The organism is Pseudomonas sp. LBUM1656, from assembly GCF_059716065.1.
The window spans coordinates 4,802,540-4,858,760 of the sequence record NZ_CP166800.1 but is presented as its reverse complement, the minus strand read 5'-3'; the positions used below and the strand labels follow the sequence as shown (position 1 = coordinate 4,858,760).

Annotated in this window: 54 protein-coding genes, 4 tRNA genes, 1 pseudogene and 1 riboswitch (2 of these 60 cut by a window edge); of the genes and pseudogenes, 33 read left to right on the top strand and 26 right to left on the bottom strand. The window is 57.1% G+C overall.

Annotation, left to right across the window (positions count from 1 at the left end; genetic code table 11):
• Both ACA072_RS21925 and ACA072_RS21920 read left to right on the top strand, forming a co-directional pair.
• Positions 1–996: the 3' portion of a methyl-accepting chemotaxis protein gene (locus ACA072_RS21925; RefSeq protein WP_497620533.1), read on the top strand. It extends 627 nt beyond the left edge of the window; the window shows 996 of its 1,623 coding nt (coding positions 628–1,623); the start codon falls outside the window, past its left edge; the stop codon is at positions 994–996.
• A 316-nt stretch (positions 997–1,312) separates the two neighbouring features.
• Entirely contained in the window at positions 1,313–1,678 is a 366-nt protein-coding gene (locus tag ACA072_RS21920) for a hypothetical protein (RefSeq protein ID WP_497620531.1), read from the top strand.
• Positions 1,679–1,687: 9 nt separating this feature from the next.
• Here the strand turns inward: ACA072_RS21920 and ACA072_RS21915 are convergent, their stop codons facing one another.
• The 4 genes and pseudogenes from ACA072_RS21915 to ACA072_RS21900 all read right to left on the bottom strand — a co-directional run bounded on the left by ACA072_RS21915 (position 1,688) and on the right by ACA072_RS21900 (position 3,786).
• On the bottom strand, positions 1,688–1,855 hold the full coding sequence (locus ACA072_RS21915) for an ATP-binding protein (RefSeq protein WP_497625029.1): 168 nt from the start codon (positions 1,853–1,855) through the stop codon (positions 1,688–1,690).
• A gap of 11 nt (positions 1,856–1,866) precedes the next feature.
• Positions 1,867–1,999: pseudogene (locus ACA072_RS21910) on the bottom strand (sensor histidine kinase); the annotation flags it as partial.
• 134 nt (positions 2,000–2,133) lie between these two features.
• The gene (locus ACA072_RS21905; RefSeq protein WP_497620530.1) at positions 2,134–2,439 is read right to left on the bottom strand and encodes a PepSY domain-containing protein; all 306 of its coding nucleotides are present in this window, start codon (positions 2,437–2,439) and stop codon (positions 2,134–2,136) included.
• 219 nt (positions 2,440–2,658) lie between these two features.
• Positions 2,659–3,786 carry a glycerophosphodiester phosphodiesterase gene (locus ACA072_RS21900; protein ID WP_497620528.1) on the bottom strand — a complete coding sequence of 376 codons (1,128 nt, stop codon included), beginning with the start codon at positions 3,784–3,786 and terminating at the stop codon, positions 2,659–2,661.
• A gap of 235 nt (positions 3,787–4,021) precedes the next feature.
• Here ACA072_RS21900 and ACA072_RS21895 point away from each other — a divergent pair, with 235 nt between their 5' ends.
• Complete coding sequence (locus tag ACA072_RS21895; RefSeq protein WP_497620526.1) at positions 4,022–4,348, top strand: DUF2025 family protein; 327 nt, start codon at positions 4,022–4,024, stop codon at positions 4,346–4,348.
• A gap of 125 nt (positions 4,349–4,473) precedes the next feature.
• Here the strand turns inward: ACA072_RS21895 and ACA072_RS21890 are convergent, their stop codons facing one another.
• Together ACA072_RS21890 and ACA072_RS21885 are read right to left on the bottom strand one after the other, a co-directional pair.
• Positions 4,474–4,797: an antibiotic biosynthesis monooxygenase family protein gene (locus tag ACA072_RS21890; RefSeq protein WP_497620524.1), complete on the bottom strand. Its 324-nt coding sequence runs from the start codon at positions 4,795–4,797 to the stop codon at positions 4,474–4,476.
• Positions 4,794–5,501, bottom strand: a complete 708-nt coding sequence (locus ACA072_RS21885; RefSeq protein ID WP_497620523.1) for a CTP synthase C-terminal region-related (seleno)protein — start codon at positions 5,499–5,501, stop codon at positions 4,794–4,796. Before ACA072_RS21885 ends, ACA072_RS21890 begins: the two co-directional genes overlap by 4 nt.
• Before the next feature lie 15 nt (positions 5,502–5,516).
• Here ACA072_RS21885 and ACA072_RS21880 point away from each other — a divergent pair, with 15 nt between their 5' ends.
• Positions 5,517–6,458 carry a LysR family transcriptional regulator gene (locus ACA072_RS21880; protein ID WP_497620522.1) on the top strand — a complete coding sequence of 314 codons (942 nt, stop codon included), beginning with the start codon at positions 5,517–5,519 and terminating at the stop codon, positions 6,456–6,458.
• 7 nt (positions 6,459–6,465) lie between these two features.
• Here the strand turns inward: ACA072_RS21880 and ACA072_RS21875 are convergent, their stop codons facing one another.
• Positions 6,466–7,005, bottom strand: coding sequence for a DUF1003 domain-containing protein (locus ACA072_RS21875; protein WP_497620521.1), 540 nt, complete (start codon positions 7,003–7,005; stop codon positions 6,466–6,468).
• 139 nt (positions 7,006–7,144) lie between these two features.
• Positions 7,145–7,753, bottom strand: a complete 609-nt coding sequence (locus tag ACA072_RS21870) for a TetR/AcrR family transcriptional regulator (protein ID WP_497620519.1) — start codon at positions 7,751–7,753, stop codon at positions 7,145–7,147.
• Between the two features lie 216 nt (positions 7,754–7,969).
• Between ACA072_RS21870 and ACA072_RS21865 the strand changes: the two genes are divergently transcribed.
• On the top strand, positions 7,970–9,028 hold the full coding sequence (locus ACA072_RS21865; RefSeq protein WP_497620518.1) for an MBL fold metallo-hydrolase: 1,059 nt from the start codon (positions 7,970–7,972) through the stop codon (positions 9,026–9,028).
• A 2-nt stretch (positions 9,029–9,030) separates the two neighbouring features.
• Here the strand turns inward: ACA072_RS21865 and ACA072_RS21860 are convergent, their stop codons facing one another.
• The 3 genes from ACA072_RS21860 to ACA072_RS21850 all read right to left on the bottom strand — a co-directional run bounded on the left by ACA072_RS21860 (position 9,031) and on the right by ACA072_RS21850 (position 10,475).
• On the bottom strand, positions 9,031–9,285 hold the full coding sequence (locus ACA072_RS21860; RefSeq protein ID WP_497620517.1) for an XRE family transcriptional regulator: 255 nt from the start codon (positions 9,283–9,285) through the stop codon (positions 9,031–9,033).
• Between the two features lie 11 nt (positions 9,286–9,296).
• A complete protein-coding gene (locus ACA072_RS21855) occupies positions 9,297–9,614 on the bottom strand; it encodes a helix-turn-helix domain-containing protein (protein ID WP_131059705.1) in 318 nt (105 codons plus the stop codon).
• A gap of 93 nt (positions 9,615–9,707) precedes the next feature.
• Entirely contained in the window at positions 9,708–10,475 is a 768-nt protein-coding gene (locus ACA072_RS21850) for an AraC family transcriptional regulator (protein WP_497620516.1), read from the bottom strand.
• Positions 10,476–10,587: 112 nt separating this feature from the next.
• Between ACA072_RS21850 and ACA072_RS21845 the strand changes: the two genes are divergently transcribed.
• From ACA072_RS21845 to ACA072_RS21835, 3 genes are read left to right on the top strand one after another with little or no spacing between them, the layout of a single operon-like run.
• Positions 10,588–11,403, top strand: coding sequence for a sulfite exporter TauE/SafE family protein (locus ACA072_RS21845; protein WP_497620514.1), 816 nt, complete (start codon positions 10,588–10,590; stop codon positions 11,401–11,403).
• Between the two features lie 43 nt (positions 11,404–11,446).
• On the top strand, positions 11,447–11,797 hold the full coding sequence (locus ACA072_RS21840) for a hypothetical protein (RefSeq protein WP_497620512.1): 351 nt from the start codon (positions 11,447–11,449) through the stop codon (positions 11,795–11,797).
• A gap of 30 nt (positions 11,798–11,827) precedes the next feature.
• Positions 11,828–12,523, top strand: coding sequence for a DUF6933 domain-containing protein (locus ACA072_RS21835; protein WP_497620511.1), 696 nt, complete (start codon positions 11,828–11,830; stop codon positions 12,521–12,523).
• A gap of 20 nt (positions 12,524–12,543) precedes the next feature.
• Here ACA072_RS21835 and ACA072_RS21830 read toward each other — a convergent pair whose 3' ends face one another.
• From ACA072_RS21830 to ACA072_RS21795, 8 genes are all read right to left on the bottom strand, one after another.
• Positions 12,544–13,530, bottom strand: a complete 987-nt coding sequence (locus ACA072_RS21830) for a hypothetical protein (protein ID WP_497620509.1) — start codon at positions 13,528–13,530, stop codon at positions 12,544–12,546.
• Between the two features lie 335 nt (positions 13,531–13,865).
• Positions 13,866–14,579, bottom strand: a complete 714-nt coding sequence (locus ACA072_RS21825) for an HNH endonuclease (RefSeq protein WP_497620508.1) — start codon at positions 14,577–14,579, stop codon at positions 13,866–13,868.
• 120 nt (positions 14,580–14,699) lie between these two features.
• Complete coding sequence (locus ACA072_RS21820; RefSeq protein ID WP_497620506.1) at positions 14,700–15,233, bottom strand: BRO-N domain-containing protein; 534 nt, start codon at positions 15,231–15,233, stop codon at positions 14,700–14,702.
• A 399-nt stretch (positions 15,234–15,632) separates the two neighbouring features.
• Complete coding sequence (locus ACA072_RS21815) at positions 15,633–15,842, bottom strand: KTSC domain-containing protein (protein ID WP_497620504.1); 210 nt, start codon at positions 15,840–15,842, stop codon at positions 15,633–15,635.
• Positions 15,843–17,615, bottom strand: coding sequence for an ATP-binding protein (locus tag ACA072_RS21810; protein ID WP_497620502.1), 1,773 nt, complete (start codon positions 17,613–17,615; stop codon positions 15,843–15,845).
• Positions 17,608–18,831: an SIR2 family protein gene (locus ACA072_RS21805; RefSeq protein WP_497620500.1), complete on the bottom strand. Its 1,224-nt coding sequence runs from the start codon at positions 18,829–18,831 to the stop codon at positions 17,608–17,610. The genes ACA072_RS21810 and ACA072_RS21805 overlap by 8 nt, the downstream gene beginning before the upstream one ends.
• 103 nt (positions 18,832–18,934) lie before the next feature.
• On the bottom strand, positions 18,935–20,185 hold the full coding sequence (locus ACA072_RS21800; protein ID WP_084322765.1) for a ribonucleotide-diphosphate reductase subunit beta: 1,251 nt from the start codon (positions 20,183–20,185) through the stop codon (positions 18,935–18,937).
• 541 nt (positions 20,186–20,726) lie between these two features.
• On the bottom strand, positions 20,727–20,990 hold the full coding sequence (locus tag ACA072_RS21795; protein WP_010457261.1) for a DUF2790 domain-containing protein: 264 nt from the start codon (positions 20,988–20,990) through the stop codon (positions 20,727–20,729).
• Positions 20,991–21,494: 504 nt separating this feature from the next.
• Between ACA072_RS21795 and acs the strand changes: the two genes are divergently transcribed.
• From acs to ACA072_RS21760, 7 genes are all read left to right on the top strand, one after another.
• The gene (acs, locus tag ACA072_RS21790) at positions 21,495–23,450 is read left to right on the top strand and encodes an acetate--CoA ligase (RefSeq protein ID WP_497620498.1); all 1,956 of its coding nucleotides are present in this window, start codon (positions 21,495–21,497) and stop codon (positions 23,448–23,450) included.
• A gap of 700 nt (positions 23,451–24,150) precedes the next feature.
• Positions 24,151–24,924, top strand: a complete 774-nt coding sequence (locus ACA072_RS21785) for an ABC transporter substrate-binding protein (protein WP_461955284.1) — start codon at positions 24,151–24,153, stop codon at positions 24,922–24,924.
• Between the two features lie 91 nt (positions 24,925–25,015).
• Positions 25,016–25,705 (top strand): ABC transporter permease, encoded by a 690-nt coding sequence (locus ACA072_RS21780; protein WP_497448490.1) that lies wholly within the window; start codon positions 25,016–25,018, stop codon positions 25,703–25,705.
• Positions 25,702–26,400, top strand: coding sequence for an ABC transporter permease (locus tag ACA072_RS21775; protein ID WP_283181347.1), 699 nt, complete (start codon positions 25,702–25,704; stop codon positions 26,398–26,400). The genes ACA072_RS21780 and ACA072_RS21775 overlap by 4 nt, the downstream gene beginning before the upstream one ends.
• A 1-nt stretch (position 26,401) precedes the next feature.
• Positions 26,402–27,514, top strand: a complete 1,113-nt coding sequence (locus ACA072_RS21770) for a M14 family metallopeptidase (protein ID WP_497620496.1) — start codon at positions 26,402–26,404, stop codon at positions 27,512–27,514.
• Positions 27,515–27,541: 27 nt separating this feature from the next.
• Positions 27,542–28,306 carry an ABC transporter ATP-binding protein gene (locus tag ACA072_RS21765; RefSeq protein ID WP_497620495.1) on the top strand — a complete coding sequence of 255 codons (765 nt, stop codon included), beginning with the start codon at positions 27,542–27,544 and terminating at the stop codon, positions 28,304–28,306.
• A gap of 232 nt (positions 28,307–28,538) precedes the next feature.
• Positions 28,539–29,519 (top strand): GlxA family transcriptional regulator, encoded by a 981-nt coding sequence (locus ACA072_RS21760; RefSeq protein WP_010457247.1) that lies wholly within the window; start codon positions 28,539–28,541, stop codon positions 29,517–29,519.
• A gap of 1 nt (position 29,520) precedes the next feature.
• On the opposite strand, the gene ACA072_RS21755 is transcribed toward ACA072_RS21760, so the two are convergent.
• On the bottom strand, positions 29,521–34,380 hold the full coding sequence (locus ACA072_RS21755; RefSeq protein WP_497620494.1) for a dermonecrotic toxin domain-containing protein: 4,860 nt from the start codon (positions 34,378–34,380) through the stop codon (positions 29,521–29,523).
• A gap of 286 nt (positions 34,381–34,666) precedes the next feature.
• Between ACA072_RS21755 and ACA072_RS21750 the strand changes: the two genes are divergently transcribed.
• The 7 genes from ACA072_RS21750 to astE all read left to right on the top strand — a co-directional run bounded on the left by ACA072_RS21750 (position 34,667) and on the right by astE (position 42,595).
• Positions 34,667–35,887, top strand: coding sequence for an aspartate aminotransferase family protein (locus ACA072_RS21750; protein ID WP_497448486.1), 1,221 nt, complete (start codon positions 34,667–34,669; stop codon positions 35,885–35,887).
• A 228-nt stretch (positions 35,888–36,115) separates the two neighbouring features.
• Positions 36,116–37,135 (top strand): arginine/ornithine succinyltransferase subunit alpha, encoded by a 1,020-nt coding sequence (gene aruF / locus ACA072_RS21745; RefSeq protein ID WP_462028298.1) that lies wholly within the window; start codon positions 36,116–36,118, stop codon positions 37,133–37,135.
• A gap of 59 nt (positions 37,136–37,194) precedes the next feature.
• A complete protein-coding gene (astA, locus tag ACA072_RS21740) occupies positions 37,195–38,220 on the top strand; it encodes an arginine N-succinyltransferase (RefSeq protein WP_497330131.1) in 1,026 nt (341 codons plus the stop codon).
• Positions 38,217–39,686 carry a succinylglutamate-semialdehyde dehydrogenase gene (gene astD, locus ACA072_RS21735; RefSeq protein ID WP_497625028.1) on the top strand — a complete coding sequence of 490 codons (1,470 nt, stop codon included), beginning with the start codon at positions 38,217–38,219 and terminating at the stop codon, positions 39,684–39,686. The genes astA and astD overlap by 4 nt, the downstream gene beginning before the upstream one ends.
• 231 nt (positions 39,687–39,917) lie before the next feature.
• Complete coding sequence (gene astB / locus ACA072_RS21730; protein ID WP_497620492.1) at positions 39,918–41,264, top strand: N-succinylarginine dihydrolase; 1,347 nt, start codon at positions 39,918–39,920, stop codon at positions 41,262–41,264.
• Positions 41,265–41,284: 20 nt separating this feature from the next.
• Positions 41,285–41,572: a topoisomerase II gene (locus tag ACA072_RS21725; protein ID WP_497620490.1), complete on the top strand. Its 288-nt coding sequence runs from the start codon at positions 41,285–41,287 to the stop codon at positions 41,570–41,572.
• A 12-nt stretch (positions 41,573–41,584) separates the two neighbouring features.
• Positions 41,585–42,595 carry a succinylglutamate desuccinylase gene (astE, locus tag ACA072_RS21720; protein ID WP_497620488.1) on the top strand — a complete coding sequence of 337 codons (1,011 nt, stop codon included), beginning with the start codon at positions 41,585–41,587 and terminating at the stop codon, positions 42,593–42,595.
• Between the two features lie 143 nt (positions 42,596–42,738).
• On the opposite strand, the gene ACA072_RS21715 is transcribed toward astE, so the two are convergent.
• Positions 42,739–43,248 carry a 6,7-dimethyl-8-ribityllumazine synthase gene (locus tag ACA072_RS21715; RefSeq protein ID WP_497620487.1) on the bottom strand — a complete coding sequence of 170 codons (510 nt, stop codon included), beginning with the start codon at positions 43,246–43,248 and terminating at the stop codon, positions 42,739–42,741.
• Between the two features lie 102 nt (positions 43,249–43,350).
• Positions 43,351–43,522, bottom strand: a riboswitch (FMN riboswitch).
• A gap of 176 nt (positions 43,523–43,698) precedes the next feature.
• On the opposite strand from ACA072_RS21715, the gene ltaE reads away from it, so the two are divergent.
• From ltaE to ACA072_RS21680, 7 genes are all read left to right on the top strand, one after another.
• Positions 43,699–44,703, top strand: a complete 1,005-nt coding sequence (gene ltaE, locus ACA072_RS21710) for a low-specificity L-threonine aldolase (protein ID WP_497620485.1) — start codon at positions 43,699–43,701, stop codon at positions 44,701–44,703.
• 146 nt (positions 44,704–44,849) lie between these two features.
• Positions 44,850–47,468, top strand: a complete 2,619-nt coding sequence (alaS, locus tag ACA072_RS21705) for an alanine--tRNA ligase (protein WP_497620483.1) — start codon at positions 44,850–44,852, stop codon at positions 47,466–47,468.
• A 91-nt stretch (positions 47,469–47,559) separates the two neighbouring features.
• Positions 47,560–48,801, top strand: a complete 1,242-nt coding sequence (locus tag ACA072_RS21700; RefSeq protein ID WP_008033100.1) for an aspartate kinase — start codon at positions 47,560–47,562, stop codon at positions 48,799–48,801.
• A 188-nt stretch (positions 48,802–48,989) separates the two neighbouring features.
• Entirely contained in the window at positions 48,990–49,178 is a 189-nt protein-coding gene (gene csrA, locus ACA072_RS21695; RefSeq protein ID WP_003178872.1) for a carbon storage regulator CsrA, read from the top strand.
• 62 nt (positions 49,179–49,240) lie between these two features.
• Positions 49,241–49,331, top strand: a tRNA-Ser gene (locus tag ACA072_RS21690).
• 107 nt (positions 49,332–49,438) lie between these two features.
• Positions 49,439–49,515 (top strand) — tRNA-Arg (locus ACA072_RS21685).
• A gap of 71 nt (positions 49,516–49,586) precedes the next feature.
• Positions 49,587–49,663, top strand: a tRNA-Arg gene (locus tag ACA072_RS21680).
• Positions 49,664–49,682: 19 nt separating this feature from the next.
• On the opposite strand, the gene ACA072_RS21675 is transcribed toward ACA072_RS21680, so the two are convergent.
• Positions 49,683–50,201 carry a cell envelope protein SmpA gene (locus tag ACA072_RS21675; RefSeq protein WP_497620480.1) on the bottom strand — a complete coding sequence of 173 codons (519 nt, stop codon included), beginning with the start codon at positions 50,199–50,201 and terminating at the stop codon, positions 49,683–49,685.
• Positions 50,202–50,520: 319 nt separating this feature from the next.
• Between ACA072_RS21675 and mgtE the strand changes: the two genes are divergently transcribed.
• A complete protein-coding gene (gene mgtE / locus ACA072_RS21670) occupies positions 50,521–51,963 on the top strand; it encodes a magnesium transporter (protein ID WP_109634081.1) in 1,443 nt (480 codons plus the stop codon).
• Positions 51,964–52,066: 103 nt separating this feature from the next.
• Here mgtE and ACA072_RS21665 read toward each other — a convergent pair whose 3' ends face one another.
• Complete coding sequence (locus tag ACA072_RS21665) at positions 52,067–52,393, bottom strand: Arc family DNA-binding protein (protein WP_003178899.1); 327 nt, start codon at positions 52,391–52,393, stop codon at positions 52,067–52,069.
• Between the two features lie 386 nt (positions 52,394–52,779).
• Here ACA072_RS21665 and phnN point away from each other — a divergent pair, with 386 nt between their 5' ends.
• Entirely contained in the window at positions 52,780–53,352 is a 573-nt protein-coding gene (gene phnN / locus ACA072_RS21660; RefSeq protein ID WP_497620478.1) for a phosphonate metabolism protein/1,5-bisphosphokinase (PRPP-forming) PhnN, read from the top strand.
• Here phnN and ACA072_RS21655 read toward each other — a convergent pair.
• Together ACA072_RS21655 and ACA072_RS21650 are read right to left on the bottom strand one after the other, a co-directional pair.
• On the bottom strand, positions 53,327–53,506 hold the full coding sequence (locus ACA072_RS21655; RefSeq protein ID WP_497620476.1) for a PA3371 family protein: 180 nt from the start codon (positions 53,504–53,506) through the stop codon (positions 53,327–53,329). The two genes, phnN and ACA072_RS21655, sit on opposite strands and share 26 nt — an antisense overlap.
• A gap of 22 nt (positions 53,507–53,528) precedes the next feature.
• Positions 53,529–53,762: a hypothetical protein gene (locus tag ACA072_RS21650; protein ID WP_497620474.1), complete on the bottom strand. Its 234-nt coding sequence runs from the start codon at positions 53,760–53,762 to the stop codon at positions 53,529–53,531.
• Positions 53,763–54,052: 290 nt separating this feature from the next.
• On the opposite strand from ACA072_RS21650, the gene ACA072_RS21645 reads away from it, so the two are divergent.
• Together ACA072_RS21645 and ACA072_RS21640 are read left to right on the top strand one after the other, a co-directional pair.
• Positions 54,053–54,129: transfer RNA gene (locus ACA072_RS21645), tRNA-Arg, on the top strand.
• 145 nt (positions 54,130–54,274) lie between these two features.
• The gene (locus tag ACA072_RS21640) at positions 54,275–54,814 is read left to right on the top strand and encodes a hypothetical protein (protein WP_497620472.1); all 540 of its coding nucleotides are present in this window, start codon (positions 54,275–54,277) and stop codon (positions 54,812–54,814) included.
• Between the two features lies 1 nt (position 54,815).
• On the opposite strand, the gene ACA072_RS21635 is transcribed toward ACA072_RS21640, so the two are convergent.
• Positions 54,816–56,221, bottom strand: partial view of a CheR family methyltransferase gene (locus tag ACA072_RS21635; protein WP_497620470.1) — the 3' end only. The gene runs 2,746 nt beyond the window's last position; 1,406 of the gene's 4,152 nt are visible here — the last part of the coding sequence; the start codon falls outside the window, past its right edge; it ends in the stop codon at positions 54,816–54,818.

Sequence of the window (56,221 nt, the reverse complement as noted above, 5' to 3'; positions counted from 1 at the left end):
AACCGCAACCTGGTCGAGCCGATCCGCAAACTGATCGAATACGTCGCGCAACTCAGCCAGGGCAAGTTTGCCGAGCGCGTGGCCAGCACCCGTCAGGATGAGCTGGGCAAGTTGGCGATTGCGGCCAACACCTTGCGTGATTTCCTCGCTGAAACCTTCAGCCGTTTGCAGCGCAGCGCCAAGGATCTGGACAGTGCCAGTGGTGAGCTGAATTCGATCGCCGGCCTCATGGCCAGCGGCACCAACGAACAGTTCAACCGCACCGATCAGGTGGCCACGGCGATGAACGAAATGTCTGCCACCGCACAGGAAGTCGCCCGTCACGCCGCCGATGCGGCACGTGCTGCCGACGATGCCGACCAGTCCGCCCAACACGGCGAAAAAGTCATGCAGGGCACCATCCACACCATTACCCAAATGCGTGGCGAAATTGCCAACACCGCCACGGTCATCCGCCAACTGGAAACCGACAGCGGACGCATCGGCAAGGTGTTGGAAGTGATCCGCGGCATCGCCGAACAAACCAACCTGCTGGCGCTCAACGCGGCGATCGAAGCGGCCCGTGCCGGTGAAGCCGGACGCGGTTTTGCCGTGGTGGCCGATGAAGTACGCAGCCTGGCCCAGCGCACGGCGGCGTCGATCATCGAGATCAACCAGATCATCCAGACGGTGCAAACCGGTGCAGTGGACGCGGCTCAGGCGATTGAAAGCGGTCAGTCGCGCAGTGAAGAAAGCGTCGAGCAAGTGACCCAGGCCGGCGCCATGCTGGAGCGGATTACCCAGGCCGTAGAAGCCATTCGCGACATGAACCGTCAGATCGCCACCGCCGCCGAAGAGCAGACCTCGGTGGCCGAGGACATCTCGCGCAACCTCACCGAAATCACCAGCATCGCCAGTACCAACCTGGACAACGTGCAGCGAACTGAAGCGGCCGGCCGCAATTTGCACGGGTTGTCGGGGCAGTTGAATGAAGTCACGGCGCGTTTGAGCGCGTAAGGGAATTGGCTGGGTATCGTGTCGGTAGCCGAGTCGGCACGCAGTCTATTTCAAGTGCGGATTGCCGAGGCCGATGATGGGATTACGCTGCCATAGCCAGCATCACCTCCATACGATCAACCAGAGTCTTTTTAACTAATTGAGGTCGTGCAGGCTCAAGTGACCGCTGATCGAAAACCTGCAGTCGAGGCGTTTGATTTAGCGGTTACCTGTAATTTCTGACAGTAGACAGGTTTTTTCTCCAAGCGCTAGATAAGGTCCTGGCATGCCTGTTCAAACTGAGTAGGCACCAGCATTTATAATTAGGAGCGTTGCGATGGCCGAGTCCTTGAGTCCTATGACTGTTGTTTGTGGTCAACAAGTCGTTTTATACGTTGACCAAGCAAACCCACTGATTCCGAAAGTCGTCATTCCGGCACGAGATTTCAAAATTGGCGAAACAATCAAGGTGTGGTTCGGCGACATTTTGGTCGGCACTCACCGCTATCGAGAAGGTGATTTCTTCCCTATACATATTGCTTTGGACAAAGAGGCTCTGGCTATGGTTACTGGCACATCGGAGGCTCGCTACGAGATTGAGCATCTGGATGAACCGACCTCCACCTCGAGTTCTTTCCGTGCCAAGGTCGAGCTGTTTAACAGCCAATCGTCCTTGAGTCACGCTAACGAAATCGAGGCGTAATGGCTTCCGTCACTGCGTCAAAGCTAGCGTAAAAATCAACTCCGTCCCATGGGGCGGAGTTGATTTCACGTCGAGTTGCCCGCCATGGGACTGCGCAATCTGACTGGCAATGTTCAACGCCAACCCATGGCCGGTCTGCAGTGTTCCGCTGGCCGGTCGCGGGTAGGGGGGGAACAGATGGGACCACGCGTCCTCGGCTCTTCGGTGACCCGCGCCACTGCGGTGAAGCGCAGCCCGGTCAGCTCCGGTCACCAGAAGAATCGCCGGCACTGCGCTGATCCAACCGATCGTGGCAATGTCTGCTGCCGCCGTTTTCCTCATTTCAATCGTTCTCCGCGCAACTGCCATCGAGGGATGCTGGCGGGCTGCCGCGCTGGCGCACTTTCATTGCGTTAATCCGAGATGCAAAAAAGCCGCACGATCCGAAGATCGTGCGGCTTTGTTTTATACGGGGATCACGTGTCTTGCTTGTCGCTCAGGACTTTGCCGGTGGTGGCATCGAAGTCCACGTCGAATTCTTTGCCGTCAGCGGTTTTCAGTTCCACTTCGTATTCGTAGCCATTGAAGTGGTTGTCCAGGTCGGTGTCGGTGATGGTCGCACCCGGGTGCAGTTTCAGCGCCTCCTGGTTCATTGATTCCAGTGGCTTGATCTTGCCGCTCTTGACCAGCTCAGGGATCTGGTCGACGCGGACGTCAGCCTGAGCCAGGCCAGCAGTGAGGGTCAGGGCAGCAGCGGTGAACAGGGCAGTCAGGGCTTTCATAAGATTCTTTCCTTGGGGTGATCTGTTTAAGTGGGGCCAGATTAACTGTGGCAACTTAACTCAGCCTTAATTCCAATGACCGTGTCGTTTGGAGGATTTCGCGGGCAAGCCTCGCTACCACAGGATTTGAGTCGATCACAAATGATGCGATTGCCCTAAATCTTGTGGGAGCGAGGCTTGCCCGCGAAGAAGTCGACGCGGTGTCGTGTCAGCTACTGGTCAATACCCGTTGTTCTGCAGCAACTGCGCAACCGTCCCGGCCGCCGGGCGTTTGTAGAACTTCAGCAATTCGCTGGCGCGGTTGGTAAAGACGCCATCGACGCCGGCGTCCATGACTTTCTGGTAATCGACCGCATCGTCGATGGTGTAGACGTGCACCAGCAGGCCCTGATCGTGGGTGTACTGGTTCATCCACGGTTTCACCAGGTCCGAATAGCTTTGATCGCCACCCTTGGTCAACGCGGCGGAAGGACCGGTGCCGATCGCACCCTGTGCCTTGGCGTACTCGACCCACTGCTGGAATTCGGCTTTGTCTTTCGGTTCCTGCTTGGCGTAGTAAGTCGCCTTGTCCTTGTCGCCGGACTCGGCAAACGTCACTTTGGATTTCGGTTCGATACTGCCTTCGCCGACCCACAGCAACAGAATTTTCGGCACCTGTGGCATTTCCTTCTCAAGCAATTCGAGGCTGCTCTTCTCGAAGGTTTGCAGCACGACTTTGCCTTTGCCCTGGCCGACCGCCAGATTGCTTTTCGCCAGTTTGGAACCCGCCGGACTCAGCCAGCCGCGATCCTGCAATTTATCCTTGAGGTCACTTTCGATACCGGGGAATTGCTTCGGCTCTTTGGTTTCAATGTACAGGCCGGGCTTGTGCAGCGGATTGCCCTGGGCGATGTCGATGATTTCGTCGAGGGTCAGAATCTTCAGGCCGACGAAAGACGGCCGCGCGCGATCCGGGTACGCGGTGTTGAACCAGCTGCCGGCATCCAGGGTTTTCAGTTCGGCGATGGTGAACGCGTTGGCCGGGCTGTCCTTGCGATCGGGGAATTTGCTGGCGACGTCGGTGGTGCGTTGCAGGTTGTTGTCGTGCAGGGCGAACAACACGCCGTCCTTGCTGCGTTGCAGGTCCATTTCCAGGTAGTCGGCGCCCAGATCGCGGGCCAGTTTATAGGCGGCGGCGGTGGATTCCGGTGCATCGAAGGAGGCGCCGCGGTGGGCGATCACTGCCGGATGCGGGATGCCCAAACGGGTCGCCAAAGCGGTCGGGCTGGGCTCGTTGGCGGCCTGTGCCTGGCCGAAGCCGAGCAGCATGCTCAGCAGCAGGGCGCTTTTGGTGAAGGTAACAGGCATGGTCGAGGTCCTTTCGCGTTGAGTTTTCAAAGACGTCTCTTTTAACAACTGAGCGCCGCCAGCGCTATCGCCAGACCGACATAAACGTGTTTAAAGCAGATTTTTTCAGCGCTTTTGTGCAGTTCTTTGCAGTACTCTTGGCCCAGGCGTTTCCCCGGCAGAGGGAAATCCGAGTGCTAAACCTTGCGTGTAAACCATCGTTCACCGGTCGGTAACGACCTTTTGTGAGGTTTATATGCGCATCACTTCCGAGCTTATCTGCCAGGCCGCCGACCAACTCAAAGGCTTCGTCGGCCTCAATCGCAAAACCGGCCACTACATCGTGCGTTTCAGCGAAGACTCGTTTGGCATGGACGTGGCTGATGACGGGATTATTCCTACGAGTGAATTTGTCTGGGCGCCGGGACCGGGGCAGGCCATGACGCTTAAGCGTGAGCTGATTCAATTGTTGCTGGATCAGAATATCGATGACCGGATCAATGTGACCGAGCCGTTGCGGGTGTACATGAATCGGCGGGAAGTGCCGGAGATTTCGGCGGTTCGGAGTCTTGTTCAGGGCTGAGCTTTGTAGTGTTTGTGCTGGCCTCATCGCTAGCAGGCTAGCTCCCACATTGGTGTTGTGTACGACACATATCCCCTGTGGGAGCTAGCCTGCTAGCGATGGCGGCCTAAAGAACGCCGCATTTTTTACCGCTTGAACGCATACGGCCGCTCAACCCTGCACACCCGCGTATGACACGCCGAATACCACGTCGACCGCCCACGCTCACGAATCTCACTGTGCTCCGGATGATGCTTCCAAGCCAATATCGCCGCCTCGCTGGCCCAGTAAGAAACCGTAATCCCCAGCCCATCCTCGCCCCGAGCTGATTCCACACCCAGAAACCCTGGCTGCTCACGGGCCAGTTCCACCATGCGCTCGGCGGCTTCGGCGTAACCGTGATCGCCGTCGGTGCGCAGCGAAGTAAAAATCACCGCGTAGTAAGGCGCCGATGGCGTATCGGCAATCATGATTTTTGCCTTTTGCAGGCTTCGATCAAGGCGCGGACCAGCGGCGGTAGGGTGCCTTTGAGCGCGGCACGTTCAGGCTGGAACAGGGTGGCGACGAAGAAGAGATGCCCTTTAAGTTCCACCGCTCGCAGGTCGCCGGTGGAGTCATGGCCAACGGCGCACAGCTGTTGCGCCAATAACCCATGTTCGAAGTCCGGATTCACGCCATAGCGGCAGCGATATCCCTCGGCGATCTCAGCGCTTTCGTACGCCTTGGCGATCAACGAGCCTTCAACCAGGTGAATGCGGTCCGTTGCTTCCACCAAGGAACAGGCCAGCGGCGTGAGTAACGCGCGCGCGGCATCGGGATGGGTTTCGCCATGCTCGGCGTCTTCCCAACCCAGTACGTTTCGAGCGAACTCAAGCACCGCGTGTTGGAAGCCGCCGCAGGTGCCGAGGAACGGTCGCTGTTGTTCTCGGGCAAAACGAATCGCCCGCAACGCGCCGTCCATGTCGCGGTAAGGGCTGGCGGGCACGCACCAGAAACCGTCGAAGTGTTGTAAAGGGGTGGCGGCGTTGATGTGGTCGGTGGCCAGCCACTGGAATTGCACCTCAACGTTCAGCTGTTCGGCCGCCATCCCGAGGGCGACGGGAATGGCTTGGTGGGCGGTGACCTGTGGGTCGTAGTCACCGATCAGGGCGATGCGAATTGCGGTGGTTTCCATGAGTGATCTCGACGCTTGTTGATTCCTGGTACCCACTATAGATTGGCGTTCACGCATTCAATATTGGCGTTATCCCAAGTGATCAATGCAGCAACGCACTATCGACTCGACTACCCGGATTTGGCGCTGATTCTTGCCCTGGTGCGTGGCGGCTCTCTGGCCCGGGCGTCGGCGTTGTTGAAGGTCGACGTTTCAACGGTGTTTCGCGCCGTTCGCCGACTGGAAGCCGCGCTGGGTCAGCAACTGTTCGAAAAGAGCCGCGCCGGCTACCTGCCGACCACGCTCGCACAGAGCATGGCCGAGCAAGCTGAACGGGCGGAACAAGCGCTGGAAGCGGCGCGCATTGGTGTGGAGCAGGGGGGCGAAGTCGTCAGCGGCACGGTGCGGTTGACCTGTACGGATTCTGTTCTGCAAGGGTTGCTGCTGCCCGCGCTGGCGCAGTTCATGCCGTCCTACCCGGCGCTTACCATCGAACTGAGCACCTCAAACGACTTTGCCAATCTCAGCCGCCGCGATGCCGATATCGCCCTGCGCCTCACCCGCACGCCGCCTGAACACCTGGTCGGTCGACGTCTGGCGGATATTTCCTATCGGGTTTGTGCCAGTGCGGCGTACTTGAAATCAGTCGATCCCGAAGACTTGGCCTCACTGACCTGGATCGCGCCGGATGACTTTCTTCCCGACCATCCCACCATTGCCTGGCGGCGCCAGCAATTGCCCGGGGTTACGCCGAGTTATCGCTGCAACAGCATGCTGTCGGTGACCGAGTTGGTGCGGGCCGGATTGGGCGTCGCGGCGTTGCCGGACTTTTTGATCGGTGACGAGTTGCAGCCGTTGACCGGCCCGTTGCACGGCTACGACACCGCGCTCTGGTTGCTCACTCGTCCGGACTGCCGAGCGTTGCGCTCGGTGGTGACGTTGTTCGATGAGCTGGGGCGAGCGCTTCGATTGCCGTGACCGGGCGTTAAACCTTCGGCTGATCTTTGAGCACGAAGTGCTGATGCATTTCCGACGTCAGGTTTTCGATGCGTTCAGTCAGGGTCTTGGTCAATTCCGTCAGCCGGGTGTTCTGCTCGAGCAAGGCCATTAGTTGCGCGGTGTTCTGCGCCGCTTGTGCCTGACGTTCGGTGTTGGCTACCGCGAGGGATTCCCGGTGCAGGGCGTCGGCGTCGGACTGGGCTTTGTCCCGCGCCGCCTGGCGGGTCTGGGCCAACAAAATCAGCGGGGCGGCGTAAGCCGATTGCAGGCTGAAGGCCAGGTTGAGCAGGATGAACGGATAAACGTCGAAGTGGGTCACGCCAAAGATGTTGAGACACACCCAAAGCACCACAATCAGCGTCTGGGCGCCCAGAAAGGTCGGCGTGCCGAAGAACCGCGCAAAGGCTTCGGCGCGCAGGGCAAACTTGTCGCTGCCGAACGTCGGCGCCAAGTGGGCATGAGCGCGGTGAAAACGCAGGTGATCGACGGGAGCGGCGGGTGTGGTTTCGTGGGTCGAGGTGGTCATGATGCTCTCTGCTGGGCGCTGGGACTGAAGCTCACTATAGCCCCAGCGTCGGTTTCACTTTGAAACACATTGCAGCGATTTGCTCAGCACGACCGGTGATGGTACTGCCGGAAGAGATTGTCATTTCTTGCAGCTCGATTCAGCGCTGATAACACGCCAGGAACATGTCCAGCGCCGACTCCACCACGGTGCTCTGCATCTCGACCGACAGCGCCGGGAGCCCCATGGAAATCTGCGGCCAGAATGCAAAGGATTTGAGCATTCCGTGAATCTGCTGTGCGGCAAATTCGGGGTCTACCGGTTTCAATCGACCGTCTGCCTGAGCGGCGCGGATCCACACGGTCAGGCCTTCTTCGCGTTCTCCCATTCGGGCAACCATGTTTTGCGCGCGCTCGGGAGAATGGATGGTCGCGGCGATCGCCACACGCGCCAGGTCGAGGAAATTGTCATCCCCCAGCATCTGCAATTTCGCCTTCAACATCAGGCTCATTTGATCGCGCAGCGGCAGGTCAGGGCGGTAGGCCGTTTCCTGCGACGCGGTTACCCGCGCCCACAATTGATTGAGGATTTCAGCGAACAACTCTTCCTTGCTGGGAAAGTGGTTGTACACCGTGCGCTTCGACACGCCGGCGGTGGCGGCGATCTTGTCCATGCTGGTGATGTCGAAACCGTTGGCACGGAACTCGGCAATCGCCGCCAGGATGATGGCTTCGCGTTTACGGTCGGTGAGGCGCTGTGGAGCTGTCATAAGTACGCTTCGGCAGGCAGATAAAGAGAATTACACTCAGCAGTTTACTTGTGATCGGGTTTGATGCAACCTTGAAACTACACTGTGCAGTGTAATGTTTTGTTAATCCTGCACAGGGAAAAATAGAGTCTTCGGCTGATGCGTGCGTGCTTTGGCCATTATTATCGTCCCACCGTGAAATACCGCTTTGTGCGGTTTTTCAGGAGTTACTCAGACATGGCCAACTCAATTTCCCCTACGGACAACGCCTCCACGCCTGAAGCCTCCCGTCAGGCAGAAGGGCACTTTCGCAATCATGCGCCGGTGCAACGTGAAGGCTTTCGGAAAATGGTGCGCATCATGTGGAACATGATCTTCCACAAACCGCGCAACACTCGCCCGACAGCGCCCGTCCCGGTGCAAACCCTGACGCAGGCAGCGCTGATCGCTGCACCCAACCACAGCGTCTATCGCCTCGGTCACTCCACCGTACTGCTGAAGCTGCGGGACAAATTCTGGATCACCGACCCGGTCTTCGCCGAACGCGCCTCCCCAGTACAGTGGGCGGGTCCGAAACGTTTCCACCAGCCGCCAATCAGCCTCGAAGAATTGCCGTCGATCGAAGCGGTGATCCTGTCGCACGACCACTACGACCACCTCGATTATCAAGCCGTGCTCAAACTGGCGGACAAGGCCAAGTACTTCCTGACGCCACTGGGCGTGGGCGACACCCTGATCAAGTGGGGTGTCGAAGCCAGCAAAGTGCGCCAACTGGATTGGTGGCAAGGCACGGAAGTCGATGGCATGCAGTTCATCGCCACACCGTCGCAGCACTTCTCCGGTCGCGGCCTGTTCGATGGCAACAGCACGCTCTGGGCCTCGTGGGTGATGATCGACGGCGACACGCGCATCTTCTTCAGCGGCGACAGCGGTTATTTCGATGGCTTCAAACGCATCGGCGAACAGTACGGCCCGTTCGACCTGACCCTCATGGAAACCGGCGCCTATAACGTCGAGTGGCCGCACGTTCACATGCAGCCTGAAGAAACCCTGCAAGCGCACATCGACCTCAAAGGACGCTGGTTATTGCCGATTCACAACGGCACCTTCGATTTGTCGATGCACGCCTGGTTCGAGCCCTTCGACCGGATCCTCGCATTGGCCTGGGAACGCAATGTGTCGATCACCACACCGCAAATGGGTGAGGCGTTCAACGTCATGTATCCGCAGCGAGGAAATACCTGGTGGTCCGGACTGGAAGATGAAGACGGTCAGGTCGCCACTCAGAACGCTTGATCCTAAATCGTCGGGCCACTCGCCATGGAGCGGCCCGCGATCTTCGCTACGGTCAGATCACGTACGTTCCCGGCGAGAATTTCATCCAGTTCCCCTGCTGACAGCCCAAGCCTTTGCGCCGCTTCCGCCTTACCCAACTGACCGGTGTCGAGGAGCATCCCGATCTTCATGAGGTATTCGGCTTTGGCCCTCATCTCCCTCCCATCGGCACCCGAAGACGGATTACCGCGCCTGTCGCATTCATTGATTCCATTCATCTGCTGACACCTCACTCAACCATCGCGTAGTCCGCCCGACCCACCGGATCAGGCGTCGAACCTTTAATATTCATCCCTCGACCCGGCGCAAATCCCGGGAAGAACACCAACCCCTCCGATTCAAACCGATACGCCAACGCCAGTCGGGTGACATCCAGTACATCGCGTTCGTCCTCAAATCGCAGAATGGCGTCCACGGAGACTCCGGATTCCTCCGAGAGCTCTTCCACACTCCAACCCAGCATCGCTCGGGCCTGGGCACAGTGGGCCGGGGTGAATTGGAAAAGGGCGATACGTTCCAGGGTGATTTTCATCGCAAGAGAGGCCATGGTGTTCTCCGGGCTCGAGAGTGCTAATCCAAAAAGTACTGTTGTTTTGTACAGTTGTTTTGCGCCCGGATCAAACTCATTTTTTGATTTTTGCTATGTCGCCCCCTCCATCCAGACGGACGGTGCCTGCCCTAATACGCGGCGAAACATGGTCGAGAATGCCGCCGGGCTGTCATAGCCGAAATCCAGTGCAATCCGCGTCACCGGTATCCCCGCCGCCAACCGCGCCAGGGCCAGTACCACGCAGGCCCGCTGGCGCCATTGGCTGAAACTCAGGCCAGTCTGTTGGCGGAACAGCCGATTAAACGTGCGCAGGCTGATGTGCAACTGATCAGCCCATTGCTGCGGCGATTGATGCGCATCGGGCCGCTGCAAAAAGCCTTGGCACAACCCCAGCAACCGCGCATCGATCGGTAAAGGAATGTGCAACGGCAAGTGAGCACTGCGCGCCAGTTCATGCAGCAACAAGTGGATCAACGCGCCATCGCGCCCGGTCTCGTCATACACCAGCGGGACTTCCACCGCCTCCATCAGCAAGTGACGCATCAACGGCGACACACTGATGACCTGGCAACGCGGCCCCAGATCAACCGCGCCAGGTTCGATGTACAAACTGCGCGTGCTCACCCCCAGCATCAACACTTCATGCGCCACCTCCGCCGGAATCCACACCGCCCGCTGCGGCGGCACCACCCAATTGCCGTCGTGCGTGCTGACCTGCATCACCCCCGTGGCGCCGTACAGGAGTTGTGCCCGCCGATGTGTATGACGGGGCAACACATGGCCGTGGGAATAATCCGTACCGATCGCCACCACCGAGCGCGGGGTGTCATCCAGCAGATTGATCGAAATGTTGCGCATTGAGCGGCTTCCAGCAGTTGGCGTAAACGCGAACATTATTGGCTGACTTGCTGAAGCAGGCCAAGGCGCATCGCTCTATTGTCCACCGCTCTCAATCAATGGACGACGCGTGATGTTTTATCTCTTGCTGGGATTATTTGGCTGCATGACTGGCGTTACTGCGGTGTTGTTCGGCTTTGGCGGCGGCTTTGTTGTGGTGCCATTGCTTTATCGCATGCTCGTGGTTAGCCATGGTGCCGATGACCCGATCGGCCAATCGGCGATGCACATTGCCGTGGCGACTTCGACGTGCGTGATGATCGTTAACGCTATGGTCGCCACAGGAAAACATCACCGCGCGGGTAATCTCATTCGCCATTACCTGTGGCCTTTGAGTGGATTCATCGGATTGGGCGCGGTGGTTGGAGCGGTCGCCGCGATGTGGGTAAGTGGCGAGATAATTCGTTATGCCTTCATCGCGTACCTGGGCGTGACCATTGTGGATTGCCTTTTTCGACGTGGTTTTCTGACAGCGTCCGACACCGCAATCCCACGGCGATTGGGAAGGGCGGAAGTGTCTGGCGGCGGCGTAGGAATCGGCGTTATCGCGACGTTTCTTGGCGTGGGTGGCAGCGTCATGACCGTGCCGTTGTTGCGTCGATGCGGGTTGAGCATGAGTCAGGCGACGTCCATGGCCAATCCGCTAAGCCTGCCCGTGGCGCTGGCCGGAACGGTGACTTACATGGCGATGGCGGGGTTCACCGAGTTTGATCTGGGATCGTGGTTTATCGGCTATGTGGATCTGCTGGCGTTTGCGGTGTTGACGATGGGATCGTTGGTGGGGATTCGATTGGCCACGCCTTGGATTGGGCGGATTCCGGATCAGTTACACGCCAGGGTCTATATTGGATTGTTGATAATCGTGATGCTGAGCATGACGGTACGTTAAGTCCGCTGCGCGGCATCGCTCAAATCTAGTAAAGGAGGATGCCATGTCGATATCCGACAGTGACTGGAAGAAGTACCAGGAACTCCACGAACTGGCGCTGGACCGCTTCTGCCAAGGCGTACTTGCTAACGCCCAGACCATCGCTCAAAACGAATCTTTATCAGCTCATGCGCGATACCGTACGCTCTATCGCCTGATGCGAAGTCGGGACAAGGATTTGGCGAGTGCATTCAACACAGGTAGACGCTCAGAGGCCTCGTTGTCTTTGATGTTAATGGTCGCGTATGACCTGCTCAGCGATGAGGAGTTGTCAGTTCTGAGCGAAGAATTACGACAGCGAATTTCTGACGCTGTTCGCCAGCCTTATGAGATCGAATGGGCTACAGACTCATAGCATTTTTCAAACATTGACCAGAGAGCCAGGATGTTGATCTTCAATTGCACCGAAGCGGCCAGCAAATTTTTTAGTCGTGTCCACAAGGGCAAAACAATCACGCCTGTGCAGAAACCGCCGTCGCCCGTTATCGAGGACGATGAGCCAGTCGAATACGCAGAACAGTGGCTGGTCCACGCCATCACCGTACAACGCAAACACGTATTGTTAGTCATCCACGTGCAAACCCGATATTGCATGATTTTCGCCGACGCGAAAAAAGCGGATATCGACGGTTTTGTTCATCGTTTTGCCGAGCGTTGGATAAACGGGCTGATGCGCCATGCGATGCAGCACGACATCCTTCGCTGGATCGATGACGAGCCGATGATGGAGCGTTTCCTGAAGAGTTGCGGGGAGTACGTGTTTTACAAACGCGGTCATCGCGGTGCGCAAAAACACCTCAATGAAATCGCCTGGATATTTGAGGACTGCGCCGCCGAATGGGGTACGTTGCCTTCGGACGAGTTTTCGGCCGGTCGCTTCGATGGGGATATGAACGACACCCCGAGAGGCAGCAAAGGGCACAAGGATTATTACTATCCCGATGAGGAAATGATCGTTCACTGGTTGCGCCGTTATGGCGGTCTGGATGAGGCTGCGGTTCAGGCAGCCCGTGAGCGGCGCATGGAAGTGAAACGGGAGATATGGGCGTTTGAAAGGCAGCAATATCTCGAAGCGCAATGAGCCGTTCGTGATCCTGCCTTTTAACTCTTAAGCCCCGGCGCCTCCCTAATAATAAAGTGATCCAGGTTCTCAATATCCGCACTGAACACCCCGAACGTCTGCTCGGGGTTTTTCTTGCTCGGCACCTGCTTCAACTCCGGCGTCACGCCATAAAAGAAGCAATACAACTGCGCCTCACTGTCGATGGCGTGCTTGATCTCTTCCAGAAACGCTTTGCGCTTGCGGTAGTTCTCGATCAGCTTCTTGCTCAGGTAAACGTTGACTGAATACGGCTTCTTCTTCGCCTCGTCCGCCTGCTTGAACCAGACCTTCTGCTCGAAATCGATGCGAAAGCTTTGCGTGTAATCCTTGATCTCCTTGATCTTGCCCCAGTAAATCAGCCCCTTGTTGTCCGTCAGGTATTCGATCTTCTTGAAGAACGACCCGTAAGGCGCCGTGTGCTCGCCAACCTTCAGCGGCATGCGCTTGAGCAGGTCCTTGTCCTCGAAGTTCGATACAAAACACTCCACCGGGTGGGCGAAGACACTGGTCTTGTCCGGCGCTGTTTCATGGCTCGGGTGCTCTGTGTTGCTAGCCACACTGGTTGGCTTCGGATCGTCCCGCACCACATCCGCCGCCACCGCCGGGTTCGACGGCTTACGCACATACTCACGCCGAGTCAGCAACAACTCCGACGGGAAATGCTCCTCGCGACTGTCATCCGTTTCCGCACCGTCCGCGTCCACACCTGACGCCGACGCCTTGAGACTGACATAAGGACAATCCGCCACATGCCGGGTGCTGGGCGTGTTCTTGAAGTGCGGGGTGCGCACGTAATTCACGTTCTTGGCGTTGAACGTGGTCAGCACATTCAACCCATCGAACGCCGCCCTGCATGCGTCATTAGGACATTGGAAGTGTTCCTTGGCGGAATCGAACTTCATGGTTTCGTCGAAATTGAGATCGCGCACGTCATAGATCGACAGCTTGTCGTCGAGGCTGAGGCAGTAGGCGAGGTCGAATTTCATGGCGGGCTCGGGTCCTTGAGGGGGGAAGGGTATTAATAGCGGGAGGCGGGGCGGGTTGCACTGAATGTTTTCAACACACCGCAAAATCTGCGGCAACCCACCAAACCCATGGGAGCGAGCCTGCTCGCGATTCCCGACGTCGACTCGGTCTATCTACCCAGCGCGATTCGTTAGCGAGCGACTCACTGTGGCGAGGGAGCTTGCTCCCGCTAGGCTGCGCAGCAGCCACAAACCCGGTGAACGCGACGCATCAGGCAGATCGAGTTGTTTGCTTGGTGACTGCTTCGCAGCCGAACGGGAGCAAGCTCCCTTGCCACAGATTCAATGCAGTTCCGTTACTCGCGCTCCAACCGCCCTACCGTCTGATACAGCGACTCCGTGAAGTCATCTTTATCACTTGAGTGGTGACAACGCTGGTGACAGTTGGGGCATAGCGCCACAACATTCGTCCAAAGATCCGTACCGTCTTGCGCCAAGTGCTTTACGTGATGCACCTCAAGAAACGGTCGACCATCCTTTTCAAACGGAGCAGGGTTGCGACAGCCTTCGCATTTGCCGTCAGCCTGCTGACGAACCCAAGCCCTTAACACTGGATCGCGAACGTAGGACTTTCCGCTGGACTGAATCTGTACGGGGTTTTTAATCCCTTTCGGCACATCGAGAATCGGTTGCCGTTCGAGTTTGGCAGCTCGTTGCTCCAGTTCTGCCTCGTCCGCAGTCGGAGCAAAATCTTCGGGTATCAAAATGCTTGAAGTGCCGAGCGCTCTAAGAATGCTACGAGCAACATTCGCGCCGACATTCTTGGCGGGTTTGTAGCCCGCAATGCGAGCTCGACCCAACTCCTCCAGAACGGTAGAGATGTTCTGCATCCGAAACTCAACCGAACCTTTGGTCCGACCGGCTAAGGCTCCCTCACGCAGGATGCGGTTCTCCTCAGTCTTAACGACTTTCTGACCGCTCTGCTCGCGGGACAACATGCTGAGATAGGCGTCTACAGCGGCCTGAATCTCAATGTCAGTCCAATCGCTGCTGCTCTTTTCCGTGTCCATAAAATCGCCGAGGGCTGAAAACCCTCGGACGATACTGAGTGGCCATTACGACTGTCTACGAAAATTCCTACAGAAAAGACCGACGCATCGCTCAAGCGATCCTACAAAGACACCGTTGCGCTAACCCACTGAATGCTTCGACGATTGAAAAACCTCCAAAACCCTCCGCCACCAAGGCTTAACCACCGGCACCCGACGCCGTGTGCGATTCAGCAACAGATAAGGCATATCCCTCAGCCGAATCCAGCCTTCATCCTGCCAATGCAACAGACTCAGCGACATCTCCGGCCAATCCAACAAACTCAACATAGGTCGATCCGCATTCTTCAACGGCCCCGCATCGCGCAAGGCTGGCACCACTTGATGAGTTAACCACTCGCGCAATAACCGATTCCCCGGCGCGTAGTGATAGACCAACAACGCATAGACGCCGGACTCGCTGAGCATCAGCCGTTTTTCCGGTTGGCCGTGGTAGTCGATCAGCAAGGTGTGCCGCTGATCTTCATCCAGTTTGCCGACCACTCGATCGTTCAAGTGGAAACCCATCAAGCGACCCAGATCTCGGGCACAGAACCATGGCTGGTTTTCGAGGAGGAGGGCGTGAAGGTCCAGGTTTTGGCGAATGAAGACGGTGGGGATGTATGGGTCAGACATGGCAAGCCTCCAGAAATGGAAGCGCATAGAAAATGACGTAGCTAACGCGAATTTCCTTCGGAGAGAAGGAGAGATTTTTAGGCATATCCTTTACCTCTGTGTGATGTCAGCTTTCTTAGGGCTGGGTGCCGGGAGTTAAGAAACCCCACACAGAGGGCCGGACATATTCCCCTTTCGGGTCTTGTATTAGCCCACTCCCGGCATAACAGAGATTTTTTGATGCCCACGGAGAAACCGTAGGCACAAAAAAGCCGCTTCTGTCGGGTGCGGTCAGTCCGCTGTGTGAGGTGTTTCTTAGGCACCTGTTTGAGAGGGTATTGACTTCATCACTCATGGTCAAGGATGGGAGTGTTGCAGGATAGCGCCTATCTTTATCGGTAGGGCTATCCCATTTAGCTATCAGATTTCTTGACAGCTAAAAACATTTTTTACATGACTGTGGAAATACCCACCAGGAGAGCCAGCATTCAATAACTCCTGGTAAACACTTTCAGGTACATCATGATATTCGTAAACTTTTCCACTATTGAATTCAATGTGGAGTAGCGAGTTGGCCTCATCATACCCAACGCTGGATAGATTGCTTGAGCTTACAGGTGTTCTTTCCATTTACTTTTCTTCCTTTGTGATTTCCTGGTTTCGCCAGGCCGATACTAGCGCTTCATAGTTCTCAGCTCTTCTTTCATTTGCCCAGCTAGTAGATACCGCGGGGTCTCTGCTGTTTGGGTATTTATCTGGAGGAAGTAAGCTGATACGGCATCGGGTTGGAAGTTTTGCTGACTCTCCAACTATAATTGCTTCACCAGTTCTGAGTACTGGAAGCGAGTCAATTATCCCGGCAAGTCCTTCCGACATTGCAGACTTTACGATGCCTCGATCAGTCGCATTATTTATTCGAAGTGCTATTATTGTTCCGCACTGCGATAATATCGTTTCATCGATTTCCGATGGGCGCTGACTAACAACCATTGCGCCTACTCCGAATTTTCGACCCTCCTTTGCAATTCGTTGTACCATTTGCTTAGCAAGGCCGTCTTCTTTTTTGGATAGGTATCGATGAGCTTCTTCTAGAACAACAAGTAGAGGTCTGTTTCTCATGCCCGTATTGAGGTTTTTCCCCCAGATTGAAGACTCAAAAAGTATGTCTAATATTGACCCAAGGAGGAGGCTTAATCTGGATGATGGCATTCCGGAAAGGTCTAATATTGTGATCGGCTGGTCGTGACCAAGCCAGTCAGCAAGTAATTGGTCTAGATCCTTCTCTATTTTTCCATCTTTATCTGGGGACCATGGACCCGGCTTTAATAGAAAGGAATACTGTGAATCCAAAAGCCTTGACTTCATTTGCTCTAGCTGTCTTTTAACTACACTGTTCCCACCTTTGAATGGTGGATTGCTAGCAGCGCCCGGGGGGCGAAACTTTGGAGCGATTAAAGTTTCTGCGTCACCTTCACCATCTTCGGTATATGCAGGGTTGATGTGTTCTTTTTCATTCCAAGTAACAGTGTCGTCAAAATACAGTTCGTGCCATATATTTTTTATTCTATATGGTAATGGTGTGGAAGTTGTAACCGATTCCGTGGAAATGTTTGGTATTTTGTTGGTGGTAATTGCGTTCTTTTTTTCTTCGATAGTCTTGTCTAGATACAATGTTTTGTACGTTTCTGATATGTTTCCGCAGAGAAATTCAATCAGGCTTTCCGGAGAGACGCACCAATAAGGTATAAATAAAGGGTTTTTACTATCTGGGAGGACTGAAAATACTTTGGCAATGTCCCCTAATGCTGATTCATACTCGCCGTGAATATCTATTAGAAGTATTCTAGCTGACGGAAGTCGAACCTCTTCATTACTAGTAACAATTGATCTGATAATTGAAGCGGTACTTGTGGATTTGCCGGAGCCTGTTGAACCGAGGATTGCAGAATGACGTGTCACCAGTCGATCTAGATCTAAGCTCACATCAATTCCATCTGAGCTTGAAAGTTTTCCAATCGTGAACTGACCGGCAGTAGGCTTCCCAAATATTTTTTTGAGATCTGTATCCACTACTATATGAACGTCGTCACCAATGCTGGGATATTCACTAATTCCCCTGTCAAACTCACCACCAATCATCTCGCCAATTAGCTCTACCCTAATCCAGCGGCGACTGCGATGAATTACATTTTCCTCTTGGGTGGACGATTCGTTTGATTCAGATGTAACTCCGAATAACTGATTGTAACCAATAGGGATTTTAATAAAACTACCGACCTGCCCAATACGATAATTTTTACCCTCAATGATGATTATTCCGGAGTCCATTGATTCCGCAAGTTCTACAATAATAGAAGAACTCGAAACCGAGCTAACACTTCCCATGTACGTAGCGTTATGCATCGTTCTGAGCCTGTTCAACTAAAGGGAGGGGCTGTACAGGATCAATCACGTTGTCGATTTCGATAGCTGGCATTGATTCAAAATCGAAATCACCACCTGCTGTCGCTAGAAAGCGAGTTAAAGCATTAAAGTCGCCAAGTTGAAACTCTTTGTTGCTAAAGTATTCATCTCTGATAATCTGCCAGTTTTTTGCCGGTAATGTTCCAATTCTCCAAGGAGCTTCGACACCGTTTATGATGGCTCCATCTCGACAGAATAGACTGAAGTTAGGGCAATTGAATGCGATTTCTCTTGCGTAAGGTTCGTCTTCTAATTTGTTATATTGAAAGGCAAATAGCGCAGTGGATTGGTTTGCAATTAAGCTTTCTGTTATTTTTGAAGAGATATGAGCGTCAGCAAAAGAAAAGCCTGATGCGATCGTTAGTGTGTCTGGCTCATTAAGAAAGTTTTTGAAGCGCTCGAATAATGAAGAGAAAGGTGCTGCTTGAGTTTGATCATACTTTATATGGGAAGGGTAAACCATGTTTGTGTTAGTAGAGGTGGGAAGTCTAATTACTTCTGAGTTTTCGTTCAGTTCCCAACCAATTGAGCCATGAAGTTTCCAAAGTCTCACCCAACGTGGTGGAAGGTCATTTCTAGAAATACTTGAGGGGTCAAAAAACGCATTTCTAGAACCGCTAAATCCATCGAAGTAAGGTGTCTTTACCCTTTCTAAAGCTTGTTCTAGTAACAGGTCGTAGTTGGTTGTGAATATTTCTACGCCGTGGCGGCGTTTTATCCCGTTTATCCAAGAAATTAATTCAGAATAAGGGTTTTTCCCTTTTGGGAGCTCTTGGTTGACTGCGATTTTTATTGCTTGACATATATTGTCTGTGAGGGTGGTAAATTCTGTGCTGTTGTAGTTGTAGATTTTCGCGTCCCCAACGACCTCGGCAAGAGTTCTGATTTTGGATAGAACTTTTTCAAAGTTTCTATCTTGTATTGATTGTTCGATCTCAGTGAAAACTCTGAGATCTTCCTCTTGGAGGCTTTCTTTTATAAGCGCTGTTAAACCTATGACGTTGGGGATTAACGGCTTTCTAGGTCCGGCTCCACCAATATTTATACTAAATGGTGCTCCTGCACCAAGTAATATTCCTATTTTCTTCTTTCCGTTAGTAATTATTTGCCGAAAGCCAAACATGTATTGATCGGGGTTGTGCACTGAGTCGCTCATGTTATTTCCTTATAAAAAATAAACCCCGCATTTGCGGGGTTTATTTTTCGCTACCCCAACAATCATGCTCAGGTAAAGCGTAAGGCAAAAATTTTAAAGCAAATCAATCCCAGCTAAGCGCACCACCGGTTTGGTACTCAATAACCCGAGTCTCAAAGAAATTCTTCTCTTTCTTCAAGTCCATAATCTCGCTCATCCAAGGGAACGGGTTAGTCGTCCCTGGATACTCTTCCTTCAACCCAATCTGCGACAAACGACGGTTAGCGATGAACTTCAGATAGTCCTCCATCATCGCCGCATTCATACCCAGCACGCCGCGAGGCATGGTATCCCGAGCATATTCAATCTCCAGCTGAGTCCCCTGCAGAATCATCTGCGAAGCCTCTTCCTTCATCTCGGCATCCCACAGGTGTGGGTTTTCGATTTTGATCTGGTTGATCACGTCGATGCCGAAGTTCAGGTGCATGGATTCGTCGCGCAGGATGTACTGGAACTGCTCGGCGACGCCGGTCATTTTGTTGCGGCGGCCCATGGAGAGGATTTGGGTGAAGCCGCAGTAGAAGAAGATGCCTTCCAGAACGCAGTAGTAGGCGATCAGGTTGCGCAGCAGCTCTTTGTCGGTTTCGACGGTGCCGGTTTCGAACTTCGGATCGGAGATCGAACGGGTGTATTTGAGGCCCCAGGTGGCTTTTTTCGCGACCGATGGGATCTCGTGGTACATGTTGAAGATCTCGCCTTCATCCATGGCCAACGATTCGATGCAGTACTGGTAGGCGTGGGTGTGGATCGCCTCTTCGAAAGCCTGGCGCAGGATGTACTGGCGGCATTCCGGGTTGGTGATCAGGCGGTACACGGCCAGGACCAGGTTGTTGGCAACCAGGGAGTCGGCGGTGGAGAAGAAGCCGAGGTTGCGCATGACGATGCGGCGCTCGTCGTCGGTCAGGCCTTCCGGGTCTTTCCAGAGGGCGATGTCGGCGGTCATGTTGACTTCTTGCGGCATCCAGTGGTTTGCGCAGCCGTCCAGGTATTTCTGCCAGGCCCAGTCGTACTTGAAGGGTACGAGTTGGTTGAGGTCGGCGCGGCAGTTGATCATGCGCTTTTCGTCGACGGCGACACGGGCGGAGGCGCCTTCGAGTTCGGCGAGGCCTTCGGCGATGTCGAGGTTGTCCAGGGCAGCTTTGGCACGGGCGATTGCGGCAGAGTCGGTCGCGGTTACGGCGCGAGCTTCTTGAGCGGCGACACCACCAGCGGTATCGAGTCGGTCCATGTTGGCTTCAGTCGCGTGGCCGGCGTTTGCGCCTTTTACCACGGTCTCGCCGCTGTCTTCTTTGTCGAATTCGTCCCAGCTCAGCATGACGTGTCGTCTCCTGCGTGAGGGCCAGATGCCCGTGTGAAAACTGATTGGTTGTTTTTCACACGGCCGTACTGGCCGCGTTTGATAGCGTTTTTTGCAGCGGTACACGCAGGCAAATAAACATAATTTTGTACGGGGTTCCGAGAGCCACTGATGGGCGCAGAAATCGGTGAAGACTTCGGCGTGGGCTTCAGACTGGCTATTCGTCCCTGTAAGGGAATATTGCAGGCCCGTTTAAGGTGGCATTATAGGGAAATTTTTGCCGGCGTGGTGCGGCGAATCGGCTCATGGAGTGGCCGAAAGGGATGGTTTTTGGAGCAAACCGAGGTATTACAGGGCTTTGGCCGGTGCAGATTTTTTTTCGTTAATTTTGACGCTGAATCGAATTTGTTCAAAAAACAGCCAAAAACCGCGTTTTTCACTACATCTTGTGGTTTGCAAGGTGTTTCGCCGCTTCAAAACACAACTGAACCCGACCGAAGCCGGGCTGGAATCGACGGTCAGCGATCAGTTGAAAGGGTCCGATTCGGTGCAGTCACGATCATCCGTTGGTGCAGCCGTTACCCATGATGCTGTAGCGCAGGATGTGGCGTTGACCTTGGGAGTCGTCGTATTCCATTTTCACTGGAACAACTTCGCACACATTAGGGACTTCACTCATGGAGATAACTTTGGCGATGTCCAGGTGAGTGGAGTAAGTGTATTCCTCGATGGCCGGTTTTTGCTGTGCGACATCAGTCGGGACCTCGTCTGCCATGGCGGTTGCGCACAGGCTGGAGAGGGCCAGAACTAATAAAGCTTTCATTTCAGATTTACCTTTTAGAGGTCGAATGGGGTCACGCAACCTTTTTGGGGTTGCGTGTGGAGCTTGATTAAAGAGTTTTGGATTAACGGCCTTCGTGGGGGCTGTTACTTGGTTAATCACAGTGCCTTGTTGGCGAGGCGGATTTTAGGCGTGGGAGGGGGATTCATATAGGTGGGGTTTTGATAAACACCTTTGGCGGATTTCGTAACAATCCTCGAAAAGCGGCCTTTGGCTCGCTGATGAAGCCAATGATCGTTCCCACGCTCCGGCGTGGGAATGCCTCAAGGGACGCTCCGCGTCCAGTGACGCGGAGCGTCACGGGCTGCATTCCCACGCAGAGCGTGGGAACGATCAAGCCTCTGAAATCACCGCTTTTGAGCGCATTGGCGAGGTATAGCCACATTTTGTAGGGGCTTGTTACTACCATCGTCGAATGGTTCTATAGGCCCGGCCCGGCTACAACTGGGGGCATACAAAAACAACTATTCCACCGAGGTAAGAAAGATGAGTGCGGCTTCTCTGTATCCCGTTCGTCCCGAGGTAGCAGCCAACACGCTGACCGACGAGGCAACCTACAAAGCCATGTACCAGCAGTCCGTCGTCAACCCGGACGGATTCTGGCGCGAGCAAGCCAAGCGCCTCGACTGGATCAAGCCTTTCACCACGGTGAAACAGACGTCTTTCGACGATCACCATGTCGACATCAAATGGTTTGCCGACGGCACCCTGAACGTTTCCTACAACTGCCTCGACCGTCATCTGGCCGAGCGCGGCGATCAAGTCGCGATCATTTGGGAAGGGGATGACCCGGCCGAAAGCCGCAACATCACCTACCGCGAGCTGCACGAACAAGTCTGCAAGTTCGCCAACGCCTTGCGCGGCCAGGATGTGCACCGCGGCGACGTGGTGACTATCTATATGCCGATGATCCCCGAAGCCGTGGTCGCCATGCTGGCTTGCACCCGGATCGGCGCGATTCACTCGGTGGTGTTCGGTGGTTTCTCGCCGGAAGCCCTGGCCGGTCGCATCATTGACTGCAAATCCAAAGTGGTGATCACCGCTGACGAAGGCATTCGTGCCGGCAAGAAGATCCCGCTCAAGACCAACGTCGACGACGCGCTGACCAACCCGGAAACCAGCAGCATCCAGAAAGTCATCGTGTGCAAGCGCACCGGTGGCAACATCAAGTGGAACCAGCATCGCGACATCTGGTACGAAGACCTGATGAAAGTGGCGGGCAGTGTCTGCGCGCCGAAAGAGATGGGTGCCGAAGAAGCGCTGTTCATCCTTTACACCTCCGGTTCCACCGGTAAGCCTAAAGGCGTGCAGCACACCACCGGCGGTTACCTGCTTTACGCCGCCATGACCCACGAGCGCGTGTTCGACTACCGCCCGGGCGAAGTCTACTGGTGCACCGCCGACGTCGGCTGGGTCACCGGCCACACCTATATCGTTTACGGTCCATTGGCCAACGGCGCGACCACGGTGCTGTTCGAAGGCGTACCGAACTATCCGGACATCACCCGGGTGGCGAAGATCGTCGACAAGCACAAGGTCAACATCCTCTACACCGCACCAACGGCGATCCGCGCGATGATGGCGTCGGGCAAAGCCGCTGTTGAAGGCGCTGATGGCAGCAGCCTGCGTCTGTTGGGTTCGGTCGGTGAGCCGATCAACCCGGAAGCGTGGGACTGGTATTACAAGAACGTCGGCCAATCCCGTTGCCCGATCGTCGACACCTGGTGGCAGACCGAAACCGGCGGCAACATGATGAGCCCGTTGCCGGGCGCTCACGGCCTCAAACCGGGTTCGGCGGCACGTCCGTTCTTCGGCGTGGTGCCGGCACTGGTGGACAACCTGGGCAACATCCTCGAAGGCGTGGCCGAGGGCAATCTGGTGATTCTCGATTCGTGGCCAGGCCAGGCACGTACGCTGTACGGCGACCATGACCGCTTCGTCGACACCTACTTCAAGACTTTCCGTGGCATGTACTTCACTGGCGACGGCGCACGTCGCGACGAAGATGGCTACTACTGGATCACCGGGCGTGTGGACGACGTGCTCAACGTGTCCGGCCACCGTATGGGCACCGCCGAGATTGAAAGCGCGATGGTCGCTCACCCGAAAGTCGCCGAGGCAGCCGTGGTCGGCGTGCCGCACGACATCAAGGGCCAGGGCATCTATGTCTACGTCACGCTGATCGGTGGCGAAGAACCGAGCGAGCAACTGCGTCTGGAACTGAAAAACTGGGTGCGCAAGGAGATCGGCCCGATTGCTTCGCCGGATGTAATCCAGTGGGCGCCGGGGCTGCCGAAAACCCGTTCGGGCAAGATCATGCGCCGGATTCTGCGCAAGATTGCGACGGCTGAATACGATGGGTTGGGGGATATCTCCACCCTGGCGGATCCGGGTGTGGTGCAGCATTTGATTGATGAACACAAGATCATGAACGTCGCTTAACCTGCCGTTCCTGAGTCATCGAAGCCCTGCCAGGCATTGCGTCTGGTAGGGCTTTTTCATGTCTGGTGTTTTTGTGGGGGCCGTTCGGGCCTCATCGCTAGCAGGCTAGCTCCCACAAGGATCTCCAGTGGAGTCACAGGTTGAAACGAGCGCAGTTCCCCTGTGGGAGCTAGCCTGCTAGCGATGGCTATCTGTCAGACGCTAAATAAACAACGGCCAATAATTATCGGCTTCATCTGTAGGCGCTTTCCCACTGTTACCCACCCCCATTCAAGTAACTGAATGTGTAACCGCCCATCCCCATACGGGGCATTGGGAAACGCAAAGCCCCATTCCCGGGCCTCTCCAGCCCCTGTTAAAAATAAGACATAACGCTGCGCTTGCCGGATTAGAAGGGTTTGCCAATAATAGGCCCGCAATTTGCAATACAGATCGGTTTACTGTCTTTTGCTCTTGCATGAATTTGCAAGGCTGTCAACGCGCTCAAGCGGCTTTCTCGGTGCATCTGTAATTAGTTGTCGCATTGAAGAAATATCGGCTTCGGGCCTGTCGTTAGAATGCCGATCACTCGCTCGTTGTTGCTCGCGTTGAAAAAAGCGCGCGGTTCCTACGACGCAGCATCGCTTTGCGGTTCCACTCATTCGCATATTGGGCTGTCGCTCACTCTGCCGTTTTAGCCCTTTACCGATGGAGTCCCAACATGAAGAAACTCGTGCTGCTTGGCGCCTTGGCACTGTCCGTGCTGTCCCTGCCAACCTTCGCCGATGAAAAGCCTCTGAAAATTGGTATCGAAGCGGCTTACCCTCCGTTCGCTTCCAAAGCACCGGACGGCAGCATCGTTGGTTTCGACTACGACATCGGCAACGCCCTGTGCGAAGAGATGAAGGTCAAGTGCGTGTGGGTCGAGCAAGAGTTCGACGGTCTGATCCCGGCGCTCAAAGTGCGCAAGATCGACGCGATCCTGTCGTCCATGTCGATCACTGAAGACCGCAAGAAATCCGTGGACTTCACCAACAAGTACTACAACACCCCGGCTCGCCTGGTCATGAAGGCTGGCACTCAAGTCAGCGAAGGCCTGGCTGAACTGAAGGGCAAGAACATCGGCGTGCAACGTGGTTCGATCCACGAGCGTTTCGCCCGCGAAGTCCTGGCCCCGCTGGGTGCCGAGATCAAGCCTTACGGTTCGCAGAACGAAATCTACCTCGACGTGGCCGCTGGCCGCCTCGACGGCACCGTGGCAGACGCTACGCTGCTGGATGACGGTTTCCTGAAAACCGACGCCGGCAAAGGTTTCGCCTTCGTTGGCCCGGCCTTCACCGACGTCAAATACTTCGGCGACGGCGTGGGTATCGCGGTTCGCAAGGGCGACGCGCTGAAAGACAAGATCAACACCGCGATCGCTGCCATTCGCGAGAACGGCAAGTACAAGCAAATCCAGGACAAATACTTCGCCTTTGATATCTACGGCAAGTAATACGTCCCGGCGACAAGTCCGAAATGGCGCAAGCAACAGGATCTCTGAGGTTTGCGCCATTTTTTCATCCCCACATTCGAGGACCTGAATCATGTTGAAAGGCTACGGGGCTGTCATCCTCGATGGCGCATGGCTGACGCTTCAGCTCGCCTTGTCGTCCATGGTCCTGGCCATCCTTCTGGGTCTGATCGGCGTTGCATTGCGTCTGTCGCCGGTTCGCTGGCTGGCCTGGCTGGGCGACCTGTATTCCACGGTGATCCGCGGTATTCCCGACCTGGTACTGATCCTGCTGATTTTCTACGGCGGTCAGGACCTGCTCAACCGCGTGGCGCCGATGCTCGGCTTTGACGACTACATCGACCTGAACCCGTTGGCCGCCGGTATCGGCACCCTGGGCTTCATCTTCGGTGCGTACCTGTCGGAAACCTTCCGCGGCGCTTTCATGGCGATCCCCAAAGGTCAGGCAGAAGCGGGCATGGCGTATGGCATGAGCAGTTTTCAGGTGTTCTTCCGGGTGTTGGTGCCGCAGATGATTCGTCTGGCGATTCCGGGCTTCACCAACAACTGGCTGGTACTGACCAAGGCCACCGCGCTGATTTCCGTGGTGGGTCTGCAAGACATGATGTTCAAGGCCAAGCAGGCGGCAGACGCCACCCGCGAGCCTTTCACCTTCTTCCTCGCAGTGGCGGCGATGTACCTGGTGATCACCAGTGTCTCGTTGCTGATTCTGCGTCAACTTGAGAAGCGCTACTCGGTAGGCGTAAGGGCGGCTGATCTATGATCTTCGACTACAACGTCATTTGGGAGGCCTTGCCGCTGTACTTCGGCGGCTTGGTGACTACCCTCAAATTGCTCGCGCTGTCGCTGTTTTTCGGTCTGCTGGCAGCCCTGCCGCTGGGGCTGATGCGCGTCTCGAAGAATGCCGTGGTCAACATGTCGGCCTGGCTCTTCACTTACGTGATTCGTGGCACGCCGATGCTGGTGCAGCTGTTTTTGATCTACTACGGCCTGGCGCAATTCGAAGCCGTACGTGAAAGCTTCCTGTGGCCGTGGCTGTCCAGCGCGACGTTCTGTGCGTGCCTGGCGTTCGCAATCAACACCAGCGCCTACACCGCGGAAATCATCGCCGGCAGCCTGCGCGCCACGCCGAACGGTGAGATTGAAGCGGCCAAGGCGATGGGCATGTCGCGCTACAAAATGTACAAGCGCATCCTGCTGCCGTCGGCCTTGCGCCGGGCGCTGCCGCAGTACAGCAACGAAGTGATCATGATGCTGCAGACCACCAGTCTGGCGTCCATCGTGACCCTGATCGACATCACCGGCGCCGCGCGCACGGTCAACGCTCAGTTCTACTTGCCGTTCGAGGCGTACATCACCGCCGGCGTGTTCTACCTGTGCCTGACCTTCATTCTGGTGAAGCTGTTCAAACTGGCCGAGCGCCGCTGGCTGGGCTATCTGGCCCCGCGGAAACACTGATATGGAACGCATCGATCATTCATTGCCGTGGAACCACCTGGGCAGCGAACGTCAGATTTCGGTGTTTCGCTTCGGTAGTGGCGAGCGTAAGGCTTACATCCAGGCCAGCCTCCACGCCGATGAATTGCCGGGGATGCGCACGGCCTGGGAGCTGAAAAAGCGCCTGGCCGAACTCGAAGCCCAAGGCTTGCTCAATGGTGTGATCGAACTGGTGCCGGTGGCCAATCCACTGGGCCTCGGTCAATTGCTTCAGGGCAGCCATCAAGGGCGTTTCGAAGCGGGCAGCGGCAAGAATTTCAACCGCGATTTCGTCGAGCTGAGCGCGCCAGTGGCCGCTGAGCTCGAAGGGCATCTGGGTGATGATCCCCACGCCAATATCCGTTTGATCCGTCAAGCCATGAGCGATCATTTGGCTGCATTGCCAGAGGCGAGCAGCCAGTTGCAAGGCATGCAGCGCATTTTGCTCAGCCACGCTTGCACCGCTGATGTCGTGCTGGATTTGCACTGTGATGCCGAAGCCGCGCTGCACATGTACGCCTTGCCGCAACACTGGCCGCAATGGCGTTCGCTCGCTGCGCACCTGAATGTGAAAGTGGGTCTGCTGGCGGAAGATTCCGGCGGCAGCTCCTTCGACGAAGCCTGTTCGCTGCCGTGGCTGCGCCTGTCCCGTCAGTTTCCGGATGCACAAATCCCGCTGGCCTGCCTGGCGACTACCATTGAATTAGGTGGTCAGGCCGACACCGGTCGCGCTGACGCCGAGGCTTACGCCGAAGGCATTCTCGCGTTCCTCGCCGAGCAAGGCTTGATCAGCGGCGAATGGCCCAAACCTGCGCAAGAAGCGTGCGAAGGCATGCCATTCGAAGGCACCGAATTGCTGTTCGCGCCGCATCCGGGCGTGATCAGTTTCCTGCGTAAACCCGGTGAGTGGATCGAAGCCGGCGACGAGATTTTCGAAGTGATCGATCCGTTATCGGATCGGGTCAGCACGGTGTGTGCTGGTACGTCCGGGGTGCTGTTTGCCATTGAACGGCTGCGTTATGCCCAACCCGGTTTCTGGCTGGCCAAGGTGGCGGGGCGCGAAGCGCTGCGTCACGGGCGCTTGCTCAACGACTGACTGACTGTTTTTGTGAGAACCGACCGCATGTACAAACTTGAAGTCCAAGACCTGCATAAACGCTATGGCAGTCACGAAGTGCTCAAGGGCGTGTCCCTGAAAGCGGCGGCTGGCGATGTGATCAGCATCATCGGCTCCAGTGGCTCCGGCAAAAGTACTTTCCTGCGCTGCATCAACCTGCTCGAGCAGCCGCACGCGGGCCGTATTCTGCTCAACAACGAAGAGCTGAAACTGGTAGCGAACAAGGACGGCGCGATGAAAGCGGCCGATCCAAAACAGCTGCAACGCATGCGCTCGCGCCTGTCGATGGTGTTCCAGCATTTCAACCTGTGGTCGCACATGACCGCGCTGGAAAACATCATGGAAGCACCGGTTCACGTGCTGGGCATGTCCAAGGCTGAAGCTCGCGAGAAAGCCGAACACTACTTGAACAAGGTTGGCGTGGCGCATCGCAAAGACGCTTACCCGGGCCACATGTCCGGCGGCGAGCAGCAGCGCGTAGCGATTGCCCGTGCACTGGCGATGGAACCTGAAGTGATGCTGTTTGACGAACCGACCTCGGCACTCGACCCGGAACTGGTCGGTGACGTGTTGAAAGTCATGCAGGCCCTGGCGCAGGAAGGCCGGACCATGGTGGTGGTGACGCACGAAATGGGCTTCGCCCGTGAAGTGTCGAACCAGCTGGTGTTCCTGCACAAAGGCGTTGTCGAAGAAAGCGGCAACCCACGTGAAGTGCTGGTCAATCCACAGTCTGAACGTTTGCAGCAATTCCTCTCGGGCAGCCTGAAGTAAACCGAACTCCCGTTGCGCACCGGGATAGTGCATGCTTCGCAACCTAAAGGCTTGCCCCGATCCCTTGTAGGAGCCGGCTTGCTGGCGATAGCGGTTCATCTGTGCCAGAGATGCAAGCTGACACACCGCCATCGCCAGCAAGCCGGCTCCTACAGGTTTTAAGATTTGCGTTCATTTACGGGCTAGCATTGGCCCATGCCTTCATCACTGTTTTCGTTTCGGATTGCCCGCCATGACTGCCCATCGAATTGGTTTCCTGATTTGGCCCAGCACTAAAGCACTGACGCTTGCGCTGGCTGAGGAGGCCTTGCGTGTTGCCCAGCGTGTGCATCCGGACGTGGTCTACGAATTGTCGTTTTTGCAGGCCGAACCGCCGACCGAAGGCGCCTGGCAATTGCCGGGTGAGCCGTGGGCCGGCAAGCTCGAAAACTTCCAGAAACTGTTTCTGCTCGCTGATGAGCCGCCGACCACCCTCGCGCCGGCACTCAGCAGTTCGTTGAAACAGCTGGTGCGAGCCGGTTGTGTGATCGGCGGTTTATCCGCCGGTGTCTACCCGTTGGCGCAACTGGGTTTGCTCGACGGTTATCGCGCGGCCGTGCATTGGCGCTGGCAGGATGATTTCGCCGAACGCTTCCCCAAAGTCATCGCCACCAGCCACCTGTTCGATTGGGATCGTGATCGCCTGACCGCGTGTGGCGGCTTGTCGGTACTCGATCTGTTGCTGGCGGTGCTGGCCCGTGATCACGGCGCCGAACTGGCCGGTGCCGTCTCCGAAGAACTGGTGGTCGAGCGCATTCGCGAGGGCGGCGAGCGCCAGCGCATCCCGCTGCAGAACCGCTTGGGCTCCAGTCATCCGAAGCTCACCCAGGCGGTGTTGCTGATGGAAGCCAACATCGAAGAACCCTTGACCACCGACGAAATCGCCCAGCACGTGTGCGTGTCCCGTCGGCAGCTGGAGCGCATCTTCAAGCAATACCTCAACCGCGTGCCGAGCCAGTACTACCTGGAGCTGCGCCTGAACAAGGCCCGGCAAATGTTGATGCAAACCAGCAAGTCGATCATCCAGATCGGCCTGTCGTGTGGCTTCTCCTCGGGGCCGCATTTCTCCAGCGCCTACCGCAATTTCTTCGGCGCCACGCCGCGGGAAGATCGAAACCAGCGGCGCAGCAGCAGTCCATTCGAATTGTCGTCGGTGCCGTCCGAGCGCGGCTGATTTACTCGTCGATCTCAGAGCCATCTGAGGTGGAAACCTGCATTTCAGCTCGGTTGATCACCTCTTCCACGCCAAAGTCAGCGCCAGTCTGTTCGAAGTAACTGATCAGCCGTAACAGGCTTTCCTCCGAAAGCGGGTTGCCTCTCAACGTGATGTTCTCTGCGGTTTCAACGGGCAGTTCCATCAGGTCGCTGGGCACCTCGGTGATGGCATTCATGCTTAGGTCTACCCAGTCCAGATCAGTCAGCTGAAGCAGACCATCGGGTATTTCAGTGATGCCGGTGTCGTTCAGCAGTGCGGTCGCCAGTTCGTGCATTTGACTAAGATCAGGCGTACGGCCCAGTGGGTTGAAGCTCAGGTCGAGGTAATCAAGCTGTTCCATTCCTGCCAATGCATTGACCGTCTCTGCTGACAGGCTGACCCGGCAATCGGGAAGCGACAGTGAGCGCAGGCGCCCCATCTTGAACACCGGGTCGGGAATGCTACCGAGGTCACACCCGCGCAGCCTCAGGCTTTTGAGGTTGGGAAAGGAGTCGAGGAAACGCCCGAGGCGCGTTACCCCATCGGCACTGTGGACCTCCAGTGCGGAAACATGACTGAAATCTGCACTCAGGGCCGGCAGTTCTCCATTGATCACCGGGCGGACAGTGAGCTCGAACGTCGGCTCAAGCGATTCATTGAAATCATCCAGTTCGGACTCACGCTGCCAGCACTTCTCAAGCGCCTGCTTGAATTCGTCACGGTTGGCTTGCTCGGCAAATAGTTGGTCGGCGTTGAAAGGTTCGCCGGTATCGGGATGCCGGTCCGGAACGTCGGCGGTCCAGGCAGACAGATCATTACGCAGTTGGGTGAACTCTTCCTCAAGACGCGTCAGATAGGTGCGGCCGTCCTCCAGCGTCCCCGGCAGTTCGTACACGAACTCGCTCGCCTGTTCGACTTCCATGCCGGGGTACAACGCCTTGACGCGATCAATATCTGCCTCGGGGGCATAGACGCCCATGTCGTAAGCGGTCTCGAAGTGGTGTTGCTTGATCAGTTCCCGTGCCCTGATCGAAAGCGGATTGTGCGTGAGGTGTACACCGCGCTTTTCGTACAGCGAGCTCTCGAATAACCCGGCAGGCAACTCGCTGATGCGGTTGTTCATCAGCATGAGGGCGTCGAGCTTTGGGTGTTGCAGTAGGTTGGCCGGAATCTCTGCCAGGTCGGTGTCGCTCAGATCCAGGTGCGCCAGTTCGCTCATGGTGTCGATGCGGGGCAGGATTTCAAACGTATTCTTGTACAGGTCCAGCATGTTCAGTTTGTTTAATGACGTCAGTTTCGACCACGTGGCCGCGTCGACCCTGATGCCGCAATCGCTTAACACCAAGGCGTGAAGGTCGGGCATTCGGCTGACCGCGTCGGGGAGGGTGGTCAGGGAGAAACGGCGTAGTTCCAGACGGCGTAGTCCACTGAAACCCTGTAGAAAGCCGGGAATGCCCTGCGCGGTACGATTGCCTTCCAGGGACAGCAGCGACACATGACTGAAATCGGCACTCAATGATGGCAAGTCACCGACGATCGGCTCTGCAAACCTGAGCGTATACCGACTAACGCCATCCGGTATGTCGAAGTCCCGGTCGGACTGGCGCCGCCAGCTACGCTGGATTTCCTGAGCCAGCAACCGGCGATTGTTTCTCTCGGCTTGTCGCTCCAGCTCGTTGAGCGGGCGTCCCGTTCCAGGATCAACGGTGGGGGCGTCACTGGTCCAGGCGCGCAGATCCTTATGCAGTCGGGCCAACTCCCTGCTCAAGCGTGAAAGTTCTACGCGAGCGCCATCCGGGTGAAGTTGCAACGCCTGGACAAAGTTCTGCATTTCCTCTTGAGGCAGGTTGGGGTAAACCTCGCGAACCCGATCGTTGAGCGTAGGTGTCTCGCGGTTGGCTCGACTGTAACCCTGCGTGCCACCGGGCAGGCGCATGGTGGTGGGGTCATAAAACGGTTTTCGACGGGGATTTTTTGCGAACAGCGTGCGTAATGCCGGTTGCTCCAGCGCGTGTTCGGCGATGCGCTGTTTAAGTGCCCGGGCGTCTGTGATCGAAGGGTTCAGCTTATTGCGCTGTACATCCGGCAGCGCCTGGAACAGGGCGTGGTAAAAATCACCGGACGTCGAATCATTGTCTGGGTGAACCTGGTAAGTCCCGTCTTCAGCGCGAACCAGTGTTTTAAGCAGCGGCGCATCGGGCTGGCCAATACTGTCGCGCACGGCCCCCTCGGCAGAGTAATCCCTCACTTCGAGACGCAGCTCGGCTGGCAAACCGGGCAGTGAGTTCAGGCTTTGCAAGGCCAGTCGGTGGGTGTCGGTGTTGTCCAGCGCTTCGGAATAAAAGCCTTCACTGGCTCGGGTTGCGCGCACAGCCTCCATGGCTTTCAGTGCCGCGTCCTTGAGTCGCAGGGGCGTGCGGCCGTTGTGCAGCTGTTTTAATTCAGTGCCGGAGGCATTGCTCACCAGTTCCTGGGCGATATCGGTCGGTAACCCCGGCACGTCGTCGAGCAGTCGCTGAGCTCGCGGATCATCGGTTTTTTCCTCTGCTCGATAACGCAAATCGAACAGCGATTTTTGGTGGTTCCGGGCGAGTTCGGCGCTCTGTTGTCTGAAGGCTGGCGTTTGGGCTTCCGGTGTCGGCATGGGTGTGTCGACAGGCCAGTCGTCGTAACCGCTTAGCAGTTGATGTTGCAGGGTCACATCAGCCTTTCGATGGTGTTCGGGTTGATCACTGCCGATCTGCTCGATAAAGGTTTCAATGTCCCGATTGATCCTGAAGCGTTTGATCGTGTCGGTCATCAGCGAAGGCGGGCGGTAATGTTCGACATGCATTTCGCGCACCGCATTGTCGTGGAAGCCGCTGACCCGCAGGATCTGTTCGCGCTCGACACTGCTGAACGATTCGACACTTTGGCCGAGACGACGCATAACCGTTTCCCGGTCCCAGTTCAGCGGCTGCTCCAGCTCTGTGTGCCAGGCGCCGTGGTTGTTATGCAGCAGGGAAGGCTGATAGGCATCGGTCCGGGTCGAATGCTCAATCTGAAACGCGCCCGAGGTGCCATCGGATTTCACGGCATACAGTTTTCCTTCCAGCGGCAGCAGCATCTTGCCCCCATGGTGATAGAGGCCATGCTGATCGGGTTTTACGCCTTCGGGCAGCTTGTGTGCCTGTTCGTAAGGTGTGAGATCCGGCTTCCAGTAGCGGGTTTTCCCATCAGACGTTGCGACGGGTTTAAGTGGGTCGACCAGCGCGACAGCTTCGCGCGAAAGCAGTCGGCTAAAGGCGCCGGCAGCGATAGCGCCGCCGACCGCGAATGTGCCCACCTCAACCACTGTTTCGACGAATGTCATCAGATGCCCGAATGCTTCTGTTTTAAGCCCTTCGGCCAAATCCACAATGCCTTCGAAGGTTTCGTCGAGTAACTGGTAAGCCATATAGCCCAGCATCAATTCGCCGAGAAACGGGACGAACGGCAATGCAACGAACGTCGCGATTTCAAGGAGCGTTGAGGCCACTTTGCTGAAGGCATCCCACAAGGCCCATCGCGCGTTTCGGTCGGCAGAGGCGGTGGAGACGGCAAGCGTACTGGCATCGTTGAGGATTTTGTTCAGCTGTCGCTGATAAAGATGATTCCACAGGTCCGCGCTGAACGGCGTCATCGAAAACCGCAGATTGGGTCTGTCGACGGGCGTTTCGCGCCAGCTCGGCAGTGTGTCGCCACGCTTGTGCTGATGCCAGGTCACGCTCTGGAGACGACGGTTGAGATCAGCGAAGAAATGGCCCCTTTCCTTGTGTTCGACAAAGCGGCTGAAGAACGTCTGGTATGCAGGCGCGCGCAGCTTGCGGGTCAGCTCGGTCATGAATGCCAGAGTGTTCGGGTATTCCTTGAGCGGATGCTCCGGGTCGTCGGGAATGTAGGCAATGATCCGTGTTTCCTTGCGTGCGCGCTCCAGGCTCGCGGCGAAAATCGCGATTCCGGTCAGAGAGGAGGACATTATCGTCAGGTCATGACCGTACAGCGGTTGGCCACCCAGTTGCGCCCCGGAACGCCTTTCCAAAAGGTGCAGGATCGAGAGATAGGCATCTTCTGGAATGTCCTTGCGGATTTGAGCCATTTGCAGCGCAGATTTGAGTGCGGCTTTGTGCGAGCTGATGACCTTCGATTTCAACACCGCACCGGCCACTGCGTTAGTCAGCCCCAGATTATCTTTGAGGTACGTGTTGTACCGGGCGCCGATATCCAATTCTCGGCACAACCGGGAAAAGGCCGCGACGGTGAGTTTTTGTTTGACCGCCGGCAGCGTATCGAACTGCCCCGTGGGCGACGGTTCGGTAATGAAAGTCGAGGCGGACTCGTAAGCGTCAGCCGCCGCTTCCGATTCCTGAAAGTTATGCAGGGCGGCGTCGAGCAGCGATACGGTCCAGGTGCGCGCGGCGCCTGTCCTGATCCTGAACCAGGGCACGGTTTGCGGGATGTACAGGCGCAGGAAAGTGGTTTTAACGTCCAGTTCCACCTCAAACCGGGTTTTCAGGGCCGCTTTTAGAAGCGGTTCGGCAAAGGCTTGTGCGCTTTGCAGCTTCGACAGTGTTGAATCCAGCCGATTGCGATGGGTCCAGTGTTCATGGCTGAGCTTCTTCAGCGACTGGTGTTGCAGGGGCGTCGCGGTGCCATGCCAGCCCGGCGCGGCAAGCGTGGCGTTTTTCAGGGCGTCGCGTGTATTGGACGATGCTTCTAATACCCAGGTCGGCAGATTATTGAAGAGGTGATGGTAATGATCGTCCGGCTGCGTGGCGGATTCACTATCGTCGGCAGTAAAAGAGTTTTCGAGGCGACTCATGCGCTATTCCCTTAGCGTTTGGATGAGTCGCCAGCAAAACAGACAATGATTCGTTCCGTGCGGTACATATTTACCGCACCGTTCCACAAGCCTGCCTATAACCTGTGCCGGCGGTTTAAACTGCGCCTTTGCGACCCTATATGTCGCATTGCCGTAAACCCGGGAAAAACCGGGGTTTGCGCTATAAGAAGTTGTCGCTTGGCGGCAAGGCCGGGCTGAAAACTGTCCTTACAATCCCCCCATCGCTCGCCAGTTTCCGGCGAGTGTTCCTCATCAGGAGACTCCGATGTCCGTTGAGCACGCTGCGGTAGAACGCGCCGATTTCGACCAGGTAATGGTTCCCAACTACGCGCCTGCCGCATTCATTCCTGTGCGTGGTGCCGGTTCCCGTGTCTGGGACCAGTCTGGCCGCGAGCTGATCGACTTCGCTGGCGGGATTGCCGTTAACGTATTGGGCCATGCGCACCCGGCGCTGGTCGGTGCCTTGACCGAGCAGGCGAACAAGCTGTGGCACGTGTCCAACGTGTTCACCAATGAGCCGGCCTTGCGCCTGGCGCATAAGCTGATCGATGCCACCTTTGCCGAGCGCGCTTTCTTCTGCAACTCCGGCGCCGAAGCCAACGAGGCCGCCTTCAAGCTGGCCCGTCGCGTCGGTTTCGATCGTTTCGGCAGCGAGAAGTACGAAATCATCGCCGCGCTCAACAGCTTCCACGGTCGTACCCTGTTCACCGTGAACGTCGGTGGCCAGTCGAAGTATTCCGATGGCTTCGGTCCGAAGATCACCGGTATCTCCCACGTGCCGTACAACGATCTGGCCGCGTTGAAAGCCGCCATTTCCGACAAGACCTGCGCCGTGGTGCTGGAGCCGATTCAGGGCGAGAGCGGTGTCATCCCAGCCGAACTTGAGTACCTGCAAGGCGCCCGTGACCTCTGCACCGCGCACAACGCGCTGCTGATCTTCGACGAAGTGCAGACCGGCATGGGTCGCACCGGTCATCTGTTCGCCTACCAGCATTACGGCGTGGTTCCGGACATCCTGACCAGCGCCAAGAGCCTGGGCGGCGGTTTCCCGATCGCGGCCATGCTGACCACCGAAGACCTGGCCAAACACCTGGTCGTCGGCACTCACGGCACCACTTACGGCGGCAACCCGCTGGCGTGCGCTGTCGCGGAAGCCGTGATCGACGTGATCAACACCCCTGAAGTGCTGGCCGGGGTCAATGCCAAGCACGACAAGTTCAAGGCTCGTCTGGAACAGATCGGCGAGAAATACGCGATCTTCACCAAGGTCCGCGGTATGGGCCTGTTGATTGGTTGTGTGCTGAGCGATGCCTGGAAAGGCAAAGCCAAAGACATCTTCAACGCCGCCGAGCGTGAAGGCCTGATGATTCTGCAAGCCGGCCCGGACGTGGTGCGTTTCGCGCCAAGCCTGGTGGTTGAAGACGCAGACATCGATGCCGGTCTCGACCGTTTCGAACGCGCCGTGGCCAAGCTGACGCAAGCCTGATAGACCCTTCGGCGCCTGACCCTTCAGGCGCCGATCCAAATTTTTGTTTCGGGCTGGATCAAAGGTGTGGGAGCTAGCCTGCTAGCGATGAGGGCCTGATAGCCAACATCATTGTTGCCTGACAGGACGATATCGCTAGCAGGCTAGCTCCCACAGTTGACTCTGAATTGTTTCAGGGATGGCCCGGGATTTTTTCTTCTGTAAGTTCTGAGATTAAGGAGTGACACCATGCTGGTGATGCGCCCCGCGCAAATGGCTGATCTGGGCGAGGTACAGCGTCTGGCTGCGGACAGCCCGATTGGTGTCACTTCCTTGCCGGATGACGTTGAACGCCTGAGCGACAAGATCGCCGCAAGCGAAGCCTCATTTTCCGCTGAAGTCAGCTTCAATGGTGAAGAGAGCTACTTCTTTGTCCTCGAAGATTCGGCCACCGGCAAACTGGTCGGTTGTTCGGCCATCGTTGCCTCCGCCGGTTACTCCGAGCCGTTCTACAGCTTTCGCAATGAAACCTTCGTGCACGCCTCCCGCGAGCTGAAGATTCACAACAAGATTCACGTGCTCTCCCAGTGCCACGACCTGACCGGCAACAGCTTGCTGACCAGTTTCTACGTGCAGCGCGAGTTGGTGGGTTCGCCTTGGGCCGAACTCAATTCCCGTGGTCGTCTGCTATTCGTCGCCAGCCATCCGGAGCGTTTTGCCGATTCCGTGGTGACCGAGATCGTCGGTTACAGCGACGAAAATGGCGACTCGCCGTTCTGGGATGCCATCGGTCGCAACTTCTTCGACCTCAACTACGCCGCAGCCGAGCGTCTGTGCGGTCTGAAGAGCCGCACGTTCCTCGCCGAGCTGATGCCGCATTACCCGATTTACGTGCCGTTGCTGCCGGACTCCGCTCAAGAAGCGATGGGCCAGGTGCATCCACGGGCGCAGATTACCTTCGACATCCTGATGCGCGAAGGCTTCGAGACTGATCACTACATCGACATTTTCGACGGTGGCCCGACGTTGCATGCCCGCGTCTCGGGGATCCGTTCGATTGCCCAGAGCCGTGTGGTGCCGGTGAAAATCGGCGAAGCGGTCAAAGGTGCCGGTCGTCAGTACCTGGTGGCCAATGCCCAGTTGCAGGATTATCGCGCCGTGTTGCTCGAGCTCGATTACGCGCCGGGCAAACCCGTGACCCTGGATCTGGAAGCGGCCGAAGCCCTGGGCGTCGGTGAAGGTGCCAGCGTGCGCCTGGTAGCGGTTTGATTGCCTAGAAAGCAGCGAAGTTTCGCGGGTGGCGTTGGCGACCCGTTTGAGGAGATAGCATGATCGTTCGTCCCGTACGCAGCAGCGATTTACCCGCTCTGATCGACCTGGCCCGCAGCACCGGCACCGGCCTGACCACCTTGCCGGCCAACGAAGAACGTCTGGCCCATCGGGTCGGCTGGGCCGAGAAGACCTTTCGCGGCGAAGCCGGGCGGGGCGATGCGGACTACCTGTTCGTGCTCGAAGACGATGACGGCCGCGTGGTGGGCATTTCCGCCATCGCCGGCGCCGTCGGCCTGCGTGAGCCTTGGTACAACTTCCGGGTCGGCCTGACCGTCAGCGCCTCGCAAGAGCTGAACATCTACCGCGAGATTCCGACGCTGTTCCTGGCCAACGATCTGACCGGCAACTCCGAATTGTGCTCGCTGTTCCTCCACGCCGATTACCGCACGGGCCTCAACGGCCGCATGCTGGCGAAGGCGCGGATGCTGTTCATCGCCGAGTTCTCGCAGCTGTTTGGCAACAAGATCATTGCCGAGATGCGCGGTGTGTCCGACGACGCCGGACGCTCGCCCTTCTGGGAAAGCCTGGGCCGTCACTTCTTCAAGATGGAGTTCAGCCAGGCCGATTACCTGACCGGCGTGGGCAACAAGGCCTTCATCGCCGAACTGATGCCGAAATTTCCGTTGTACACCTGCTTCCTGTCGCCAGACGCGCGCAACGTCATCGGCCAGGTTCACCCGGACACCGAGCCGGCGCTGGCCATGCTCAAGAGCGAAGGTTTCAGCTACCAAGGCTACGTCGACATCTTCGACGCCGGCCCTGCGGTCGAGTGCGAAACCGGCAAGATCCGCGCCGTTCGTGACAGCCAGGCACTGGTGTTGGCCATCGGCACACCGGGTGATGACGCTACTCCGTTCCTGATTCACAACCGCAAACGCGAAGACTGCCGGATCACTGCTGCGCCAGCACGCTTCGCCGCCGGCACGTTGGTCGTCGATCCGCTGACCGCCAAACGTCTTCAACTCAACGCCGGCGATCAAGTGCGCGCCGTTCCGTTGTCTGCTGCCAGGGAGTCGAAATAATGAATTCGCTATACATCGCAGGTGAATGGCTGGCCGGTCAGGGCGAAGCGTTCCAGTCGCTGAACCCGGTGACCCAGCAAGTGCTGTGGACCGGCGAAGGCGCCACCGCCGCCCAGGTTGAGTCAGCCGTGCAGGCTGCGCGTCAGGCGTTCCCGGGCTGGGCCCGTCGCACCCTGGACGAGCGCATTGCTGTGCTTGAGGCCTTTGCCGCCGCGCTGAAGAACCACGCTGACGAACTGGCCCGCACCATTGGTGAGGAAACCGGTAAACCGTTGTGGGAAGCGACGACCGAAGTGACCAGCATGGTCAACAAGATTGCGATCTCGGTGCAGAGCTACCGCGAGCGTACCGGCGAGAAGAGCGGCCCACTGGGCGACGCCACCGCCGTGTTGCGCCACAAGCCACACGGCGTGGTGGCGGTATTTGGACCTTACAACTTCCCGGGGCACTTGCCGAACGGTCACATCGTGCCGGCGCTGCTGGCCGGTAACAGCGTGCTGTTCAAGCCAAGCGAGCTGACCCCGAAAGTCGCCGAGCTGACGGTTAAATGCTGGATCGAAGCAGGCCTGCCGGCAGGCGTGTTGAATCTGCTGCAAGGCGCTCGCGAAACCGGTATCGCCCTGGCGGCGAACCCGGGCATCGACGGCTTGTTCTTCACCGGTTCCAGCCGCACCGGCAATCACCTGCACCAGCAATTCGCCGGTCGTCCGGACAAAATCCTCGCGCTGGAAATGGGCGGTAACAACCCGCTGGTGGTGGATCAGGTCGCGGACCTCGACGCTGCCGTTTACACCATTATCCAGTCGGCATTCATTTCCGCCGGCCAACGTTGCACCTGTGCCCGCCGCTTGCTGGTGCCGCAGGGCGCCTGGGGCGACACGCTGCTGGCGCGTCTGGTGGCGGTCAGTGCGACGATTGAAGTCGGTGCGTTTGATCAACAACCGGCGCCGTTCATGGGCTCGGTGATTTCCCTCGGCGCGGCAAAAGCGCTGATGGATGCGCAAGAACATCTGCTGGCCAATGGCGCCGTGGCGCTGCTGGAAATGACTCAGCCTCAGGCGCAAGCCGCGTTGCTGACGCCGGGCATCCTGGACGTGACGGCAGTGGCGGATCGTCCTGACGAAGAGTTGTTCGGTCCGCTGCTGCAAGTGATCCGCTACGCTGATTTCGAAGCGGCGATCGCTGAAGCCAACGACACCGACTATGGCCTCGCGGCCGGGTTGCTGTCGGATTCCGAAGCACGTTATCAGCAGTTCTGGCTGGAAAGCCGTGCCGGCATCGTCAACTGGAACAAACAGCTGACCGGCGCCGCGAGCAGCGCGCCATTCGGCGGCGTCGGCGCCTCGGGCAACCACCGCGCCAGCGCCTACTACGCCGCAGATTACTGCGCGTACCCGGTTGCTTCGCTGGAAACGCCGAGCCTGGTGTTGCCATCGACCCTGACGCCCGGCGTGAAGATGGCGTGACGCCCATCGCCAGCAGGCTGGCTCCCACAGGTTTGGTGGCGTTCACACATTTTGTGCACGACCCCCATCACTGTAGGAGCCAACCTGCTGGCTCTCACAGGATCGGTGGTGTTCACACATTTTGTGAGCGGCGCGATCACTGTGGGAGCCAGCCTGCTGGCGATGGCCCCGACGCGGTCTTAAAGAATAGTTACTGAAGCCATAACAACAGATTCTCGTGGAGCCTCGCTGATGAAATCCTATGAAGTCAATTTTGACGGTCTAGTGGGGCCGACCCATAACTACGGCGGTTTGTCCTACGGCAACGTCGCCTCCCAGAGCAACAGCCAGCAGTCTTCGAACCCGAAGGAAGCCGCGCTGCAAGGTTTGGCGAAAATGAAAGCGCTGATGGAAATGGGCTTTCAGCAAGGCATTCTGGCACCGCAGGAGCGCCCGGACGTTGCAGCCCTGCGCCGCTTGGGTTTCAGCGGCACCGACGCGCAAGTGATCGAGCAAGCCGCCAAAGACGCGATGCCGTTGCTGGTCGCCAGTTGCTCGGCGTCGAGCATGTGGGTGGCCAACGCCGCCACGGTCAGCCCGAGTGCCGACACCGCCGACGGTCGCGTGCATTTCACCGCCGCCAACCTCAACTGCAAATACCACCGCAGCATCGAACACCCGACCACCAGCCGCGTGCTGGGGGCGATGTTCGCTGACCAGAAGCACTTCGCACACCACGCCGCTTTGCCGGCCGTGGCGCAGTTTGGCGATGAAGGCGCAGCCAACCACACCCGTTTCTGCCGTGAATACGGTGAAGCCGGCGTCGAGTTCTTCGTGTTCGGTCGCAGTGCGTTCGATACCCGCTACCCGGCACCGCAGAAATACCCGGCCCGCCAGACCCTCGAAGCCTCGCAAGCGGTCGCTCGTCTGCACGGCTTGAGCGATGACGGCGTGGTCTACGCCCAGCAAAACCCTTCGGTGATCGATCAGGGCGTGTTCCACAATGACGTGATCGCGGTGGGTAACGGCGAAGTGCTGTTCTATCACGAGGACGCGTTCCTCGACACCGACCAGATGCTCGCTGAGCTGCAGGGCAAACTCGCAAAACTCGGTGGGAAATTCCAGTCGATCTGCGTACCGCGTTCGGCCGTCACCGTCGAAGACGCCGTTCGTTCCTACCTGTTCAATAGCCAGTTGCTGACCCGTCCTGACGGTTCGATGCTGTTGATCGTGCCGGAAGAATGCCGTGGCAACGAGCGCGTCTGGCAATACCTGCAAGGCCTGACCAGCTCCGGCGGCCTGATCCGCGAAGTGAAGGTGTTCGATTTGAAGCAGAGCATGCAGAACGGCGGTGGCCCGGCTTGCCTGCGACTGCGCGTCGCGCTCAACGAAACCGAACTGGCGGCGGTCAACCCAGGGGTTATCATGACGGCACCGTTGTACGGCACGCTGACCGAATGGGTCGACAAGCACTACCGCGACCGCATGACCGAAAACGATCTGGCGGACCCGCAATTACTGCTTGAGTGCCGGACGGCACTGGATGAACTGACGCAAATCCTTAAACTGGGCGCGGTTTATCCATTCCAGATCAATTGAACGTCGAGAGCGTAAAAAACATGAGCGATACCCTGCAGCTGATCCTTGAAGACAGCGACGGCACGCAACTGGAAACGTCCTGCACCCGCGTCGCGGTCATGTGGCAAGGCAAAGAGCTGTGGATTCAGCAGGACGGCCGCGGCCAACTGTTGATCGGCGTGGACGTCGAAGAAGGTGACGCCGAATACGCAAACCTGCTGCTGCGCCCATTGGCGACTAATCTGGTAAGTCTGCAACTGGAAATGGAACCGGCTGAAGTCGGTGACGAAGACCACGTGCACGGCCCGGATTGCGCACACGACCACTAAGGAAACCGCTCTATGCTCGCCCTCGGCAAACTGCTTGAACTGACCCTCGCCGGCCGCGAACCGGCGGAGAAGACTCAACTGACTGTCGAAGGCGTGCGCATGCGCTGGTTGAGCGAAGGCGCGTTGGAAGTCCGGCCGCCTGAAGCTCGCGACAATGGCCTGGACCTGCTGCTATCAGCCGGTATCCACGGCAACGAAACAGCGCCGATCGAGCTGCTCGATCGCCTGTTGCATGACATCGCCCGCGGTGACTTGAAGCCGCGCGCCCGTATTCTGTTTCTGTTCGGCAACCCGGAAGCGATTCGCAAAGGCGAGCGCTTCATCGAGCAGGACGTCAATCGGCTGTTCAACGGCCGGCACGAACAAACCAGTGGATCCGAAGCCCTGCGCGCGTGTGAACTTGAGCGCCTCGCGGCAAGTTTCTTCAGCCTGCCGGATCGCAACCGTCTGCACTACGACCTGCACACCGCAATTCGTGGCTCGAAAATCGAGCAGTTCGCGTTGTATCCCTGGAAAGAGGGGCGTCAGCATTCACGTCTGGAACTGGCCCGCTTGCGTGCTGCCGGCATGGAGGCGGTGCTGTTGCAGAACAAGCCGTCCATTGTGTTCAGCTCTTACACCTACGACAAACTGGGCGCCGAGTCTTTCACCCTTGAACTGGGCAAGGCGCGGCCGTTCGGGCAGAACGACGGGGTGAACGTCTCGCTGCTTGAAACCCGCCTCAAACAGATCATTGATGGCAGCGAGCCGCCGGTGACTGAAGAATGCCTGGACGGTTTGCAGTTGTTCAGCGTGGCGCGGGAAATCATCAAGCACAGCGACAGCTTCCGCTTGAACCTGCCAGCAGACATCGAAAACTTTTCGGAATTGGACGTGGGCTATTTGCTGGCCGAAGACATCGCCCAGACCCGCTGGATCATCGAAGAGAAGGGCGCGCGGATCATCTTCCCGAACCCCAAAGTCAAAAACGGCCTGCGCGCCGGCATCCTGATCGTGCCGACCACCGACGAAAACCTCGCCTGAATTCACTGCATAACCAATGTGGGAGCGGGCTTGCTCGCGAAGACGGTGTGTCAGTCAATTTAATTGTCGACTAAAACACCGCTTTCGCGAGCAAGCCCGCTCCCACATTTGATTTGAGTGAAGTCAAAGACCTCACCCGGTGTTTAGACCGCTACCGCGCGAGGCTCGCTACGACGCAACGCCCGCATCTTGTGCAGCGTATCCGCACACGTCTTCGCCGCTTCCTGACCTTTATGCACGAAATGCTCGAAGAAGAACTTCTGATGCTCTTCGCCGGCATGGAAGTGGTGCGGGGTCAAAACCACCGAGAATACCGGCACTTCGGTTTCCAGCTGAACCTGCATCAGGCCGCTGATGACCGATTGCGCAACGAATTCGTGACGGTAGATGCCACCGTCGACCACCAGGCCTGCGGCAACAATGCCGGCATAGCGACCGGACTTGGCCAGCAGCTTGGCGTGAAGTGGAATTTCAAAGGCGCCGCCGACTTCGAAGAAATCGATGTCGGATTCCTGATAACCCTGAGCAATCATTTCGGCAACGAAGCCCTGACGGCTCTGGTCGACGATTTCCTTGTGCCAGCAGGCCTGGATGAACGCAACGCGCTCGCCCTGATGGTGTTTGCTCTTGCTATCGATTGCGGTGGGTTGCATGTTCTGACTCCTGTTTATGTAAAAAACAGGGCATATGAATCGAATGGGATTTAAGGGTGCGCACGCTTGCACGAATGCCCGCGGACGGCCCTTTGGCGCCAATCCCGTTCTCTCTTCATCCGGACTATGACCGTCGGCCCCGGGATCACACCGGGTCTGCTGACCTTGCCGCCAGACACCCCCGAAGCGGTGTCTGTCACCAAGCGCTCGCGGGCTATGCGCATTGCGCGCAATTACCGCCGGTGGGGAGTTGCACCCCGCCCTGAGAACGTTTTGCCGCCAGAATGTTTGGCGGCGAAGCGTTTTTAACACATATTTCCGAGCCGTGCATTGCTGCTATCTGATGATTGCTATCGACTTTTTCGTTCGCTTGGGGTTGATTAATCGTCCTTATGGCCGCAGTAATTCCTGACTGAAAGGGATTTTCCCCTGCTTACCGAGGCCAGATTCATGAGCGTTATCGATCTTCGCAGCGACACCGTCACCCAACCTACCGCCGGGATGCTCGACGCGATGGCCAGTGCGGCCACCGGTGACGACGTCTATGGCGAGGATCCGACGGTCAATCGTCTGGAAGCCGAGCTTGCGAATCAGTTGGGTTTTGCCGCCGCGTTGTTCGTACCGACAGGCACCATGAGCAACTTGCTGGGCCTGATGGCTCATTGCGAGCGCGGCGACGAATACATCGTCGGTCAGCAGGCACACACCTATAAGTACGAAGGTGGCGGCGCGGCGGTGCTCGGTTCGATCCAGCCGCAGCCGCTGGAAGTGCAGGCCGATGGTTCGCTGGATCTGGCGCAGGTCGCCGCCGCGATCAAACCGGACGACTTCCATTTCGCCCGTACGCGATTGCTGGCGCTGGAAAACACCATGCAGGGCAAAGTCCTGCCGCTGGAATATCTCGCCCGGGCGCGTAGCTTTACTCGTGAACATAGTTTGCAACTGCACCTGGACGGCGCCCGGCTCTACAACGCGGCCGTCAAATTGGGTGTCGATGCCCGCGAGATCACTCAGCACTTCGATTCGGTCTCGGTCTGCCTGTCCAAAGGCCTGGGCGCGCCGATCGGTTCGGTGTTGTGCGGCTCGCCGGAGCTGATTGCCAAGGCGCGGCGCCTGCGTAAGATGGTCGGTGGCGGCATGCGTCAGGCCGGTCTTTTGGCGGCGGCGGGGCTCTATGCGCTGGATAACAATGTTCAGCGTCTGGCCGACGATCATGCCAATGCGCAATTTCTGGCTGACGGACTGCAAAAGGCCGGTTACGACGTCGAGCCGGTGCAGACCAACATGGTTTACGTGAACATGGGCGACAAGGCCGAGGCGATCAAGGCGTTTGCGGCCGAGCGAGGCGTTAAACTGAGCGCTGCCGGACGCCTGCGAATGGTCACGCACATGGACGTCAGCCGCGCTCAAATCGAGCAGGTCGTGGCGACATTCGTCGAGTTTTCACGCAACTGACCGCGTTAGCCGTCCAATTGACCGTTTCTATCGTATAAACACGCTGTACCCCGCGCGCTGGGCCGATATAATGCGGCCCTTTGCCGTCGCTTCGTCTGTTGACGTTTCGCACAGGCCTTTGGCCGCAGCCTCCGTGGAAGAACCTAATGAAAAGCGCAGAAATCCGTGAAGCCTTCCTTCGCTTCTTCGAAGAGCAAGGCCACACCCGTGTAGCCTCCAGCTCTTTGATTCCGGGCAACGACCCAACCCTGCTGTTCACTAACGCGGGGATGAACCAGTTCAAGGACTGCTTCCTGGGCCAGGAAAAACGTGCGTACACCCGTGCGACCAGCAGCCAGAAATGCGTGCGCGCCGGTGGCAAGAACAGTGACCTGGAAAACGTCGGTTATACCGCTCGTCACCACACCTTCTTTGAAATGCTCGGTAACTTCAGCTTCGGTGACTATTTCAAGCACGACGCGATTACCTTCGCCTGGACCTTCCTGACCGGCGTTCTGAAACTGCCGAAGGAAAAACTGTGGGTCACTGTCTACGCCTCCGACGACGAAGCGTATGAGATCTGGACCCAGCAAATCGGTGTGCCGGCCGAGCGCATGATCCGCATCGGCGACAACAAAGGCGCGCCATACGCGTCCGACAACTTCTGGACCATGGGCGATACCGGCCCGTGCGGCCCATGCACCGAGATTTTCTACGATCACGGCGACCACATCTGGGGCGGCCCACCGGGCTCGCCGGAAGAAGACGGCGACCGTTACATCGAGATCTGGAACAACGTGTTCATGCAGTTCAACCGCACCGCCGATGGCGTGTTGCATCCGTTGCCAGCGCCGTCGGTGGATACCGGCATGGGCCTGGAGCGGATCAGTGCGGTGATGCAGCACGTCAACTCCAACTATGACATCGACCTGTTCAAGAACCTGCTGAGCGCATCGGCCGAGGCAATCGGCTGCGAAAATGGCGATCAGTCTTCGCTGAAAGTTGTGTCCGACCACATCCGTTCGTGCGGTTTCCTGATTGCCGACGGCGTGATCCCGTCTAACGAAGGTCGCGGTTACGTCCTGCGTCGGATCATTCGTCGTGCGTGCCGCCACGGCAACAAGCTGGGCGCGACCGGCAGCTTCTTCTACAAAATCGTCGCGGCACTGGTCGCCGAGATGGGCGAAGCGTTCCCGGAACTGAAGAAGCAGCAGAGCAACATCGAGCGCGTGCTCAAGGCCGAAGAAGAGCAGTTCTCCAAGACTTTGGAGCATGGCCTGAAGATTCTCGAGCAGGACCTGCTGGAACTCAAAGGCACCGTGGTGCCGGGCGACGTGGTGTTCAAACTCTACGACACCTACGGTTTCCCGATGGACCTGACGGCGGACATCGCCCGCGAGCGTAACCTGACCGTCGACGAAGCCGGTTTCGAGCGTGAGATGGAAGCCCAGCGTGTTCGCGCGCGTTCGGCCAGCTCGTTCGGTCTGGACTACAACACGCTGGTCAAGGTTGACGTGGCCACCGAGTTCACCGGCTACAAGGCCACCAGCGGTTCGGCGAAAATCGTCGCCCTCTATAAAGAAGGCCAGTCGGTCGACGTATTGAGTGAAGGCGAAGAGGGTGTGATTGTTCTCAATCAGACACCTTTCTATGCTGAGTCTGGCGGTCAGATCGGCGATTGCGGTTATCTGCAAGTCGGCAGCAGCCGTTTCGACGTGCGCGACACCACCAAGACCGGTGGTGCGTTCCTGCATCACGGTGTTCTGGCGTCCGGCAGCTTGACCATCGGCGCGCCGGTTGAGACTCACGTCGATGCCGACGTGCGTCACGCCACTTCGCTGAACCACTCGGCGACGCACTTGCTGCACGCCGCGTTGCGCCAGGTGCTGGGCGATCACGTTCAGCAGAAAGGCTCGTTGGTCGACAGTCAGCGCCTGCGCTTTGACTTCAGCCACTTCGAAGCTATCAAGCCTGAGCAACTGAAGGCCCTGGAAGACATCGTCAACGCCGAGATCCGCAAGAACTCTGCGGTTGAAACCGAAGAAACCGACATCGAAACCGCCAAGAAAAAAGGCGCCATGGCGCTGTTTGGCGAGAAGTACGGCGACAACGTGCGCGTGCTGAGCATGGGCGGTGATTTCTCCGTCGAGCTGTGCGGTGGCATTCACGCCAACCGTACGGGCGACATTGGCCTGCTGAAAATCATTAGCGAAGGCGGTGTGGCTTCTGGTGTGCGCCGTATCGAGGCAGTCACCGGTGCTGCGGCACTGGCTTACTTGAACGCTGCAGAAGAACAACTCAAGGAAGCGGCCAACCTGGTCAAGGGCAGCCGCGACAACCTGATCGACAAGCTGTCGGCTGTGCTGGAACGCAACCGTCTGCTGGAGAAGCAACTCGAGCAGTTGCAGGCCAAGGCTGCCAGCGCGGCGGGCGACGATCTGTCGGCCTCTGCCCTGGACGTCAAAGGCGTGAAAGTGCTGGCCGTGCGTCTGGACGGTCAGGACGCCAAGGCGCTGCTGGCGCTGGTCGATCAGCTGAAAAACAAACTCGGCCGCGCAGTGATCCTGCTCGGCAGTGTCCATGAGGAAAAGGTCGTTCTGGTTGCAGGCGTAACCAAAGACCTGACTGGCCAACTCAAAGCCGGTGATTTGATGAAGCAAGCCGCTGCGGCAGTGGGCGGGAAGGGCGGTGGTCGTCCAGACATGGCGCAAGGCGGTGGTACTGACGCTGGCGCACTGGACGCGGCACTGGCCCTGACTGTTCCATTTGTAGAGCAGGGTTTATAAGGCAGGGTGTCCGGCCCGCAGTCTAGTGGCGGGCCGGAACGCTGTTTGAGTGATTATTTGGGCGCCCTTCATGGGCAGAGGCGGCTTTGAAATGGCTTTGATCGTACAGAAATTTGGAGGCACCTCCGTCGGCACTGTCGAGAGAATCGAGCAGGTCGCCGACAAGGTTAAGAAATTCCGCGATGCCGGCGATGACCTGGTGGTTGTCCTGTCGGCCATGAGCGGCGAAACCAACCGTCTGATCGATCTGGCCAAGCAAATCAGTGGCGACGGCCAACCGGTTCCGCGTGAGCTGGATGTGATTGTTTCCACGGGCGAGCAGGTGACAATTGCACTGTTGGCCATGGCACTGATCAAGCGCGGTGTGCCAGCGGTGTCGTACACCGGCAATCAGGTGCGGATTCTGACGGACAGCGCGCACAATAAAGCGCGTATCTTGCAGATTGATGACCAGAAGATTCGTGGTGATCTGAAGGCAGGTCGTGTGGTGGTTGTCGCCGGTTTCCAGGGCGTTGACGAGCACGGCAACATCACCACCCTCGGTCGTGGCGGTTCCGACACCACCGGCGTGGCGCTGGCAGCGGCCTTGAAGGCTGACGAATGCCAGATCTACACCGATGTCGACGGCGTCTACACCACCGACCCACGTGTGGTGTCCGTGGCCCAGCGCCTGGACAAGATCACCTTTGAAGAGATGCTGGAAATGGCCAGCCTCGGTTCCAAGGTGTTGCAGATCCGTGCGGTGGAATTCGCCGGCAAGTACAACGTTCCGCTGCGCGTACTGCACAGCTTCAAGGAGGGTCCGGGCACCCTCATTACTATTGATGAAGAGGAAACCATGGAACAGCCGATCATTTCCGGCATCGCTTTCAATCGCGATGAAGCCAAGCTGACCATCCGTGGCGTGCCAGACACCCCGGGCGTTGCATTCAAGATTCTCGGCCCGATCAGTGCCGCGAACATCGAAGTCGACATGATCGTGCAGAACGTTGCGCACGATAACACCACCGACTTCACCTTCACCGTGCACCGCAATGACTTCCAGGCCGCGCAAACCGTGCTGGAAAACACCGCTCGCGAGATCGGTGCCCGTGAAGTCGTGGGTGACATCAAGATCGCCAAGGTCTCGATCGTTGGCGTCGGCATGCGTTCCCACGCAGGCGTGGCCAGCCGCATGTTCGAATCCCTGGCGAAAGAAAGCATCAACATCCAGATGATCTCGACGTCGGAAATCAAAGTCTCCGTTGTGATCGAAGAGAAGTATCTGGAACTGGCTGTGCGCGCTCTGCACACGGCTTTCGAACTGGACGCACCGGCCCGAACGGGCGAGTGATGCGTTTGCCAAAGGGCGCGGTCTGACCGCGCCCTTTGTCTTTTTTGAATAGCGCGACCCAGGAACTGTTCTTTTGCTCGCGCTGGTCAATACTCAGGCATGTAGGGCTGCGATCGTTCCGGTTGTAGGTCGAGTGCCTTTTTTTTGCAGACTGTTGTCCCTGAAATGAAATGCGTGAGGAGAAAGGTATGCTGATTCTGACTCGTCGGTGCGCAGAAAGCCTGATTATTGGTGATGGCGAAATCACCGTGACCGTGCTCGGCGTCAAAGGAAATCAAGTGCGTATTGGCGTTAACGCACCTAAAGAGGTTGCGGTTCACCGTGAGGAAATTTACTTGCGGATCAAGAAAGAGAAGGACGACGAACCAAGCCATTAATTTTTATCGTTTTTTATGTTTGCAAACGGGGAAGAAGCTGGTTAATATACGCCCCGTGTTGCGGAGAGCTGGCCGAGTGGCCGAAGGCGCTCCCCTGCTAAGGGAGTACACCTCAAAAGGGTGTCGGGGGTTCGAATCCCCCGTTCTCCGCCATTATTTGCGTAGTACGTTGTAATCTGGCTTTTTCGGTAAGTGTTTGAAATTACTAGAAAAAGTGCTTTACATAGAGATTAGACGGCCTATAATGCGCGGCAACAAATGCACTCGTAGCTCAGCTGGATAGAGTACTCGGCTACGAACCGAGCGGTCACAGGTTCGAATCCTGTCGAGTGCACCATTTAAGAGTTGTTTGCAGTAATGTGAATGACTTGGCTTCAACCAGTTGTGATCTGGTATAAAAACACAAATGCACTCGTAGCTCAGCTGGATAGAGTACTCGGCTACGAACCGAGCGGTCACAGGTTCGAATCCTGTCGAGTGCACCAAACACCAAAAAGCCCGCGTTTAACGCGGGCTTTTTGCCGTCCGGGATTTGGCTTTTCCCTTCGTGCATCCTTTCTCATCGAACTCGACATGTGCGCTACGACCTCGTTTTATGTCGTAGCGATAGCTCGTGGCTGAATTGCGAATACTGATCTTGTCCGGTTTGCCCAGAGCGCTCTCGACGTCCTGTTGAGTCATGCCGGCGACAATCCGTTGATTGATGATTGCTTCGCGACGCTCCTTTGCGGTCATCAGGTTTCCACACTTGTCCTCAATCTGACCGACAACGGTTGGCTCCTTCCTTCTGGTTTTTGCTGTGGGTGTTTCCCGAGCGTCCGCCTCAGGCATCATCGCTACCGGGTTAACGGGTGTGAAGGTGCGGACATTCTGCAGAGAGAGGCTCTCACCTTCCGTGCAACTCATCGTCGTGAAGGTGAGGCGACCGTCGGGAGCCTCGCAACGGTGAATGGTGGCGGCCTGTAGTCGGGGCGAAAGGCAGAGCAGGGCAAGCAGTAAAAAATAAAGGGTAATCGATGGCATTAAACGTCCTCCATGACGGTCCATGTCAGGGTAGCCGCTACATTTTTCGACGAGGGTGTGTTTTCTTTTCAGAATGAGTCGTCGCAGTTGGAGAGATCAGGACTGCACTCAGCTTTGTCTTGCAACCGCTTGTTTCAGCCATGATTTTTTAACGTTTAAAACCGTCGGGCGGTGTATCATTGCGCCCGTCAGCCCCGCCGGGGCTTGTGGAATACCTCCATGGACTTACCCAGTAGTTACTCAGTACCCCGTTTTTCCAATCATGAATTGACTGATTGATCCTTCCGGCGTGCCCCGCTGCTGGGAGTGGAGTTCGCCTATGTCTGAAGTTGAAGTAAAGAAAACGCAGGAAAGCTTGCAGGACCGCCTCGCTCAAGTCGTTGAGCTGCTGCAGCGCCAGCGGGTGGTCGAAGACCTGACTCACCGCCAGGAAGGTCCGCATCACGAACGGGTCGAGAACCTCGTTCACCGGCAAAATCTCGTCGAGCTGCAACGCAAGCTCGATGATCTGCACTCCGCCGACGTTGCCTACATCCTTGAAGCCTTGCCGCTGGACGATCGTCTGACGCTCTGGCAATTGGTCAAGGCTGATCGCGACGGCGACATCCTCCTCGAAGTATCCGACTCGGTTCGTGAAACCCTGATCGCCGACATGGACGATCACGAACTCCTGGCTGCGGCCAAGGACATGGATGCCGACGAACTTGCTGACCTGGCTTCCGAGCTGCCGCGAGACGTCGTCCACGAACTGATGGAAACCCTCGATAGTCAACAGCGTGAGCGCGTCCGCTCCGCGTTGTCTTATGACGAGGAGCAAGTCGGTGCACTGATGGACTTCGAGATGGTGACCATCCGTGAGGATGTCAGTCTCGAAGTGGTTCTGCGTTACTTGCGTCGTCTCAAGGAGCTGCCGGGCCACACCGATAAACTGTTTGTGGTCGATTACGACGGCGTGCTCAAGGGCGTGCTGCCGATCAAGCGTTTGCTGGTCAACGACCCGGAAAAACAGGTGTCGGAAGTCATGGCCAGCGACCCGGTGAGCTTTCACCCGGACGAGGACGCCTACGACGCCGCTCAGGCCTTCGAACGTTACGACTTGATCTCGGCGCCCGTGGTCGACAAGAACGGCAAGCTGATCGGCCGTCTGACCATCGACGAAATGGTCGACCTGATCCGTGAAGAGAGCGAGAACGAAGTGCTCAACATGGCGGGTCTGCGCGAAGAAGAAGATATCTTCGCCTCCGTCTGGAAATCCTTGCGTAACCGTTGGGCCTGGCTGGCGGTCAACCTGATCACTGCGTTTATTGCATCCCGGGTAATTGGCCTGTTCGAAGGCTCCATCGAAAAACTGGTGGCACTGGCGGCATTGATGCCGATCGTGGCTGGTATCGGTGGCAACTCGGGCAACCAGACCATCACCATGATCGTTAGAGCCATGGCGCTGGACCAGGTGAGCACCGGCAATACGTCACGACTGATGCGCAAAGAGTTGGTCGTCGGTTTGATCAATGGCCTGGTCTGGGGCGGCGTGATTGGCGTTGTGGCCTATCTGCTTTATGGCAGTTGGTCCCTGGGCGTGGTGATGACCGCCGCCATGACGCTTAACCTGTTGCTTGCGGCATTGATGGGGGTTTTGATTCCGATGACCCTGGCGCGGCTTGGGCGCGACCCTGCGATGGGTGCCAGCGTGATGATTACTGCCATGACCGACAGCGGCGGGTTCTTCATCTTCCTCGGGCTGGCGACGATCTTCTTGCTCTGACTTGTCTGCTTTTACGAACCCGCCAAATCGGCGGGTTTTTTATTGCCGAATTTCAGGCAAAAAAAAGCCAGCGATTATGCTGGCTTGAGCGTTCGGGTTGAAATCAGGAAGCGTCTGCGGCCATTTCGGCGTCATGGGCAATCAGCGAAACAAGAGCATTTTGCTGACGGTGGGAGAGTTGGCGGAAGCGTTGCAACAGTTCACGTTCATGCAATGACAGCTCCGGGCTGTCCAGGCGCATGCTCAATTCTTCGCCCAGTGCACCTTCCTGAATAAGACTCTGCTCAAGGCGCGCAATGATTTCGGAGTTCATGCTGCGATGATGATTGCGAGCCACTTCGGCAATGCGTTCACGCATTCCGTCTGGCAGACGTACGACGAACTTGTCAGCCGTACGGCTGGAATAAATTGCCTGTTTCAATGGGCGCATATATTTAACCGGTTAGTTCAGGGGAGCGGTTCTCGGGATTGGCCGCAGGATGTCTGATAGGACAAGGTCTCTGGCCAAATGTTCAACCTGAATTGATAGAGGCTCGCATCATGCCTCAAAGCAGCCAGATCATTGGCGTCAATTCTGTGACAAATATTGAGCTGGGTAAAGGCGTTATGCCAGCACCATTATCAAAAATGTGGACTGGTTGGAAAACTTTGCCCCATGCCCATATTGCTGACCCGCATCCTCTGCCCGACAGGTGATGCCCGAAGACGCCTGAAGGTGCATGCTACGCGGATTCGATCCTTGGTCCTTACCTTATACAGGATAGTGGCAAATGGCCGATTTACTAGTGGCAGACCCGCAGAGGAGGGTGATTCAGGATGGATGGCACGTTGATTTACTTGATGGGGCCTTCCGGATCCGGCAAGGACAGCCTCATCGAAGCGGCTCGACAGCCTTTACGCTCGATGAACGGCGAAGTGGTACGCCGGGTTATCACGCGTTCGGCTGAATCTGTAGGCGAAGATGCCATCGGAGTCTCTCGTGAAGAGTTCCAGCGACGCCAGGACGCGGGTGACTTCGCCCTGTCGTGGCACGCCAATGGCCTCGATTACGGAATTCCGCGCCAGATCGACCATTGGCTGAAGGAGGGCCGTCATGTATTGGTCAACGGCTCTCGCGCCCACTTGACTGAAGCGCTGCAACGCTATCCCACGCTGCTGCCGGTGGTGTTGACGGTCAAGGATGAAGTGCTGCGCGAACGTCTGCTCCGACGTGGCCGGGAGAGCGTTGAGGAGATTGAAGCAAGGTTGCGGCGCAACGGACTGTTTACGGCGGACGAATCACTCGGTGACATGCAGATCCTTCGAATCGACAACTCTGGCGAGCTTGCTGTCACCGTTGAACATCTTTTGAATGCGCTGAGGCTCAGCGTAAAACGGGATCGAACTTGATTTTGCGCCCGACAATCAGTGCCAGCACGAACAATACGCCGAAAAAACTGCAGGCAATCAGGGGCAGGGTGGCGACCGTGTCCGGAACCAATGACAAATGAAGAACGCCGCTCAGTAAGGCGAGGATCAAACATCCTGCGGCTAATTTGGACATGCTGTGCTCCTGATGGGGTGATTCAAAATACCAAGCGTTCCGAAGACTGCGACACCAGCGGGTAATTGTGCTGGATCACGTCCTGGCCAACAAAGCCGCGCTGATCGCTCATCACCGCCAATTGTGGGGCTTTTTGCAGCTGGAGGTAATGAGGCATCCGGTGCGCGACATGCGCAGCGTCGTTCTCGGCGGCAAAATGACCGCCCAGCAGGACAGTAAGGGCGATCGCATTCGAGAGTAAAAGGACGCTGTTCATGAGGCTGACCTCGGTTGTTCGTGAGAACAGCTAAAGCAGTCCGCGTGCCAAGAGTTTAACGGCTATTAAATCCTTTAAAAACAAGGAATTAACTTATTTCTCAAAGATGTGCTCCTTGCAAATTGCAATGATGGCATTTTGAGAGGATGCAATTTGCACGGTAAATTAAGCCACGAAGACGAAGGGCGTCTGCCTACACTTAAAAAGCACTGCGGACGACATGACAAAAGCAGGCTTGCCCGTTAACATGCACGCCGTCCCTCGCACCGCAGACCTCGCGGGCGATCTGTGTCTCAGTAGCTCAATTGGATAGAGCATCCCCCTCCTAAGGGGAAGGTTGGCAGTTCGAACCTGCCCTGGGACACCACTTGATTTTCAGCCTTGCGCTGTAAAAAAGCCCCGCCGGAGAACTCCTCCCGCGGGGCTTTTTCATGCCCGGTCAACCCGACGATCTACATGGCAAGACTGCCATTGCTGTGCCTTACTCCTCATACCACTCAGGGAGCGAAACAATGCGACACAGAGGCGCATATTTCTGGTTATGGACCAACACCAGGCTACCTCTCCACACCCATGAGGAAGTGCTCAGCGATGGTGTGCAGGTCGAAGTGCAGGCGCGGGTCAGTCATGAGGGCATCACTCAGGTATTCATCGGTATTTACGCTGACAGTGGCTGGGCGATTTGCGAGGAGTTTCACGACAGGGTTGCGGGTGAGTATTACTGTGTCGCATTGAAGTGGGGCGCTCAGCGGGCGAGAGCGCTGGTGGTGGACACTCAGGCGTTTGTCGCGCCGCATCGGGTGCAATTGACGCTAGGCACGGTGATCACCGATGAGCCGACATTGGCCTTGCGGCGCATGGAAATGACCGAGCGTGAGCGTTTGAAAATCCGCTCTGAAGACGCTTGGTCGGAGTATCTGGCGGCCAAAACCGCGATGCTTGAGCTGATGCGCGCCACCAAAGTCGATCCCACGGTCTGGGCCGACCACAAGGAGCGCCTGCGGCAGGCGATTGACCGGCGCATCAGTGTGCAACGCGCCTATTTGTGCTGACTCATTGGCCGATTGGTAAACTCGAAGAACGCCGCAGCGCCTCGATGGTTTCGATCAGGCTGTCGTAGGACACCGGTTTGCCAATGTGCTGATCAAAACCCGATTGCCGGGATTTCTGAATGTCACTGTTGGCGCCGTAGCCGGTCAGCGCGATGGCCGGCACATCCTTGAGCAACGGCAACTGGCGTAATGCGCTCATCAGCTCGTGACCGTTCATGACCGGCATGCCCAAGTCCGAAATAATGAGGTCGAAACGCGTGCTTTTTGCTGCGTCCAGAGCGGCCGCCGGGCGGTCGAAGGCGATCACTTGCGCGTCTTCCATTTCCAGCAGTATTTTCAAGGTTTCCAGCACCTCGGCGGAGTCGTCGACCAACAGGATGGTCAAACCGCTCAACCTTCCGGCCGCTTCTTCAACGGGGGTGGCGGCTTGAGCCTCACCGTTGGTTTTGGCCAGCGGCAAATAGACGCTGAACGTACTGCCTGCGCCCAATCCGGCTGATGTCACTTCAACCGTGCCTCGTTGTGCCTCGGTCAATTGACGCACCAGCGACAGACCAATCCCCAGCCCTTCACGGTTGTGCGTGGCATGCTGCTTTTCGGCCTGCCCAAACAGGTCGAACACGTGCTCCAGGTTCTCGGCGGTGATGCCGGCGCCGTCGTCCTTGACGTCCAGCCGCACCTTGTTCCCGGCCTGACTGGCAATCAATTGCACGTGCCCGTTGGGCGGGGTGAATTTCAGTGCGTTGCTCACCAGGTTCCAGATGATCTGTTCAAGGCGCGTCGGGTCGGCATGGACCATCAAGGGCTGCGAAGGCACGTGCAGTTCGACCGTGGTTTCGTGTTGCTCGTTGAAGACCACGGTGTGGATGTCCCGCAGCACGCTGACAAGGTCCACGGCGACCGGTTGCAGCCTGAGCTTGCCGGTACGGACTCGGGCGACATCCAGCAGGTCATCGATGATCCGCGCCTGGCTGTTGACCGCATCGCAGATCGTGTTGACGGCTTTGGCGGCGGGTGCCAGGGTCTTGGTCACCGGCAGGCGCCGCAGCAGTTCGGCGTTGAGCTGGATCAGGTTCAGCGGATGCTTGAGCTCGTGGGACATGACCGCGAAGAACTCATCCTTGAGGTAGCTGGTGTTGCGGGTCTCGGCCAGCTCCTGGCTCTGCGCTTCATGCTGACGTTTGTGCCCGGTCAGGTCCCGGGCGATCTTCACGTAGCCTCGCAAGTTATCGCCGCTGAGCAGGGTCACCTCGCCGCTGCAAAAGAACCGACTGCCATCCTTGCGCATGTGCCAGCGCTCGTCATCGTTGCGGCCGTGAGTGCGCACAGCCAGCAGTTCGCTGTCAGGCGCACCGACGGCGCGGTCTTCCGGCGAGAAGATGAAATCGTAGTAGGCGCCTTCGGCTT

Coding starts and splice junctions, on each gene's coding strand:
- ACA072_RS21920 (WP_497620531.1), top strand. CDS start 1,313: ATGGCCGAGTCCTTGAGTCCTATGACTGTTGTTTGTGGTCAACAAGTC.
- ACA072_RS21905 (WP_497620530.1), bottom strand. CDS start 2,439: ATGAAAGCCCTGACTGCCCTGTTCACCGCTGCTGCCCTGACCCTCACT.
- ACA072_RS21900 (WP_497620528.1), bottom strand. CDS start 3,786: ATGCCTGTTACCTTCACCAAAAGCGCCCTGCTGCTGAGCATGCTGCTC.
- ACA072_RS21895 (WP_497620526.1), top strand. CDS start 4,022: ATGCGCATCACTTCCGAGCTTATCTGCCAGGCCGCCGACCAACTCAAA.
- ACA072_RS21890 (WP_497620524.1), bottom strand. CDS start 4,797: ATGATTGCCGATACGCCATCGGCGCCTTACTACGCGGTGATTTTTACT.
- ACA072_RS21885 (WP_497620523.1), bottom strand. CDS start 5,501: ATGGAAACCACCGCAATTCGCATCGCCCTGATCGGTGACTACGACCCA.
- ACA072_RS21875 (WP_497620521.1), bottom strand. CDS start 7,005: ATGACCACCTCGACCCACGAAACCACACCCGCCGCTCCCGTCGATCAC.
- ACA072_RS21870 (WP_497620519.1), bottom strand. CDS start 7,753: ATGACAGCTCCACAGCGCCTCACCGACCGTAAACGCGAAGCCATCATC.
- ACA072_RS21865 (WP_497620518.1), top strand. CDS start 7,970: ATGGCCAACTCAATTTCCCCTACGGACAACGCCTCCACGCCTGAAGCC.
- ACA072_RS21860 (WP_497620517.1), bottom strand. CDS start 9,285: ATGAATGGAATCAATGAATGCGACAGGCGCGGTAATCCGTCTTCGGGT.
- ACA072_RS21855 (WP_131059705.1), bottom strand. CDS start 9,614: ATGGCCTCTCTTGCGATGAAAATCACCCTGGAACGTATCGCCCTTTTC.
- ACA072_RS21850 (WP_497620516.1), bottom strand. CDS start 10,475: ATGCGCAACATTTCGATCAATCTGCTGGATGACACCCCGCGCTCGGTG.
- ACA072_RS21845 (WP_497620514.1), top strand. CDS start 10,588: ATGTTTTATCTCTTGCTGGGATTATTTGGCTGCATGACTGGCGTTACT.
- ACA072_RS21840 (WP_497620512.1), top strand. CDS start 11,447: ATGTCGATATCCGACAGTGACTGGAAGAAGTACCAGGAACTCCACGAA.
- ACA072_RS21835 (WP_497620511.1), top strand. CDS start 11,828: ATGTTGATCTTCAATTGCACCGAAGCGGCCAGCAAATTTTTTAGTCGT.
- ACA072_RS21830 (WP_497620509.1), bottom strand. CDS start 13,530: ATGAAATTCGACCTCGCCTACTGCCTCAGCCTCGACGACAAGCTGTCG.
- ACA072_RS21825 (WP_497620508.1), bottom strand. CDS start 14,579: ATGGACACGGAAAAGAGCAGCAGCGATTGGACTGACATTGAGATTCAG.
- ACA072_RS21820 (WP_497620506.1), bottom strand. CDS start 15,233: ATGTCTGACCCATACATCCCCACCGTCTTCATTCGCCAAAACCTGGAC.
- ACA072_RS21815 (WP_497620504.1), bottom strand. CDS start 15,842: ATGGAAAGAACACCTGTAAGCTCAAGCAATCTATCCAGCGTTGGGTAT.
- ACA072_RS21810 (WP_497620502.1), bottom strand. CDS start 17,615: ATGCATAACGCTACGTACATGGGAAGTGTTAGCTCGGTTTCGAGTTCT.
- ACA072_RS21805 (WP_497620500.1), bottom strand. CDS start 18,831: ATGAGCGACTCAGTGCACAACCCCGATCAATACATGTTTGGCTTTCGG.
- ACA072_RS21800 (WP_084322765.1), bottom strand. CDS start 20,185: ATGCTGAGCTGGGACGAATTCGACAAAGAAGACAGCGGCGAGACCGTG.
- ACA072_RS21795 (WP_010457261.1), bottom strand. CDS start 20,990: ATGAAAGCTTTATTAGTTCTGGCCCTCTCCAGCCTGTGCGCAACCGCC.
- acs (WP_497620498.1), top strand. CDS start 21,495: ATGAGTGCGGCTTCTCTGTATCCCGTTCGTCCCGAGGTAGCAGCCAAC.
- ACA072_RS21785 (WP_461955284.1), top strand. CDS start 24,151: ATGAAGAAACTCGTGCTGCTTGGCGCCTTGGCACTGTCCGTGCTGTCC.
- ACA072_RS21780 (WP_497448490.1), top strand. CDS start 25,016: ATGTTGAAAGGCTACGGGGCTGTCATCCTCGATGGCGCATGGCTGACG.
- ACA072_RS21775 (WP_283181347.1), top strand. CDS start 25,702: ATGATCTTCGACTACAACGTCATTTGGGAGGCCTTGCCGCTGTACTTC.
- ACA072_RS21770 (WP_497620496.1), top strand. CDS start 26,402: ATGGAACGCATCGATCATTCATTGCCGTGGAACCACCTGGGCAGCGAA.
- ACA072_RS21765 (WP_497620495.1), top strand. CDS start 27,542: ATGTACAAACTTGAAGTCCAAGACCTGCATAAACGCTATGGCAGTCAC.
- ACA072_RS21760 (WP_010457247.1), top strand. CDS start 28,539: ATGACTGCCCATCGAATTGGTTTCCTGATTTGGCCCAGCACTAAAGCA.
- ACA072_RS21755 (WP_497620494.1), bottom strand. CDS start 34,380: ATGAGTCGCCTCGAAAACTCTTTTACTGCCGACGATAGTGAATCCGCC.
- ACA072_RS21750 (WP_497448486.1), top strand. CDS start 34,667: ATGTCCGTTGAGCACGCTGCGGTAGAACGCGCCGATTTCGACCAGGTA.
- aruF (WP_462028298.1), top strand. CDS start 36,116: ATGCTGGTGATGCGCCCCGCGCAAATGGCTGATCTGGGCGAGGTACAG.
- astA (WP_497330131.1), top strand. CDS start 37,195: ATGATCGTTCGTCCCGTACGCAGCAGCGATTTACCCGCTCTGATCGAC.
- astB (WP_497620492.1), top strand. CDS start 39,918: ATGAAATCCTATGAAGTCAATTTTGACGGTCTAGTGGGGCCGACCCAT.
- ACA072_RS21725 (WP_497620490.1), top strand. CDS start 41,285: ATGAGCGATACCCTGCAGCTGATCCTTGAAGACAGCGACGGCACGCAA.
- astE (WP_497620488.1), top strand. CDS start 41,585: ATGCTCGCCCTCGGCAAACTGCTTGAACTGACCCTCGCCGGCCGCGAA.
- ACA072_RS21715 (WP_497620487.1), bottom strand. CDS start 43,248: ATGCAACCCACCGCAATCGATAGCAAGAGCAAACACCATCAGGGCGAG.
- ltaE (WP_497620485.1), top strand. CDS start 43,699: ATGAGCGTTATCGATCTTCGCAGCGACACCGTCACCCAACCTACCGCC.
- alaS (WP_497620483.1), top strand. CDS start 44,850: ATGAAAAGCGCAGAAATCCGTGAAGCCTTCCTTCGCTTCTTCGAAGAG.
- ACA072_RS21700 (WP_008033100.1), top strand. CDS start 47,560: ATGGCTTTGATCGTACAGAAATTTGGAGGCACCTCCGTCGGCACTGTC.
- csrA (WP_003178872.1), top strand. CDS start 48,990: ATGCTGATTCTGACTCGTCGGTGCGCAGAAAGCCTGATTATTGGTGAT.
- ACA072_RS21675 (WP_497620480.1), bottom strand. CDS start 50,201: ATGCCATCGATTACCCTTTATTTTTTACTGCTTGCCCTGCTCTGCCTT.
- mgtE (WP_109634081.1), top strand. CDS start 50,521: ATGTCTGAAGTTGAAGTAAAGAAAACGCAGGAAAGCTTGCAGGACCGC.
- ACA072_RS21665 (WP_003178899.1), bottom strand. CDS start 52,393: ATGCGCCCATTGAAACAGGCAATTTATTCCAGCCGTACGGCTGACAAG.
- phnN (WP_497620478.1), top strand. CDS start 52,780: ATGGATGGCACGTTGATTTACTTGATGGGGCCTTCCGGATCCGGCAAG.
- ACA072_RS21655 (WP_497620476.1), bottom strand. CDS start 53,506: ATGTCCAAATTAGCCGCAGGATGTTTGATCCTCGCCTTACTGAGCGGC.
- ACA072_RS21650 (WP_497620474.1), bottom strand. CDS start 53,762: ATGAACAGCGTCCTTTTACTCTCGAATGCGATCGCCCTTACTGTCCTG.
- ACA072_RS21640 (WP_497620472.1), top strand. CDS start 54,275: ATGCGACACAGAGGCGCATATTTCTGGTTATGGACCAACACCAGGCTA.